Below are 56060 nucleotides of genomic sequence, written 5' to 3' on the forward strand. Positions count from 1 at the left end.
GTCACCGCACATCCAACCGCCACGACCGCCGACCCGGCGAACCAACGCGGCCACAGCACTAGCTAGCCACGGACCCCTTGGAATTGATCATCTAGTGCTGTTCCGCTCCGTGGTGCTGTTCCGCCCCTTGTCGTACTGCCCCCGCAGCGTGCGTGGAGCGCTGGGCGGCCAGGGCGGTGAACGTGTCCAGCGATGTCGGCTCGGCCAGGGTGTCGCGGCTGGCGGCTTCGGACAGGGCGGCTCCCAACAGGATCTTCTTCGCCGGGAGTTCGAGTTTCTTGCCGGTGCGGTTCCTCGGGATCACCGGCACGGGGATGACACTGTCGGGCACATGGCGCGGAGACAGCGCGCCGCGCAGCGCCGTCGCGATCCGCTTGCGCAGGGCATCGTCCAGCTCGGAGCCGTTGTGCAGCGCGACGAACAGGAGCAGTTCGCCGGGGCCGCCGGCGGGGTCCTCCAGGTGGACGACCAGGCTGTCGTCGACCTCGGGCAGTTCTTCGACGACACGGTAGAACTCGGCGGTGCCCAGGCGTACCCCGCCGCGGTTGAGGGTGGCGTCGGAGCGTCCGGCCACCGTGCAACTCCCTGTCGCCGCGGTGAAGCGCACCCAGTCGCCATGACGCCACACGCCCGGATAGGTGTCGAAGTAGGTGTCCCGGTAGCGGGTGCCGTCGGTGTCGCCCCAGAAGCCGACGGGCATCGAGGGCATGGGCTCGGTGATGACCAACTCGCCGAGCGCGTCGGTGACTTCGCTGCCCTGCTCGTCGTAGGCGGTGGCGGCGACGCCGAGGCAGGGGCCGGAGATCTCTCCTGCCCAGACCGGCTGCAGCGGACCGCCTTGCAGGATTCCCGTGCACACGTCGGTCCCGCCGCTGCCCACGTTGAGCAGTACGCCGGGGCCGAACTGCTCGGCAACCCAGCGGAATCCCTCGGGTGGCAGGGGGCTTCCCGCGGCGCCGATCTGGCGCAGCCGGGACAGGTCGTGCTCCTTGGCCGGGGCCATGCCTTCCTTGCGGCAGGCCATCAGGAATCCGGGGCTGGCGCCCATGAGGGTGGCGCCGGTCTCCTCGGCCAGCTGCCACTGCCAGTCAGGTCCGGGGTGGAGTGGGTTGCCGTCGATCATCACGACGGAGGCGCCCACGAGCAGCCCGGAGACCAGGGAGTTCCACATCATCCACGCGGTGGTGGTGAACCACAGGACGCGGTCGCCGGGGCGCAGGTCCCAGCTCAGCGAGTGGTTCTTGAGGTGTTCCAGCAGGATCCCGCCGTGGCCGTGGACGATCGGCTTGGGTTGGCCCGTGGTGCCGGAGGAGAACAGCACGCACAGCGGGTGGGCGAAGGGGACGGGGTCGAAGCCGGGGTCAGCGGACTCGGAGCGGTCGGCGGGTTCGGCGAGCAGGTCCGCCCAGGCGACCGTGTCGGTGAGTTCTCCAGGTCCGTACGGTACGTGGACGGTGTGGCGCAGGGTGGCCAGGCCCGCGCGGATCGCGGTGACCTCGTCGCGGCGGTCGATGTCCTTCGTGCCGTACCGGTATCCGGCGGTGGCGAGCAGCACGGTGGGCTCGATCTGCGAGAACCGGTCGATGACACCGCGGGCGCCGAACTCCGGTGCGCAGCTTGCCCAGACGGCCCCCAGGCTCGCGGTCGCCAGGAACGCCACGAGGGTTTCGGGGATGTTCGGCAGGTAGGCGACGACGCGGTCACCGCGGCCGACCCCGAGGCGGCGCAGGCCGGCCCGGGCGCGGGCGACCTGGTCGGCGAGTTCACCCCAGGTCAGTTCCAGCGGTCCACGGGTCTGCGAACGCGCCAGCACGGCCACTTCGTCGGGTGTGGCTTCCGCCCACCGCAGGGCGTGCTCGGCGTAGTTGAGGGTCGCTCCGGGAAACCATTCGGCGCCGGGCATGTCCCGTCGGCCGAGCACTCGGTCGTAGGGAGTGTGCGTACGGACGTCGAAGTGGTCCCAGATCGACGACCAGAAGCCCTCGATGTCCGTGACCGACCAGTGGTGCAGGTCGCGGTAGCCGGTGAAGGCGAGGTCCCGAGTGCGCTTCAACCAGGCGAGATAGTCACCGATCGCGGTCGTGCGGAGCGCGTCGGGAGCCGGTTCGCGCAGCAACTCCGGCTCGTTCATGGGGTGGCCTCCTTCGCCTGGCGGAAGGGAACGTCCTCCGAGTGGTCCGGCACGGCCTGGCCGGACCGGTCCGGCCGGCCCGCGTCGGCGTCCGCGTCGGTTTGGGTTTCGGCGTCCGCGAGCCGCTGGAAGGCGTGGGCATACGCCTGTGCGGCGCGGTCGAGGTCGTTCGCGTCCAGCGCCGTCGACAGATTGATCATTCCTCGCGGGGTTGTGTAGACCCCGTCGAGGAGCAGCGCCAGGTGCAGGGCGCTGAGCAGGGGGGTGGCGGTGGCCGCGCGGGCCTGCTCGGCGTTGACCGGCGCGGTCGGGGTGAAGTGCACGTTGAGGATGGATCCGGCGCGCGTCACCGTGGCCGGGATTCCGGCTGCGGTCGCCGCATCGGTGATGGCGTCGGCGAGGTGGCGTGCGGCCCGGTCCAGGCGGTCGATCGCGGACGCGTCGAGATGCCGGAGGGTGACGGTACCGGCGGCCGCGGCGGTGAGGTGCCCGTTGAAGGTGCCGGAGTGCGCGAGATTGCGGTCAGTGGTCGCCGCGGTCAGTCGCAGCAGCTCCTCGCTTCCGCCGATCGCGCCGATCGGCATACCCCCGCCGATGACCTTGCCCATGACCGTCAGATCCGGGCGCAGCCCGAGCCGGGCCTGCTCGCCACCCACGGCGTTGCGCAGTGACTGCACCTCGTCCAGGACGAACAGGGCCCCGCGCTCACGGGCCGACTCGGCGACGGCCCGCAGGAATTCCGGCCGGCCCGGGATCACTCCGCCGGCGCCGAGGAAGGGCTCGGCGAACACCGCGGCGATGTCCTCGGTCAGCGCTTCTCGTGCGGCGTCGAGGTCGTTGTAGGGGACGGTGACCACATCGGGGCCGTCGGCCAGCAGCGGAGGCGCACTGCCGTGGTAGGCGCCGTCGAACAGCAGCAACCGCCCGCGGCCGGTGGCGCGCTGAGCGAGCCGTGCGGCCAGTACCGACGCCTCGGTCCCGGAGTTGGTGAACCGTACCCGCTGCACCGACGGGATACGGGCGGCCAGCAACTCCGCGAGTTCCAGCTGCAGTTCGTGCGGGCTGGGGAAGACCGCGCCCGATGCCAGTACCGCCGCGGCGGCCGTCATGGCCGGCGGGTACGCGTTGCCGTGGATGAGTGAGGTGTAGTTGTTGACCAGGTCCAGGTACTCGATGCCGTCGACGTCGAGCAGCCGCGAGCCGTGGCCCTCGGCGAGGATGACCGGGTACGGCGGGAAGTAGGTGACGAACCGGGTCTCGCCCCCGGGCAGCGCGGCGGTGGCCCGCCGGAAAGCGGTCGCCGACCCGGGGGTGCGGGCCCGGTACTCGGCGAGCAGCGCCTCCAGCACGGCGGAGCCGTGGGTCGGGCTCGGACGGTCGGCAGGCAGTGTCGTCATGCGGTGGGGCTCGTCTTCCCGCTCGTCTTCTTGTCCAGCTTCTTGTTCAGCGTCTTGTTCAGCTTCTTGTCCAGCGCGGTCAGGGCGGTGTCGAGGAGTTCGAGCAGCAGATCGGTCTCCTGGGCGGTGACGGTGAGCGGCGGGGCGACGAGGATCGCGTCGTTGATCCCGCCGGTCGCCGGGTAGACGAGCAGTCCGGCGTCGCGGGCGGCCAGCACGGCGGCACGCGTGAGGGAGCCGATGGGATCGCCGGGGCTTCGGGTCGCGCGGTCGCTGACCAGCTCCAGCCCCTGGAGCAGCCCGAGACCGCGGACCTCTCCTATGACCTCGTGCCGTGCGGCCAGCTCTTCCAGGCCGGCGCGCAGCTGCTTGCCGCGTGCCGCGGCGTTCGCCACCAGATCCCTGGACTCGATGGCCTCCAGGACGGCCAGGGCCACGGCGCTGCCGAGCGGATTGCCGCCGTAGGTGTGCCCGTTGGTGACGGACGCGGTCCCGGCGGCGATGGTGTCGATGAAGTGCTCGCCGACCAGCACCGCCGACACGGGCGCGTAGCCGGCGCCCATCCCCTTGCCGAGGACCACCATGTCGGGCTGTACGTCCCAGTGCTGCGAGGCCAGCATGGTGCCGGTGCGGCCCATGCCGGTCATGATCTCGTCGGCGATCAGCGGCAGCCCTCGCTCGCGGCACAGGCCGGCCAGCGCGGGCAGGTAGCCGTCGGGCGGCGTGATGGCGCCGCCGGCCGCGCCGCCGACGGGCTCGACCACCACCCCGGCCGCGGCGGAACCGTGGGCGTCCAGTACCTGGGCCGCCCGCTCGGTCAGGAGCGCGGTGAACGACGCGTCGTCGCGGCCCTCGGCGAACCGGTAGGCGTACGGCGGAGTGAGTTCGTTGAACCCGTGCAGCAGTGCTTCGGCGGCCCAGCGGCGCTGCGGGTGGCCGGACAGCGACAGCCCGCCGAGGGTGGCGCCGTGGTAGCTCACCGCGTGGGAGACGAACCTGGCCCGCTCGGGCTCGCCCCGCTCCCGCCAGTACTGCAGGGTCAGCCGCAGCGCGGTCTCCACCGCCTCGGACCCGCTGTTGCACAGGAAGACGTACGGGTAGCCCGTCATCTCGCTGAGCCGGTCGGCCAGACGCTCCGACTGCTCGCTGTGGAACGAGCCGCGGTGCGCGAAGGTGATCCGCTCGGCCTGCTCGCTCATGGTCCGCAGAATCTCCGGGTCGGCATGTCCCAGGTTCGCGGTCACCGCCCCGGAACACCCGTCGAGGTAGCGGCGCCCGTCCGTGTCGTGGACGAACACTCCGCGGCCGTGGCTGACGAAGGGGAGGTCCTCACCGAAGTAGAACTTGATCAGTCGGCTGCCGTCGGGACGCATAGCCGTATGGGGCGGCGAGGCGGCTGGGCGCATGCTGGACTCCTGGATCGGGTGGGGGCGAGAAACGGAGCAACCTAAGTCGTCATGTACATCGGACAGTATGCATTGTACGCGGGACAAGAGAAAGCCCCCGTGCTCACGTCGAGCCCGACGGAGGTGTCGAGGTGTTGCGGAAGCGTTACGCGGTGTTACGCCCGGCGTCGACCTATTGACCGTTGTACGTTGGACAAGTAACCCTGTCCAACGTACAGCTCACCGCGGCTGTCCCGTCCCCGCCGCTTCGATGCCCCCGGAGTCCCCATGACGGCAACCTCGCCCTCCCCGAACAAACCCTCCCCCGCGTCCCCCGAGAAAGAGCTCCCGCCCGCCGGTTCGCGCCGGGTGCTGGTCTCGGCGTACCTCGGCAGCGTCATGGAGTGGTACGACTTCCTGCTCTACGGCACGGCCTCCGCGCTCGTGTTCAACAAGCTCTTCTTCCCCGAGCTCAGCTCGGCCGCCGGCACACTCGCCTCGTTCGGGACGCTGGCCGTCGGCTACGGAGCCCGCCCGCTCGGCGGCATCCTCTTCGGACACTTCGGCGACCGCCTCGGCCGCAAGAGCATGCTGGTGACGAGCATCCTGCTGATGGGCGCGGCAAGCACCCTCATCGGACTGCTGCCCACGCACAACACCATCGGCATCTGGGCCCCCGCCCTCCTGGTGCTGCTCCGCCTCGTACAGGGAGTCGCCGTCGGCGGCGAGTGGGGCGGCGCGGTCCTGATGACCGTCGAGCATTCCGGAAAGGGACGGCGCGGGCTCTGGAGCAGCGTGGCGCAGATGGGAGCGCCCACCGGCCTGCTGCTGTCGACCTTCGTCTTCTCGCTGGCCAACAGACTGCCCGAGTCGGCCTTCATGTCCTGGGGCTGGCGAGTGCCGTTCCTGATGACCGTCGTCCTGGCCACCGTGGGGCTGTGGATCCGCCTCGGCGTGTCCGAGACCCCGGCCTTCGAGGCCGCGCAGGCCGAGCAGGCCAAGAAGCGCGAACGCGGAGAGCGGCAGCGCCCGCCGATCATCGAGCTGCTGCGCACGCAGCCCAAGGACCTGCTGCTGGCGTCGCTCATCGGGTTCGGCCCGTTCGCTGCCAACTCGGTACTGATCACCTTCGTGATCTCGTACGCCACCCAGGTCGGGCACAGCCGCTCCACCGCCCTGAACGGCCTCATGGTCGCCTCGGCGGTCTCCCTGGTCTGTCTGCCACTGGCCGCCGCGCTGTCCGACCGGGTGGGCCGCCGACCGGTCTACTTCGCCGGCGCGGTACTGCTCGGCCTCAACTCCTTCCTGCTCTTCCCGCTGGTGAACGCGGACTCCACCCCGCTGTTCCTCCTGGGCTACGCGCTGGCGCTGGGCCTGCACTCCCTGATGTACGGGCCGATGGGCGCCTTCCTGGCCGAGCTGTTCGGTACCGGAACGCGCTATACCGGGGCCTCCATGGGCTACCAGATCGCCTCGGTGGCGGGCGGCGCGCTGGCTCCGATCGCCGCGACCAGCCTGCTGGCCGCGGGCGGCGGAGCGCCCAACGCCGTGTACGTGTCCTGGTTCATGGCGGGCACCTGCGCCGTGACCGCGGTGGCCGTCCTGCTGACCCGGGAGACCCACAAGACCGAACTGGGCGCATGAGCGGCGTCGTCCACACAGTGCTCGGGCCGGTCGCTCCCGACCGGCTCGGGCACGTCCAGCCGCACGAGCACCTGCTCGCCGATCTCAGCCGTTACGCACCGGACGACGCCGTCGACGAACCCCTCGCCCCGGCCAACTACTTCGCCACGCGCGTGGACCGGAACAACCGGCGGGACATGGTGCTGGACGAGGTGGACACCGCCGTCGACGAACTGGCCCTCTACCGCGAGGCCGGTGGCGGCACCGTGGTGGACGCCACTCCGGTGGGCCTCGGCCGCGACCCGGCCGGGCTGCGCGAGATCTCCCGCCGCTCCGGTGTCCACGTGGTGATGGGCAGCGGCTACTACGTCGCCGCGTTCCACCCGCCCGAGGTCGCCGCCCTCTCCCGCGATGCCATCACCCGGCAGATCACCGGTGACATCCAGGAGGGCGCCGACGGCACCGGCATCCGCGCCGGGATCATTGGCGAGATCGGTATGTCGTGGCCCGCGCACCCCGACGAGGTGAAGGTCCTCCAGGCCGCCGCCCAGGCGCAGGCGGCGACCGGCGCCGCCCTGCTGATCCACCCAGGACGGCACTCCGAAGCCCCGTTGCGGCACCTGCGCCAGGCCGTCGAGGCGGGCGCCGACCCCACGCGGACGGTCCTGTGCCATGTGGACCGCACGCTCTTCGAGCCCGACGAGATGCTCGCGCTCGCCGACACCGGCTGCGTACTGGAATTCGACCTCTTCGGCACCGAGTCCAGCTACTACCCGCCCGATCCCACGGTCGACCTGCCGAACGACGGAACGCGGGTCCGCCACATCGCCGCGCTCGTCGCGGCCGGGCACGGCGACCGGATCACCATCGCCGAGGACGTCTGCCGCCGCACGCAGCTGATCCGCTACGGCGGTGAGGGGTACGCCCATATCCTGCGCCGCGTACTGCCGTTGATGCTGGCGCGCGGCATCGGTCCCGAGGACATCGCCCGGATCACCCGGACCACCCCCGCCCGGCTTCTCACCCTCCCCGGAAGGACCGCATGACCAGCACGGTGTCCACTGCCCGAGGCCTGGTGGCCCGCCAGGAACTCGGTACGGTCCTGCCCCACGAGCACCTGTTCATCAACCTGATGCGGGAGCGCCGCGGCGACGGGCTCATCGCCGACGAGGCCGCCGTCACCGAGGAGTTGAACGTCTTCACCGGCCTGGGCGGCGCCACCGTCGTCGACCTGACCACCGCCGAGCTGACCCCCGGCGCCGCCCCGGACGCCGGGGATTCTCCGCCCCCGCCCGATGCCAGCCGGGACCCGGCCAATGTCCTCGCCGTACAGCGGGTCGCCGAGGCCACCGGGCTGCACGTGGTGCTCGGCACAGGGCACTACCGCGATCCGTTCCTGGACCGGGACTGGTTCGACCGGCACGGAGCCGACGCCATCGCCGAGGAGATCGTCCGCGACCTCACCGAGGGCTTTCCCGGCACCGGGGGAATCCGTGCCGGGATCATCGGCGAGGTGGGCTGCGACAAGTGGTACGTCTCCGCGGCCGAGGAGCGCTCGCTGCGCGCGGCCGCCCGCGCGCAGCGGGCGACCGGAGCGGGCATCCACACCCACGCGGCCCGCTGGCCGGTCGGCCTGCCGCAGTTGGACCTGCTCACCTCCGAGGGAGCCGACCCGGCGCGCGTCGCCATCGGCCACTGCGACACGGTGACCGCCCCCGGCTACGCCGAGCAGATCGCCCGCCGCGGCGCGTACGTCGGCATCGACACGATCAACACCGACCACGCCGGCGAGGTGGAGCGCCGGGTACGGATGGTGCTGGAGCTGGTGCGGGCCGGGTACATCGACAACATCCTGCTCTCCCACGACGTATGCCTGCTGTCGCACCTCCGCGCCAACGGAGGGGGAGGGTACGGGTTCGTCCACACCCGGTTCCGCGAGCAGTTGCTCGCGGCCGGACTCGACGCGGGCGAGTTCGAGCACATCACGACGGCCAACCCGGCCCGCCTGCTGTGCTCGTGACCCGAGATCGCGGGCTAACGTGTCTCTGTTCGCAGTAACCGTGCAGAGAGGGACAACCGATGGGCGATAGCAGCGGCCGCCGCGGTGGCAGGCAGGCGGCCCGCAGTCCGCTGTCGCGCGCGGAGGTGATCGACGCGGCTCTGCTTTATGTGGACCTGCACGGCCTGGACGCGCTCACCATGCGGGCCCTGGCCAAGGAAATGGGGGTCTACCCCACGGCGCTGTACTGGCACACCGGCACCAAGGCACAGCTCCTGGCAGCCGTCTCGGCACGGGTGCTGGAGGACATCGTGCTCCCCTCCGACCACGGCATGGCCTGGGAAGAGTGGCTGGCCGAGGTCGCCCGGTTGTGCCGCCAGGCGATGCACCGGCACCCCAACCTCGCCCCGATCCTGGGCTCCCAGCTGGTGGTGAGCACCACCGCGGTCCCGTTCACGGAGCGCGTGGTGGACGTGCTGGAGAAGGCCGGCTTCTCGGGGCGGAGCCTGGTCGAGGTCTACAACGCGGTGGTCGGATTCGTGCTCGGCTGGGTCACCCTTGAACTCTCCAGCGTGCCGGCGGACGTGGAGGAGGGCTGGCAGAAGGAATACGCGGCCCAGCTACGCGCGGTGAACCCGAACTCCTTCCCGGCCCTGACCCGCAATCTCGCTCTGCTGGAGAACAACGCCTTCCTGGTCCGCTGGGACTCCGGCAGGGAGCGGCCCATGGACCGCAGCTTCGAGACCACGCTGGAACTGCTGATCCTGGGGATGCGCGCCAAGCTCACCGCACAGTGATGACAACAATCCGACGAGTTCAGCGGTCGCCCGCGTGCTACCACATCGCCAGGGTGCCTTCCGGTGTGCACGCGTGGGAGCCGGGTGCTGTGCCGAGTGCCACGAGGTGCACGGACGACAGCGGGACCCTGATGGGGTCGAGGGAGTGTTCGGAGGAGATCAGGACGGCGGTGCCGTCGGCGTCTCCCACTTCGAGGTACGGCTCTTTCGGATCGAGGATTCCGCCGTCGACGGGCGTCTTCTTGAGTGTGTCGACGGGTATGACGCACACCCACTCCGGCTCGACGCCATAGCCCGGGGGTGCGGTGTCTCCTTCACTGACGGCGTGGGAGGCCGCGACCCCTGCGTCGACGGCGGGCAGGTAGGCGAACTGCCAGGCTCCGATGGCCATGCCCCACACGGAGAGCAGGACGAATCCGGCGTAGCCGATCCACCGTTCCCGGACCATGAAGTGAAGGTGGTGGGCCAGTCCGAGCAGTGCGGGGGCGACGAGCCACAGGCTGATCGCCGCCAACACCGCGAGGACGGACTGGAACTGGTCCCATGCGGACACCTCGACGTCCTCGACGTCCACCCCGAGTTCGTTGAGATACAGCGTGGGCTGCCACAGTCCGACGGAGGGGAACAGACCCGGCAGGAACGGCAGAAGGGCCGGAAGCAGCCACGGCAGGACGGCCCGCAGGGAGGCGTGGCGCAACAGGAGCGCCAGGCACCTGGCGGTGGTGAGCGCCGCCAGCAGGATCAGCAGGGCGTAGCCGCCGCTGAAGCCGTCGGGCGCGAACGCCGTGAGCGCCTCGCCGGTCAGCATGCCGAAGAAGAGACTTCCGCCGCAGGCGCAGACCAGCGCCAGGGCGCGTACACGTCGTGGCCAGTCGGGGCGGTTGTGCCGCAGAACGAGCGCCGTGGCGGCCAGCGCGCCCAGACCTGTCACGCCGAAGATCCAGAACCGCGGTTGTGCGGGTGAGGTCTCCGCGCTCTGCGTGCCCGCGACCCCGATCGCGAGCAGGATGATCAAGCAGTAGCGCAGTCCCTTGAGCAGGTGCGGGCGGGACGCGGCGGCCACGGGGCCCGCGAACCCCGCCTCCGCCCAAGAGGGTCTGACCTGTATGTCCGCAGGCGGGGGCGCCGTTCCGGGCAGGGGGCTGTGGGACAGGGACAGGGCCTCCGCTTCGGTGTCCGCCCGTGTCTGCCGTCCCGTCCCACGGGCCTCCGCCACGGCGAGCCGCAGCCTGCCGAAGCGGCCGGCGGTGGCTGCCCGAACCTGGCTGGCGGCCGGCCGGAAGGCGGTCCAGCGCGGGCGCGGATCCGGCTCTCGGCGAATGAGATCGACCGCCCGTACGGTCAGTTCGAGCCTCAGCCGCTCGCCGAGGACTTCCAGCCTCTGCCGGGCCCCGGTCACCGCACGGTAGGAGGAGCCCGGGAAGCGCGCCTCCACGAGGTATTCGGCGCGACCCTCTGTGAGCGGTGTGAGGCCGGTGGGAACGGAGGAGTCCAGTTCCACCCAGCCCTGCTCGCTCAAGGCGGAGGTGAAGAGTTCCTGGTCCGTGGCGGTGCCCCGGACGGTGACCTGCGCGACGGCACGCTGATCCCAGCGAACTGCACTCATCGCCCCCCTGTTCGTCGGGGGCACATTACCGGCAGCCGCGGTGTCATCGGCTCACGGGTCACGCCAACTTCGCGTAGACGATGAGGTTGTTCACCGGGTGGCCCTGGGCGTCGAAGCCGCCGTCGCAGGTGACCAGTCGCAGGGCGCGGTCCTTCGTCGGGCCGTAGACCTTCTCGGTGGGGAAGGCGTCCTTGCTGACGCTCTCGGTGTCCGTGACCGTGAAGTTCGCCGATTCGCCGCGGTCGTCGGTGACGGTGATGTCCGCGCCCTTGGTGATCTTCTTGAGGTCGTGGAAGACGGCCTTGCCGAAGCGGGTGTCGTTGTGGCCGATGATCACGGCGGGACCGACCTCACCGGGCACGGAGCCGCCGATGTACCAGCCGGCGGTCATGCCCTTCTCGGCCGGGGGGACCTCCACGGTTCCGTCCGTGTTGCGACCGAGCTCCATCAGGGAACTGGTGATCCCGAGCGAGGGGACGGCGACTTTGGTGGGGACGGCCGACTTGGTGGCCTCCTCAGCGCCCGGCGAGGCGGTACCGGCGGCGGCAGGGGTGTTCGGAGAAGCCGGGTCGGGCTTGTCGGCGGCCGACGAACAGCCGGTGAGCACGGTGAGGACCACGGGTACGACGAGGGCGAGACGGGCAAGGACCGGCAGGGTGCCGAAGCTCCGTACCGGATGGGGTGCAGGTGACACAACGGACTCCAGAGCAGAACTGAGGGACCTGAACGACTGCGGGATCTGAACGACGAACGACTTACGGGACCGGCGCACACGCGGTGGCGCCGCCCGGAGACGGGCGGCGCCACTGTTGTGCCCGGTGGGGCCGTGCCGAACGTCAGCCGTTGTGGCGTCCCGCGGCGCGGCGGCGCAGGACGATGGTGCCGGCGCCGGCGAGCAGCAGAGCGCCGGTGGCCGAACCGACGAGGGTCGTGGTGCCGGTGCCGGAGTTGCCGGCCGGGGCCTCGCCCGCGGCGACGCCACCCTTCGGAAGCTCCTTGGCGGCCGCGGCCTTCTTGGCTTCGAGCGCCTTTGCCCTCTCGGCGTCCTCGGCCTTCTTCTTGGCCGCGGCCTTGTCGTCCCCAGTGGCCGCGGTCGCCGTGGGGGTCGGGTCGTCCGCGACGGCCGCGCTGACCGGGACGAGCAACGCGCCGGCCGCGACGGCGGTCAGAACGGCGAAACGCAGGGTGAGATGGCGGGACATGTATCGCTCCAGTTCCAGCCCGGCCTTGGTGGTACCTGGTTGGCGAGCCGCACCAGGTTCCGGGCATGGCCCCACACTCGCGCCCACTTGTGAAGAAGCTGTCAGAAGGTCATGGTCATCGCATCAGGGCTGTCCAGGGGTCTCCCCGGCCCCCTGGACTCCGCGGCCCCGCTCAGCCGCTTCCGGTCCGGTGGAGGCCGTCTCGTCCCGCGTGACCGGCAGCCACAGGGTGAAGACCGAGCCCAGTCCCTCCGTACTCACCACGCTCGCCGTGCCACCGTGGGCCTCGGCGAGCTTGAGGACGATCGCCAGGCCGAGGCCGCTGCCGCCGGTGCTCCGGTTGCGGGACTTCTCCGCCCGCCAGAACCGGTCGAACACATGGGGGACGTCGTCGGCGGGGATGCCGCTGCCGGTGTCGGCCACCTCCACGGCCACCTTGTCCCCGGAATCCGTGACGTAGGTGCGCAGCGCCACCCTGCCACCGGACGGTGTGTGGCGTACGGCGTTGGAGACCAGGTTGCTCATGGCCTGCCGCAGCCGCACGGGGTCGGCGTCGAGCAACGGCGGTCGAGGGGTGCCCGGCGGCGCGGAGACCGCCAGGGTGACACCCGCGGTCTCGGCCAGTCCCTGGTGTGCCGCGGCGACCTGGCCGAGCAGGTCGTCCACGCGTACCGGCTCCAGGTGCAGGCGCAGCGCGCCCGCGTCGGCCGCGCCCAGGTCCTGCAGATCGTTGACGATGTGCTGGAGCTGTACCGCCTCCTCGTGCAGCGAGGAGACGAACGCCGGGTCCGGTTCGGCCAGACCGTCCTGTGCCGCCTCCAGCCAGCCACGGATGTTGCTCAGCGGAGTACGCAGCTCATGGGCGACGTCGCTGACCATCACCTTGCGCTGCTCCTCCAGCCGCGCCCGGTGCGCGGCCATGTCGTTGAAGGCCGCCGCCAGCCGTCCGATCTCGTTGTCCGAGCCGACCGGCACGGGCGCCGAGTCCATGCCGTCCCGCATCCGCTGGGCGGCGCCGGTGAGCGCGTGCAACGGGCGTACGAGCCGGGCTCCGGCGATCACCGAGGCGCCGACGGTGAGGGCGAGGACCAGGGCCGTGACCCCGGCGATGCGCGCCGTGTTGGACGGTGAGAGATCGAAACCGGGCACGCCGGCGGCGGCGTCGGTGCTGTCGATGAACAGCAGCGCGGGCGCCGCGACATAGGACGTGAGCTGTTCGCGGCGGGCGCTGCCGACGCAGGCGGCTATGGCGCGGTCGTGCTTGCTGCTGTGGGCCGGGGACAGGCGCCCGTCGCCGGCCGCCTTCTCCTTGGTCGCTCTCGCCAGCGCGGCCTTCTCCTCGACCGCCTTCTGCTCCGCGGCCCGCTGCTGGGCATCCTCCTGCTCCTTGGTGAGGCCGGCCCCGGTCGTGGGAAGCGCGGCCGGCAGGCCGGTGTCCGTGCCTTCCGATCCGTATCCCCGGTCCCAGGACATGTCCAGGTTCAGTTTCACGCCCGTGCGGCCCTGCCGCTTCAGACAGGCGTCGGTCAGCTGGTTGAGCGCGTGCAGGGCCTTCTTCTCGGTCGGCGTGGGACCGGCCGCGTAGGACGTCAGGCACTTCATTTCCATGGAGCGGTCGGTCTCGCTGCTCACGAACTGGACGCGGGACCGCCCGCTCGGACTCTCGACGATGTCCGCGGCGATGCCCGCCGCACCGAGGCACTCCGCGCTCTCGGTGCTGGCCCTCCGCAGGACGGTACGTTCCTTCGCGGGCAGCAGGAACGGCCCCACCGCGCGTGGATCGACGCGGTCCGCACCCGTGGAGGCGGTGTCGGGCACCAGCACGGTGTCGATGGACAGCGGGTCGACGACAGCGGAGGCCTGCGGCGGCAGCGGGTCGGCGGACGAGGCGCCGGAGGTGCCGTTCGAGTCGTCGGAGGAGTCGAAGAGTGGGCGTTTGTCCTGGGTGGTCAGCACGATCCGGCGCTGGGACTGACCGGCCAGCTCGCGCACGGTGCCGTCCACGCCCTCCCAGCCCGGGTGGGTCGCCGCGTACCCCAGCAGGGTGTTGTAGATCTCGGCATCGGTGCTGAGGTTCTGGCCCTGCTCCTGGCGGATCGCGCCGGAGGTCGTCTGCACGGCGAGCCAGGCGGTGGCGGCGACCGAGCAGAAGGCCACCAGCGCCGACACGGTCAGCAGCCGCCCGAGCAGGCTCTTGCGGAGCGGCAGCCGCGCTCGCTCGTCACGACGACGCACGGCGCACGTTCCTCGCGTTCGTCCTCGCGGGATCCGTCAGCTTGTAGCCGACGCCGAAAACGGTGAGCAGCCGGTCCGGCCGCCGGGGGGCGCGCTCGATCTTCTTGCGCAGATTCATGACGTGTACGTCCACGGTGCGGCCGCTGATGTACTTGTCGAAGCCGTGCAGTTCCTCCAGGAGCCGCTGCCGGGTGAAGACCCGGTCGGGCTCCGCCGCCATCGCGGCCAGGATGCGGAACTCGCCCGGTGTGCACACGACCGGGGCCCCGCCGACCGACACCTCGTGCCGGTCCGGATCGATTCTGAGCGTGCCCACCGACAGCGTCTTGTCCTCGGCGGCGGGCGTGGGGTCAGGTGCCGCGGGGGCTGGCCCGTCGGAGCTCCGGTTGCGGCGCAGGAGCGTACGCACCCGGGCCACCAGCTCACGCGGGCTGAACGGCTTGGTCACATAGTCGTCGGCACCGAGATCCAGGCCGAGCAGCAGATCGTCCTCGGTACTGCGGGCCGTCAGCATCATCACCAGCACCTCGCGGCCCTCGGCGCGCAGAATCCGCACCACGTCGAGGCCGTCGGCCCGGGGCATCATCACATCGAGGACGAGCAGGTCCGGTTCCTGGTGCCGAACCTGCTCAAGAGCCGTACGGCCGTCCCCCACCACCGTGACCGTGTGTCCCTCGTGCTCCAGATAACGGCGCACCAGTTCGGCCTGCTTCGTGTCGTCTTCAGCGACCATGATGTTTGCGCACACGCCGGAGATCGTAACGAGCGTGGAGCCGGGGTTGGTGGTAAGTGACCTATTCGAGCGGGGAGTTCAGGCCGGGGTCGTGAGTCGGACCGCTCCGGCGCGGTCGCGGCGACGCCCCGCCGGCCGACGGACGGCACCTGCGCCCCGCGCGGTTTCCCGTACGTCCACACGCTCGCGCGAGCGGGACGGCCCTGCCCTCGTAGGAACCCACATGACCCGGCTGCCGTTGCCGTCTCCGTGGGAACCACCGGCGCCGGTTTGGCGCGCACATGCGTGGAAACCGCGGGATGCTGAGGGGGAGCGCTGCCCATGACCTGACGAGCAGTGGTGGTGAGCGCCATGGCTGGGCTGGAGGAGAAGGGTCCGGAACCGAGCACGTCGTGCGCCGATCCCCGAGGAGACCCGTTCCTGCACACGCGGTTCGCGATACCGGCACGTCCCGCGACGTTCCTGCGACGGGAGCGGCTGGTCAGGCATCTCGACCAGGCGCTGCGGACGCCGTTGACCATGGTCAGCGGGGCCGCGGGCGCGGGCAAGACCCTGCTGGCAGCCGACTGGGCCGCGCGAGGGGACGAGTCCGTGGCCTGGCTCACCAACGACGCCACGGCCCAGGGCTGCGGCATGTTCTGGGCGTACTTCCTCCAGGCCCTGAGCGCCTCCGGTGTGCCCCCGCCTGCCGAGGTCGGTTCCCCCGCCGACGCGGGCCGAGTGGACCAGACGCTGCTGACGCGGCTCGCCGCGGGCCTGAGCGACCGGGAACGGCCCGTGATCGTGGTGCTCGACGAGTACGACCGTGTGACGGCGCCGGAGATCGCGGAGCAGTTGGAGTTCGTCCTCCACCACGCGGGCCGGGGCATGCGGCTGGTCCTCGTCACCCGCACCGAGCCCCTGCTGCCACTGCACCGCTACCGGGCGGTCGGCGACATGACCGAGATCAGAGCGGCGGAACTGGCCTTCACCCCCGAGGAGGCGGCCGCGCTGCTGGAACTGCACGGGCTGCGCGTGCCGGTGTCCGCCGCGCGGGCCCTCGTGGAGCGCACCCGGGGCTGGGCCGCAGGTCTGCGGCTGTGCGCCCTGGCCGCGCAGGAGAGCCCGGATCCGGAGACGTATCTGAAGGAGTTCGAGGTCGATCGCACCACGGTGGCCGACTTCCTGCTGGCGGAGGTGCTCAAGCGACAACCTCCCGAGGCGCAGGACCTCCTGTTGCGGGTCAGCGTCCTCGATCGCTTCGGTCCCGAGCTGGCGAACGCGCTGACCGGGCGAACGGATGCCGAGTCCGTCCTGGCCGGGCTGCACCGCGAGAACGCGTTCGTCGAGTACCTCGGGCACGACCGGTACCGGCTCCACCCGCTGTTCGGGGAGATCCTCCACGCCCATCTGCGGCTGCGCTCTCCCGGTCTGGAGCCCGAACTCCACCGACGGGCCGCGGCCTGGCTGCGGGACTCCGGATCCCTCACCGAGACGCTCGGGCACAGTGCCGCCGCGGGCGACTGGGAGTTCACCGCCGGTGCCCTCGTCGACGACCTCGCCATCGGCCAGCTCTTCACCGGTCTTCGCTCTGACCATCTGGCCGAGCTGTTCTCGGGGATGGGCCCCGAGGCCACGAGCCCCGCCGCGGATCTCGTCCGGGCGGCCCGTGAGCTGGCGCGGAGCGACGTCGACCAGGGCCTGCCCCACCTGAGGCACGCCGAGCAGAGCCTGGCGGCGGAGGAGCGGACACCGGCCGGGGACGGCCCACCCGGCCTCGCGGCGGCCCGGCTGAGCTGCGCCCTGCTGGAAGCCCTCGCGGCCCGGCTGACCGGTTCGCCCGCGAGGGCGGAGACGGCGGCGGAGACGGCCGGGGAACTCCAGCACGAGGTGCCCGCCCAGCTCCTCGACGCACATCCCGAACTGGCCGCCCTCCTGTCGACCCATCTCGGCTCGACGCGGCTGTGGGCCGGGCGCTTCGAGGACGCGGGCGCCGCCCTGAGCACGGCCGTCGCCTGCTCCGGGGGAGCCTCGACGGCCCTTCCGCGCGAGGAGTCCCTCGGCCATCTGGCCCTGATCGACTATCTCAACGGCTGGCCCGGCAGGGCGGAGCGCAAGGCCCTGGCGGCGATCACCGAGACCGAGCGGTTCGGCCTGAGGGACGAGTCCGGCTCCGGCATCGAGCTGCTCGTCCTGGCCGCCGTGGCCGTCGACCGCAACGAACTCGACCGGGCCCAGGCTCTGCTCGACACGGCGGCCGGCTCCCGTCACGCGATGCGGGACCCGGTGATGCGGGCGGGACGGGCCCTCGCCACCGCGCGGCTGCTCCTGGCCCGCGGTGAGACGGACGCCGCGCTCGAAGCGGCGGAACCGGGCGTCGCCGCCGACGTGGTCTCACCCTGGTCGGAGGCGCACAAGGCGCTGGTGACCTCGGCCGCGCACCTGGCGGAGGGCCGGCCGGAGACCGCCGCCGAGCTGCTTCAAGAGGTGTCCGGCGACCAGCCGGCGTGTGTCGTGGGTGCCGCCCGGGCCCAGCTCGCCGCGGGCCGGCCCGTCGAGGCGCTCGGCCTGCTCGACCGAGTGCGCCCCGAGGGCCGTACGGGTCCCGCGGTGACCGTCCGGGCCTCGTTGGTGCGGGCCGAGGCAGCGGACCGGGCGGGGGACTCCGCCACCGCGCGCAGGCACGTCGCCCATGCCCTCCACGAGGCTCGGCGCGAGCGGCTGCGGCGCCCCTTCCTCGAAGCCGGACCGTGGATCAGGCCCCTGCTGGGCACGGCGCCGCTGCGCGGGCCGGCCGCGGGCTGGCTCACCCCCGGACCGCCGCCGTGCGAGACGCGGCCGGTCCCCGGGGACCGGCAGGCGGCACCTGTCGTGGAGGAGCTGAGCGGACGCGAGCACGACGTCCTCGAACGGCTCGCCCAGATGATGTCCACGGAGGAGATCGCCGCCGACCTGTACGTGTCGGTGAACACGGTCAAGACCCACCTCAAGAGCGTCTACCGCAAGCTGTCGGTGAACCGGCGCCACGACGCGGTGCACCGCGCGCGCGACCTGGGCCTGCTGTGAGCACATGACTGTTCAGCCATGCCCGGTTCGCCCGTGCGGGGTGAGGCGAGGGGCACGTTCTTCGGGTGCGATGGGGGATGGCGGCAGGGCATCGGCCGGCCGCTGCCCGGTGGACTCCGCCGGGTCCCGGGGCGACTCGGCGAGGTGAGCACCTTGAAGCACTGGCGGGCGCTGATGGTCCTGGGCACGGCCCAGTTCCTGATGGTCCTGGACACCTCCGTCATGAACGTCTCCATCAGCCAGCTGGTGGAGGACTTCGACACGGAGGTCACCGCGATCCAGGCCGTCATCACGCTGTACGCGCTGGTCATGGCCGCGTTCATGATCATCGGCGGCCGGCTGGGAGACATCTACGGACGCCGTCGCCTGTTTCTGCTCGGACTCGTCGTCTACGCCACGGGGTCGGCCCTGACCGCCGCGGCACCCACCCTGTGGGTCCTCGCGCTGGGCTGGTCGGTCATCGAGGGACTCGGCGCCGCGCTGGTGCTGCCCGCCATGGCGGCCCTCGTGGCCGAGGCCTACCGGGGACGGGACCGGGCCGTCGCGTACGGCGTCATCGGTGGCCTCGCCGGAGCCGGCATCGCGGTCGGCCCGCTGCTGGGCGGCTGGGTGACGACGTACCTCACCTGGCGGCTGGTGTTCGCCGGTGAGGTCGTGGTCGTCGTGATCGTCCTCTGCTTCCACGGGGTGATCAAGGAATCTCCCCGAACCGGTCCGAGCCCTCGCCTGGACGGTATCGGCGCCGCACTCTCGGCGATCGGGCTCGGGCTCGGCGTCTTCGGTGTGCTGCAGAGCGGCTCCTGGGGCTGGGTGCAGCCCCGCAACCCGCCCTTCACCGTCTTCGGCTTCGCGCCGACGCTGTTCGTCGTCGCCGCGGGAGTGGCCGTGTTGGCCTTCTTCCACCACTGGGAGCGGCGGCGGGAGGCCCGCGGTGACGAGCCCCTCGTACATCTGCCCCTGCTGCGCAAGCCTCCGCTGAGATCCGGCCTGATGGCCCTGCTGAGCCAGAACCTCATCCTGCTGGGTCTGTTCTTCACCATCCCGCTGTATCTGCAGGTGGTTCAGGGGTTCAACGCCTTCCAGACGGGGCTGCGGCTGCTCCCGGTGTCCGTCACCATGCTCGCCGCCTCCATGATCGCTGCCCGGCTGGGGCGGAGGGCAGGACCACGCCGGGTGGTCAGACTGGCCCTGCTGACCCTCACCGGCGCCATCGCGTGGCTGCTGGCCACCATCGACCCTGTCATCGACGACGCGCAGTTCGCCGGAGCCATGGCCGTGCTCGGGGTGGGCATGGGCCTGCTCGCCTCGCAGCTGGGCAACGTCGTCCAGTCCAGCGTGGGCGAGGAGGAACGCAGCGAGGTCGGCGGACTGCAGTTCACCGCCCAGAACCTGGGCTCCGCGCTGGGCACCGCCCTCATCGGATCGCTGCTCATCGGCGCCCTGGCCCACGCCTTCACCAAGCAGGTGGACGAGAACCCGCAGCTCTCGCAGGAGGCCCGCAAGCAGACCGGCGTCGCCCTCGAAGCCGGGATCACGTTCGTGCCCACCGACCAGGTGCGCTCGGCGGCCGAACGCGCCGGGTTCCCGCCCTCCGAGGTCGACGCCGTCGCCGACTCGTACTCGTCGGCGCAGCTCGACGGCCTGAAGGCGGCGATCCTCGCCACCGGGGGCATCACGCTCGCGAGCTTCCTGGTCACCACGCATCTGCCGACCCGGACGGCCGGCCGCCCGAGGCAACCCGACACCGACTCGCCCGCCGCCGACGCGACCGGCACCACCCGCTGACGTCCAGGGAGGCCGCGATGCCCGAGGCCGCACACGTCACGGCCGGAGCGCGCAGCGCCGAACGCCGGGAACGCGCCGACTACACCGGTGGCGTCTACGGATCCATGCTCGCCGCCTCCGTGATCGTCGGGGCCGGATCCCTGGGCGAGTTCCCCCGTGCGGAACTGGTGCTGCTGCTGTTGCTGACCGGCGTGGCGTTCTGGATCGCGCATGTGCACGCCCAGCTGTTCGGGGCGCGTCTGGCGGAACTGAGTCCTGACCGGGCGATCGTGCTGCGGGTGTGCCGTGACGAGTGGCCGATCGTCAAGGCGGCCGTCCCTCCCGCCGTCGCCCTCGCCGTCAGCCCCCTCCTGGGCCTCGACCTGTCGGGCTCCCTGTGGCTGGCCCTCTCAGTGGCAGTGGCGGGCCAGGTGGGCTGGTCGGCGGCCGCGGCACGGCGGGCCGGGGCCTCCTGGCGTCTGGTGGCCGTCACCGCCACGGTGAACCTGCTGCTCGGGCTGCTGATCATCGCGTTCAAGCTCTACCTGACGCACTGACGGCGTTGACGCGTTCACGGTGTCGTCCCTGGAAGCCCCGCCCCGGAGAGCAACGACGCAGGTGAAGCCCGTGCCGGACGCCGTATCACCTCTACGGGGTGAGGCCGGGCGGTCCGCCGAGGCGGAGGATCGCACCGTAAGGCCGCAGCCCGCCTGTCCCAGGCCACCCGCGGGAGAGCAGCTCATGCGCTACGAGATCCGCGTCGACGGACACATGTCGGAGACGCTGACGCGTGCCTTCCCGGAGCTCGAGCACGTGATGATGTCCGGACACACGGTCCTGTTCGGCCCCGTGATCGACGAGGCGCACCTGTACGGCCTGCTGGCCCGCTGCCGGTCGCTGGGGCTACGGGTCCTGGAGATGCGCCAGCTGCCGGAGTGACCCGGCATTCGGCCGCGTACGACGATCGGCGTGATCCCGCCGCGTACGACGGCCAGCGCGAACCAGCCGCGTACGGCGATCGGCGTGAGCAGCGGTCACAGGCTTTCCGCCCGGACCCTGCCGGACGCGACAGCGGCGCCCAGCGCCTCGAAGTCCCGCTCGTTCTGGTCGGCGTAGGCCTGGGCGAACTCGGCGAGCGCGCGGTCGAAACGGTCGCTCCCGCCCAGATAGGCGGCGATGGCCACCGGGTCGCCCGAGCGGGCGTGGGCCCGCGCCAGACAGGCCCCGCACAGCCGCGCGAACAGGCGGAGCATGCCGGGGTCCATGGTGTCCGGCCGCGCGATGCCCTTCCAGTCCTTGAGCTGGCGTACGTAAAAGTCGCGCTCGCGCCCGTCGAGTCCCACGACATGGGTCCAGCCCAGGAAGATGTCACTGGTCGTCTGGATCAGGCGCTGTCCGGCCACCACCCGGCGGCCCTGGTTGTCGTAGCGGTCGCCGCCCGTGTGGGTGGCGAGGACCGACTCCTGCGCCTCCTTGGCCTGCAGCAGCAGCGGGTCGGAGTCGTCCCTGCCGAGGAGCAGCACGATCCAGCAGCGCGTACCGACGCTGCCGACGCCCACCACCTTCCGGGCCATGTCGGCAAGGTGGTAGTGGCGCAGCAGGTGCCGGCGCTCGGACGACAGGGTCCGCTTGTACCCGTCCAGGACGATCTGGAGCTCCTTCTCCTCGTCGCCCTCGGAGGAGTCCGGCAGCAGGTCCCGGAACGGGGTGATCAGCGGCGGGTCAGGTGCGATCCGCCGGCCCTCGGCCGTGATCCGGGTGAGTTTCGCGAAGGCCTGGAGCTGGGTGCGCGTACGGGCTCGGGTCGTCGCCTCGGCGGTACGGCGCCTGGTCTCCTTGTCCATCGACGAGGCCTGCAGTTCCCGTAGCCGGTCGGCGTCGTCCTGGGCGTACCAGATGTCGAGGGTGCCCATGCCGGCGAACGTCCGCATCCGCTGCCGGTAGGCCCGCACGCAGGCACGTACCGCGCCGTTCTGCTCCTTGACCGAGAAGCCGTTGGCCCGGCCGGCGATCGCGAAGCTGGCGGCCAGCCGCTTCACGTCCCATTCGAACGGACCGGCGAGGGTCTCGTCGAAGTCGTTGATGTCGAAGACGAGATGACGCTCGGGCGAGGCGAGCAGCCGGAAGTTGAGCAGATGGGCGTCCCCGCAGAGCTGGACCGTCAGGCCGGCGTTCGGGGCGGGACCGAGGTCCGCCGCCATGATCGACGCCGCGCCCCGGTAGAAGCGGAACGGCGATTCGAGCATGCGGCCGTAGCGGATCGGCACCAACTCGGGCAGCCGAGTGGCCGATTGACGCTCTATCACCTCGATGGGGTCGGGCCGCTCCTTGTCCGCCTCGAACCAGCCGTGGCACGAACGCGAGGCGCGCGTACGCGCGTCCCTTCCGTACGCGGCTCGCTCGGACGGTGTCAGGGACGCTGTGAATGCGCTCGGTACGGCCATGACTCACACCTCCTGTGCGCTGTTGCTGTGCCGAGGAGTCCTACTCCGGCGGTGGCTCCCGGCCCTGCCTCCGCAGACCCGCCCGGACCGCGCTCGCGAGCACCCGGGCGGCGATGCCCACGAGCATCAGTCCGCCGGCCATCTGGAGCATCGTCACCACGCGTCCCGTCTGGGACCGGGCAGTGATGTCGCCGAACCCCACGGTCGCGAACGTGGTCAGAGTGAAGTACAGCGCGTCGGTCCTGGTCAGCGGCTCGCTGAAGGAACCCGGGGAGGAACGCTCCATCAGGTAGTAGGCGCAGGCGAACAGCACCAGATACATCGCCAGCGTGGCGGACAGTGCCTCGACGGCCTTCAGACGGGGCGAGCGCGAGCGCACGATGGCCCGCACCTCCCACAGGAAGACCAGGACGACCACCAGCAGGCCGCAGGTGAGCAGCGCCGCGGTGCGGGCCGTGCCGCGCCCGTCCAGGGGCAGCAGGTAGTACGCGGTGACGAGACCCGCCGCGAGGCCCACGGCCCGCGCGACGGACATGACTGTCTCCCGCCGCCCCGGACCCGGTTGTGGTCTCCGGTACGCCGACTGCTCGGACCGGGCGGACTCCGTCGGGGCGGCCTGGGGATCGCTCCGGCCGGCCGCTCGATCTTTCATCTCGTGTCTCTTGTCCTCTACGGGTCTCTTCGCTCTGCGCGCCGCGCGTCGGCGCGTGTCCTCCGGCCCCCACCTCATCGCTCCGGGAGCGCGCACGGATCACCCGCCGGGGGTGACCCGGTGGCCGACGAAGGGCGGGACGCTGAACCGTGCGATCCCCGTACGCCGTCTCGTCGGCGGTCCGGGAGCGACCCTCTCGATCGCGCGAGGAGGAGCCATGACCGTGTCGCGTGATCCGGCACCGGGCACCGGACCGGCACACCTGCCCGACGGACCGGCCGACGCGTCCGACGGACCGGCCACGCCCTACGGGGCGGCCCCCGTTCCCGCCGCCGACCCCGCGGCGGTGCTGGCGAGACTCGGGCACTCCTGGACATGGGTCCTGGGCTCCGCGATCGCCACGCTGGTACCGGGCATCCTGATCCTGGTCTGGCCGGACGGGACCCTGCACGTCGTGGCGGTCCTCGTCGGCCTGTATCTGCTCGTGACCGGGGCGTTCCGGTTCGTCGAGACCTTCGCCCGGGAGGACCACGGCGAACGGCTGCCCGGGTTGCTCCTCGCCGTGCTGTACGTCCTCGGCGGGGTGCTGTGCCTGCGGAACCCGCTGCAGACCATCGCCGCGCTCTCACTGATCGTCGGGATCGTCTGGGTGGTGTCCGGCATCCTCACCCTCTACACGGCCATCGCCGCCCGGGACCTGCCCCACCGGGGCTTCGTCCTGGGCATCGCGGTGATCGGCATCGTGGCGGGGATCGTGGTGCTGGCCCTGCCCTCCGAGTCCGCCCGGGCATTGACCCGCCTGCTCGGACTGTGGCTCGTCCTGCTCGGCCTGGCCGAGGTGGCCCTCGCCCTGGCCTGGCGTGCCGCACTGCGCAGGGCCGGCATCACGGGGCCGCACGACCCCGCCCGGACCACCTGAGCCCGCGCCCGGTCCGTCCGAGAACCCGCTCGACGCGGCTGCGGACCGTACGCGTACGTCCCGGGGCACCGCGCCCCGACGGATGGTGCGGCCCGCCGCCGAGAACGGCACGCCTCACCCAGGAGGAGCCATGGCCTCGGAGAAGACCCCCGGACCGTCCGGTCCCGGCGAACCGGCCCGCCCGGCTACGCCCGCGGAGTCCGGACACACCCTGACCGCCGAGGAGCGCGCGGAGTACGACCGGCTGCGCCGGGCCGCGGGCGCACGCCACCGGCGGCTGCGCCGTGTCGTCGCCCCGGTGTTCCTGGTGCTCGCCCTCCTGCTCGCGCCGCTGGCCGTCGTCGCGGCCTGGGTCCACGACACCGTCACCGACACCGACCGGTACGTACAGACAGTCGCGCCGCTGGCGTCGGATCCCTCGATCCAGAAGGTCGCGACCGACCGGCTGACCAACCGTGTCGTGGAGAACGTGGACGTCGAGGCGGTGACGGCCGCGCTCACCAAGGCCCTCAAGGACACCGGGGCGCCACCCAGGGTGGTGGACGCGTCCGCGACCCTCACCGGACCGCTGCGCTCCGCGGTGCGGACCGTCGTGCACCGCAACGTCGACCGCGTGATCACCAGCGACGCCTTCCAGGAGGCCTGGGAGGGGTCCAACCGACGGGTCCACGCCGCGGTGCTGAACATGCTCACCGGAGAGCGGGAGGGCGCGCTCCGCGCCACGGGCGGCACCGTCGAGCTGGACATCGGGTCCGTGGTCGACCAGGTGCGGCAGCGCCTCGTCGACCAGGGCTTCGAGAAGGCCGCCGCCATCCCGGACACCGACCGCACCGTCACGCTGTTCGAGACCGAACAACTGGGCAAGGCGCAGGACGGCCTGCGACTGCTCGACATCGTCGGCGCGTGGCTGCCCGTGCTGACCGTCGCCCTCGCCGCGCTCGCCGTGTGGACCGCTCCCGGACACCGGGTGATGCTGCTGGTCACGGCCCTCGGCGTCGGCGTGATGATGGTGCTCCTGCTCGTCGCGGTGGCCGTCCTGCGGCGGGCCTACCTGGACGGGGTCCCACCGGCGGCGCTGCCTCCCGACGCCGCAGCGGCGATCTTCGACACCTTCGTCCGCTTCCTGCGCGACAGCACGCGCACGCTCCTCGTCGTAGCCCTGATCACGGCGCTGAGCGCCTATCTGTACGGACCCGGGCGGGCGGCACGCGGCGTACGGCGCCTGGCCCGGCGCGGTGCCACGGCCGCCGGGCAGGCCCTGAACCGTGCCGGGCTGCGCACCGGCACCGTGGGGCGCCGGCTGGCCGAGCACCGGTCGTGGGCGACCGGAATCACGATCGGGGCAGGGGCCCTGGCGCTTGTGCTCTGGAACCACCCCACGGTCGGTGCGGTGGCACTCGTCCTCGCCGTGGTCCTGGTCGTGACGGCCCTCGTGGCAGTGCTCGCAGCAGCCTCCGGACCCGCCCCGGCCACCCACGAACCGGGACCCGCGGTCCCGTGAGACGTGCCGGGCACCGCACCCCGTCGCCCCTTTCCCTCACCCGCCTCGGGTGAGGACGCCCGGGCCTTGTCGTGTGCAGGCTGGACGCGACAGACAACGGCCGGCGGACGAACGCCGGGGACGGAGGAAAGACATGAGTGGGCCTACGTACCTCGCGTACGACTATCCCCTGCTGAGCGTCTTCTGGTCCATGCTGGTGTTCTTCCTGTGGATCATGTGGTTCGTCCTGCTCTTCCGGGTCGTCGTCGACATCTTCCGCGACGACAGGATGAGCGGCTGGGCCAAGGCCGGCTGGCTGGTGTTCGCCATCGTCCTGCCCTTCCTGGGCGTCTTCGTCTACGTGATCGCCCGTGGCAAGAACATGGGCCGTCGCGAGGCCGCGCAGGCACGGGCACAGCAGGAGGCCTTCGCGAGCTACGTCCGTGAGACCGCCAAGGGCGGCGACGGCAGGCCCAGCAGCGCCGACGAACTCGCCAAGCTGTCCGAGATCCGCGGTCGCGGCGACATCACGGACGAGGAGTTCCGCAGGGCGAAGGACCTGGTCCTCAGCGGCCACGGCCCGTCGCAACGCACCGGCACCTCCGCCTCCGGCAGCTGACGGCACACGCACCGGCCGAAGGCACCGCACGAGACTGAATCGAGGCAGCACGATGACCGCCACACACACAGGGCACCACCCGCAGACGGCCGGGCGGCCGTGGGCCGAAGGCCTGACCGTCTTCGCAGCCGTCATGCTCATGATCGCCGGCGTGCTCGACATCTTCCGGGGCATCATGGGGATCGCCGAGGACGACGTCTTCGTCACGACACGTGACTACGTCTTCGCGTACGACCTCACCGGCTGGGGCTGGATCCACCTCATCCTGGGCGCCGTCGCCGTGATCGTCAGCCTCGGACTCTTCCAGGCGTCGTTGTGGGCGCGCGTCGCGGGCGTGACGATCGCCGGATTCATCATCATCGCCAACTTCCTCTCCCTGCCGTACTCCCCGGTCTGGTCGATCGTGATGATCGCGTTCTCGGGGTTCATCATCTGGGCGCTGTGCGTGGTCCGGAAGGACGACTCCGGCGAGTTCGGGCGCTCATGAGTCCGTTGAGTCCGTGAGGGTCCAAAGCGTCATGAGCAGGCTCATATAGGCTGCACGCTCTGTCCGTTGCAGCCCGTACCACCTTCCCCAGGAGAGTCTCTCAGTGACCGTGGAGATCGCTCAGCCCGCACCGGCCGTCCAGTCCGCCGACCAGACAACCGGAGAGGCCTCGTCCGCGGACGAGGCCTTCTGGGAGGAGCCCGGAGCGTCGGACGACGGGGAACCGGCCGGCTCCGGGCTCGACATCGTGGCGCAGGGCACCTCGAACGACGTGGTGACGCCGAGTACGTCGAATGATGTGGTGGCGCCGAGCACGTCGAACGGCATCGTCGCGCAGGACGCCCGTGACTTCGGGGCGTACGTCCGGGCCGGCGGCTGGGCGTTCGCGCTGAAGGTCGCCCGCAGTGTGCGGCCCGGCGGGGAGGCCGCGGGGGAGACGGCGAAGATCTCCGCGAAGGAGTTCGCCGAGCTGGCCGGGTGCTCGCCGGAGCGGGTCATGCGCTACTACAAGGCGTGGGACAAGGCGGCCGACGACGGTCTCGTCCCGTTCTTCGAGGCGCTGGCCCCGGGCCAGGACGTGGAGCTGCCGGACTCCGACGTGTGGCACTCGTACTACATCTCCCGTTCCAGTGCCTCCTCCGACCGGGGCACCGCGATCGCCGCGGCGGCCGAGGCCGAGGGCATCCGGCCCACCAAGGCCCTGGAGGTCGCCGAGAACCCCACCGCGCTGCGCGCCGCGATCCTCGCCGACCCCTCCACTGCCAAGGCGGCCCGCGCCGCGCTCCTGGACCGGCTCAAGGAAGACCCGTCCCTGCAGACCGAGTTGGCGCGTGACATCGCCCGTACCGACGACCTCAAGAAGGCGGTCGCCACCGAGACGCAGGCGGCCAGCCGGATCGGCTATGTCCGGCAGATCGTCGAGAACGGCCAGGTCAAGACCCCCGCCGGGCAGACGATCGACGCTCCCGCCGAACTCCGCGCCGAGGCCGAGCGCCACCTGTCCCTCATCGACGAACTCGACGAGGACGAGGACACCGGCGAGTGGGCCACCGACGCCTACGACACGGTGAAGGACCTCGTCGCCCAGACCGTCCAGGCCAACCCCGAACTCCGCCTCCAGGAGCGCCGGACGAAGTTCTACAGCAGCCTGCAGAAGGCGACGAAGGTCTTCGAGGAGCTGACCTTCGACGACGTGGACGACCTCGACACCATCTACGAGGACGACATGCTCCAGCGCCTGGAGGAACTCCAGCAGGCCGTCGGCATGTGCATCACCGCCCTGCGGAAGGCGGCGCCCACGAACTGAGCGAGGGTCTCGCGCTGGACACACGGCTTCGGTGGCCGCCCCTGCGGAGGGGCGGCCACCGAAGCCGTTTTCGTGCCGAAGGCACGACCGTGCGGCCCGCGCTGTTCACCGACTCGGTCGAACCAGCCGCTCCTCCGGGATCACCGCCACGCCGAGGATCTCGATCATCGCCTCGGGCTGCCACAGGGCGGTGCAGCCGATGCCGGCCATCGCCGGGTACACGGGCCCGGCGAGTTCGCGCCAGACCCTGCCGATCTCCTTGCCGTGTGCCTGGTAGTCGGGGATGTCGGTGAGGTAGATCGTCACGCTCACCAGGTCCTCCGGCAGGCCGCCCGCCTCCCGGAGCGTCGTCAGGACGTTGCCGAACGCCTGGCGGAACTGCTCGACGACGCCCCCAGGAACGATCTTCATATCGGCGTCGAGGGCGGTCTGCCCGCCGAGATGCAGTGTGTTCCCCGCCAGGGTTCCGTGGGAGTAGCCACTGGGCGTCGGCAGGGCAGCCGGGTTCACGGGGATGTGCTTCATGCGGCCTCCGGTTCGAGGTGGGTCGCGGTCCGGTCCGACGATCCGTACAGTGGCATGTATTGACAGTAAATGACGGTCGTGAAAAAAACGAGATAGCGCGAACGGGACTGAAGCCGTTTGAACCGAAGCCGTTCGAACCGAAGTCGTCCGAGCCGTCACGACTGGAACGGAGCCCCCTCCATGGAGCCCGACCTCAGCAAATACCGCCTCGAGGGCGACAACTCGATGTACCGGCTGCCCAGCGGGTTCGTCGCGCCCGTGGTGACCCGTGCCGGTTCCGAGAGCGGGAACACCGCGGACTCCGGTGGGGCCGTTCGGGTCTCGGGCGTCAGCGCCCAGCACACCCCGGCGCAGCGACTCTGGTTCGGCAAGGTCAGCAACGAAGCCGGCTACCGCTCGGTGACCCATCATCACGGCGAGGCGGAGACGGGCGGCTATGTCCTGTCGGGGCGGGCCCGGATCTACTTCGGCGAGAAGTTCGAGGACTACGTCGACATGGCGGAGGGCGACTGGGTCTTCGTGCCGCCGTTCATGCCGCACATCGAGTGCAACCTCTCGCGCAACAAGCCGCTGACGTGGATGACCACCCGGACGCCGGAGAACATCGTCGTCAACCTGCCCGACATCGCGGACGCGGACCTGCGGGATTGGCTGGACCGATGACGACCGGGACACCGCCCACCTCGGAGATCTTCACCGCGGCCGTCGCGCTGACACCGGCCGAGCCCGAGCACTTCGATCTTGCTTTCACCGCCGTCACCCAGCCCTGTCCCTGGCCCAAGGCGTACGGCGGAGACCTGGTCGCCCAGGCCGCCGCCGCGGCCATGCGGTCGGTGACCGACGGCAAGTCCCTGCACTCCATGCACAGTTACTTCCTGCGCCCGGCCGACATCGGGGCGAGCGTGCGCTACGAGGTGGAGGTGCTGCGCGACGGCCGCGGCTACAGCACCCGGCAGGTGCGCGGCTACCAGAACGGCAAGACGCTGTACGTGTGCCTGGCCAACTTCGCCGCGGGTGAGGCCGGTTCGAGCTTCGAGGCCGAACTCCCGGAACTCGCCGCGGACTTGCCCGCCCCCGAGGAACTGCCCAGCTCGGCGGCGTATCTCGCCGGGCTCAGCGGCGGTTCCATGACCGAGGAGTCGAAGGCCTACTGGTCCGGCGGACGCGGCTTCGACATGCGGCACGTGCCCGGCCCGGTCTACCTCACCGTCGAGGGCAAGCAGGTCCCCCAACAGGCCGTGTGGCTCAAGCCGTTCGACCCGCTCAGGTCCGTCGAGGGGCTCACCGACGCCCAGCGGGACCTGGCCGCGCTGGCGTACGTCTGCGACTACACGATCCTCGAACCCGTTCTGCGCGTACTCGACCTGCCCTGGGCCAAACCCGGACTCGTCACCGCCAGCCTCGACCACGCCATGTGGTTCCACCGCCCCGAACCCGTCGGCGACTGGCTCCTCTACCTCCAGGAGGCCGGCGCCGCCGACGCGGGCCGCGGTCTCGGCTCGGGTCGCTTCTTCACTCGCGACCACCGTCACCTGGCCACCGTCGTCCAGGAGGGCATGATCCGCCCCACCTGACCCGCCGCCTCCACCGGTGGGCTCCCGGAAGGAATCCCGCGTTGACTCCTCCGTCGCCTCTCCCGATATCCGCGATATCCGCGCACCTGGACACCTTCACGCGGGATCACCTGCCTCCCGCGCACCTGCTGCCGACGATCGAGTTCGGCACACCGGAGCTGCGGTACCCGGACCGGCTCAACGCCGCCGCCGAGCTCATCGACATCCCCGTATCGACGTTCGGGGCCGACCGTCCGGCGCTGCGCACACCTGCCGGGGAGACCTGGTCCTACGGCGAGTTGCGGACCCGGGCCAACCAGGTCGCCCAGGTGCTCACCGAGGACCTGGGGCTGGTCCCCGGGCAGCGGGTTCTGTTGCGGTCACCCAACAACCCCTGGGCGGTGGCGAGTTGGCTCGGTGTGCTCAAGGCCGGGGGAGTGGTCGTCACCGTCATGGCCGCGTTGCGCGCCCGCGAGATCGCCCCGGTGGTCGAGCGCACGTGCCCTTCCGTCGCGCTGGTGGACCAGCGGTTCGCCGAGGACGTGCACGCCGTCAGGGAGGCGCAAGACGCCCAAGCCGACCGGGACGCCGAGGCGCCGGCACTGACGGTCGTGGAGTTCGGCGGCACCGGCCCGGACGACCTCGTGGCGCGGGCCGGCACCAAGTCCGGCGAGTTCACCGCCGTGGACACCGCCGCCGACGACGTGGCGCTCCTCGCGCCGACGTCCGGCAGCACCGGCGTCCCGAAGATCACCATGCACTTCCACCGCGACATCCTGTCCATCGACAACACCTTCGGCCGCCATGTGCTGCGCCTTCTCCCCGACGACGTGGTCGCCTGCAGCGCCCCCTTCGCCTTCACCTTCGGCCTCGGCATGCTCGTCGTCTTCCCGCTGCGGGCCGGCGCCTGCGCCCTGCTGACCGAAGCCGCCACACCGCTCCAACTCGCCCAGTACGTCGACGAGTTGGGCGTCACCGTGCTCGCGACAGCCCCCACGGCGTACCAGGCGATCCTGCGAGAGGGGCAGGAACAACGGCTCGCCGGGCTGCGCGTCGGGGTGTCGGCCGGCGAACACATACCGCGGGCCGTCTGGGAGTCACTGAGGGACCGGATCGGACTGCGGATCATCGACGGGATCGGCGCCACCGAGCTGCTGCACATCTTCCTCTCCGCCGCGGGTGACGACATCAGGCCCGGAGCCACCGGGAAGCCGGTGCCGGGCTACCGCGCCACCATCCTCGGCCCCGACGGCTCGGAGCTCGGCCCTGGTGAGCCGGGGCGGCTCGGTGTCATCGGCCCGGTCGGCTGCCGCTACCTCGACGACGAACGCCAGAAGGACTACACGGCGGACGGCTGGAACGTCACCGGTGACGTCTTCCACCGGGACGAGGACGGCTACTTCCACTACCACGCCCGCGGCGACAGCATGATCGTCTCCTCCGGCTACAACATCGGCGGGCCCGAGGTGGAGGCCGCCGTGGACACCCACCCCGATGTGCTGGAGTCCGCCGTCGTCGGGAAGCCCGACGTGCAACGGGGCTTCGTCGTCTGCGCGTTCGTCGTGCTCCGTGAGGGCGTGCCGGGCGACGCCGCCAAGGCCAGGGAGATCCAGGACCACGTCAAACAGGTCATCGCTCCCTACAAGTACCCGCGTGACGTGCGGTTCTGCGACGCGCTGCCCCGCAACGCCAGCGGCAAGCTGCAGCGGTTCGCGCTCCGCAGGATCGTCGAGGACGAGCAGGCCGCCACGGCCGCCGTCGAGCAGTGAGAGGAACTCCCGTGAAGATCGCGATCGTTGGCGGTGGCCCGGGCGGCCTCTACTTCGCTGCTCTCATGAAACAGCTCGACCCGGCCCACGAGATCACCGTCTGGGAACGCAACGCCCCCGACGACACGTTCGGCTTCGGTGTCGTCTTCTCCGACGAGACGCTCGGCGGCATCGAGAACGCCGACCCGGAGTTCGCCGACGCCATGGCACGACGGTTCGCCCGCTGGACGGACATCGACATCCACTACCGGGGCCGCAGCCACACGATCGGCGGCCAGGGCTTCGCCGCGATGAGCCGCAAGGACCTGCTCCGCCTGCTGCAGGAACGTTGCCGCAAGCTCGGTGTCTCCGTGCACTACTCGACGCTCGCCCCCGCGGTGGACGACCTGAGCGCCTCGTACGACCTGGTGGTGGGGGCCGACGGTCTCAACTCCCAGGTCCGGGCGGCCCGCGCGGACGTCTTCCGGCCGTCCCTGGACAGGCGGCACAACAGATACATGTGGCTCGGCACGGACCGGGTCTTCGAGGCCTTCCAGTTCTTCGTCAGGCAGACGGAGTGGGGGACCATGCAGGTCCACGGCTACCCCTACTCCGGGAGCGGTTCCACCTTCATCGTCGAGATGCACGAGGACGTCTGGCGGCGGGCCGGCTTCGACGACACCGAGGAGACCGAGTTCCCGCCGGGCGCCTCCGACGAGCGGGCCGTGGAACGCGTCCGCCACCTCTTCGCCGACGAACTCGCCGGCCACCAGGTGTTCGCCAACAACTCGAAGTGGCTGGCCTTCACCACCGTACGCAACGAGCGCTGGCACCACGGCAACCTCGTCCTCGTCGGCGACGCCGCCCACACCGCGCACTTCTCGATCGGGTCGGGCACCAAGCTGGCCATGGAGGACTCGCTCGCCCTCGCCGCCTGTCTGCACGAACACCCGGACATCGAGAGAGCGTTGACGGCCTACGAGGCGGAGCGCCGTCCCGTCGTGGAATCCACGCAGCGGGCCGCGCAGGCCTCGCTGGAGTGGTTCGAGAACATCGGCATGTACGTCCACCAGGAGCCGACGCAGTTCTGCTTCAACCTGCTGACCCGCTCGCGCCGCATCACCTACGACAACCTGCGCACCCGCGACCAGGAGTTCGCCGACCGAGTCGACGCGGCCTTCGCCAAGTCGCAGGGCCTCGACGAGGTCGCGCCCGCGATGTTCCAGCCGTTCCGGCTCGGGGAGCTGGAGCTGAAGAACCGGGTGATCGTCTCCCCGATGGACATGTACTCGGCCGTCGACGGCGTGCCCGGCGACTTCCACCTCGTCCATCTCGGCTCCAAGGCCATGGGCGGGGCCGGACTGGTGATGACGGAGATGGTGTGCGTCTCGCCCGACGCCCGCATCACCCCCGGCTGCACGGGGCTGTGGACCGAGGAACAGCGTGACTCCTGGGCGCGGATCGTGTCCTTCGTCCACGACCGCAGCACCGCCCGCGTCGGCCTCCAGCTCGGCCACTCGGGCCGCAAGGGCTCCACCCGGCTGATGTGGGAGGGCATGGACGATCCGCTGCCGGACGGCAACTGGGAGACCGTCGGCCCGTCACCCCTGCCGTACGGACCCGGGTCGGCCGTCCCGCGCGAGGTCACCCGGGCCGACATGGACCGGATCACCGCCGACTTCGTCGCAGCCGCCCGCCGAGGCGCGGAGGCGGGCTTCGACCTGCTCGAACTGCACTGCGCGCACGGCTACTTGCTGTCGTCGTTCCTCTCGCCGGTCGCCAACCACCGCACCGACGAGTACGGCGGTTCGCTGCGGAACCGGCTGCGGTTCCCCCTGGAGGTCTTCGACGCGGTCCGGGCCGTCTGGCCGGCCGAGCGGCCGATGATCGTGCGCATCTCCGCGACCGACTGGGTGCCGGACGGCAACACCGAGCACGACGCCGTCGGTATCGCCCGCGCCTTCGTCGCCCACGGCGCGGATGCCATCGACGTCTCCTCGGGACAGGTCACCAGGGACGAGGCCCCCGCCTACGGCCGCTCGTACCAGACGCCGTTCGCCGACCGGATCCGTCACGAGGTCACCGCCGCGACCGGCACCGCCGTCATCGCGGTCGGCGCGATCGCCTCCTACGACGACGTGAACTCGATCCTCCTGGCGGGCCGCGCCGACCTGTGCGCCCTCGGCCGCACCCACCTCTACGACCCGCACTGGACGCTCCACGCGGCGGCCGAGCAGGAGTACCGGGGCGCCGCGACCCAGTGGCCGGTCCAGTACGGGGCCGGCAGCCGCAAGCCGCCCACCTCGCGCACCGACGCCGTGCGCCCCCGCCTCTCGCTGCTGCGGGCCGACGAGTCCGACCAGAACGTCCATCTGCGCTGGACCCCGCCCCGCGAGCCGGCGACGGTCACCTGAGCCGACGGAGGACACCTCTCCGAAACCCATGCAGTGAGCCCCATGCAGTGAGCCGTGCGGCGCAGCCGATGAGCGCGCCGCACGGCTCTCGTGCGCCAGGTCCGCGGGCCGTGGTTCGAGCCGGAGCGTTGCTCCGGACAGCGGAACGTCTCCTTGCTGCCGCACTGCGCCCTCGAAGATCACGCGTTAATTTGGCCATGTTTTCACCGGATCGCACCTTTCGTCCCTGCCTGCCTCGGCGGAGACGGAAGAGGCCCCGCGCCCGCGCGGGGACGAAGGGTGGGCGATGGCCAAGACCTTGAACGACACACTCGTCCCGGCCGAGCGCCACGGACCGACGCGGACCGCCCGCGCCGGCCCACGCACCGGAGGCCGCGCCTGGCCGGCGGCGGTCGCGGCCGCCTTCACGCTGGCCCAACTGGCGCTCGTACGGCCGGGGATGGGCCTCGGCTGGGACGAGACGGTGTACGTCAGCCAGGTCAGCGGTCACACCCCGGAGGCGTTCTTCAGTGCCCCGCGTGCCCGTGGTGTCTCGTTGCTGGTCGCGCCGATCGCCTCGTGGTCGTCGTCCACGGAACTGCTGCGGGTCTATCTGGCCCTGCTGTCCGGGCTCGGCCTCTTCCTGGCGCTGCGTGCCTGGCGCGGACTCTTCCCCGCACGGGTGCTCGGTGCCGGCGGTGCCCTGTTCGCGACGCTGTGGGTGACCGTGTTCTACGGTCCGCAGGCCATGCCCAACTACTGGGTCGCGATCGGCGCCCTGGCGGGTGTCGGCTGCTTCCATCGTGCCCAGGCCGACCCGGGCGACCGGGCGGCCCTGTGGGGCGTCGGCGCGAGCGCGGCGCTGATGGCGTGGATGCGGCCGACCGACGCGGTCTGGGTCACCCTTCCGTTGTTCGCCGTGCTGGTGTGCCTACCTCGTTGGCGACGACCGCGCGTGTTGGCGGCGCTCGTGGTGGGGCTGGCGACCGGGGCGGCGCAGTGGGTCGTCGAGGCGTACGTCGGTTTCGGAGGGCTGAGCGAACGGCTCGCCGACGCCTCCGGCATCCAGGGCGGCCTCGGCTGGAACATCGCCGTCCTGGACCAACTGCGCACCCTGGGCGGACGCAGTCTGTGCCGCCCGTGCGACGGGTCGATTCCGGCCACCCAGATCATCGTGTGGTGGTTCGTCCTGCCGCTGCTCGCCGCCGTTGGGCTGGTGGTCGCGGTCAGGGCCCGGCGTACCGCGGGCACCCTCCTGCCCCTGGCCTGCGCCACGACGGCGGGCATCCCGTATCTGTTCATGATCGGATACGCCGCGCCGCGCTTCCTGCTCCCCTTCTACGCGCTGCTGGTCATTCCGGTCGCCGACGCGCTCATTCACCTCGTCACCGCGTCGATCCGCAAACGGCGACCGGTGGCCGCGGCCCTGGTGACACTGGGCCTCGCCGGGCATCTGGCGGTCCAGTACACGGTGCTGGACCGTGCCGTGGACCGCACCACCGCCTCGCACCGCGACTGGGCCCGCACTGCGGCCGAGCTGCACCGGCTCGGCGTACGGCCACCCTGTCTACTGACCGGGCACCTGGCGATCCCGATCGCCTTCTACACGGGCTGCCGTTCCGTCCAGACCCAGGGGCACAACGCCAACACCACTCCGGCGGACATCGTCGGGGCCGCCGAGCGGCTGCCGGTCGCCGCCCTCACGACGTCGAATGGGGAACCACCGGAATTCGCCCGGACCTGGGAACGGCACCGCGTCGCCGGCCTGCGCCTCCACGTCGCGCCCTCCGCGGGCTGAGACCCCTGCGGTGCGCCCACCGCACACGGCCTCCGGCCGGACTGTGACGTACTTGTGCGGCCTCCTGTCCGGTCAGGTCCGATCAGGAGATATCTTGATGTCGAGCAATGTTGCAGACGTGGAGCGGAGCACCCGGTGACTGACTCGACCATCATCTATACGCACACTGACGAGGCCCCGGCCCTGGCGACCTATTCCTTCTTGCCGGTGGTCCAGGCGTACGCGTCGCAGGCCGGTGTCACTGTGGAAACCCGTGACATCTCGCTGGCCGGACGGATCATCGCCCTCTTCCCCGAGTTCCTGGAGGAGGGTCAGCGCATCCCCGACGCCCTCTCCGAGCTCGGTGACCAGGCCAAGACGCCCGAGGCCAACATCATCAAGCTGCCGAACGTCTCGGCGTCGATCCCGCAGCTGAAGGCCGCGGTCGTCGAGCTTCAGGCGCAGGGCTACGCGCTCCCTGCCTACCCGGACGACCCGAAGACCGACGAGGAGCGCGACATCCGCGCCCGTTACGACAAGGTCAAGGGCAGCGCCGTGAACCCGGTGCTGCGCGAGGGCAACTCCGACCGCCGCGCCCCCGCGTCGGTCAAGAACTACGCCAAGGCCCACCCGCACCGCATGGGTGCCTGGACCTCCGAGTCGAAGACCAACGTCGCGACCATGGGCGTCGACGACTTCCGTTCCACCGAGAAGTCCGCGGTGATCTCCGAGGCCGGCTCCCTGCGTATCGAGCTGGTGGGCGACGACGGCTCCACCACGGTTCTGCGCGAGTCCGTACCCGTCCTGGCGGGCGAGGTGGTCGACGCGTCCGTCATGCACGTCGCCGCGCTGCGCGAGTTCCTCACGGCACAGATCGCCCGCGCCAAGGCCGAGGACGTGCTGTTCTCCGTGCACCTCAAGGCCACGATGATGAAGGTCTCCGACCCGATCGTCTTCGGTCACGTGGTGCGCGCCTTCTTCCCGAAGACGTTCGCGAAGTACGGCGAGACGCTCGCCGCCGCCGGTCTGACCCCGAACGACGGTCTGGGCGGCATCCACAAGGGCCTGGAGTCCCTGCCCGAGGGCGACGAGATCAAGGCGTCCTTCGACGCCGAGCTCGCCGACGGCCCCGCGCTCGCCATGGTCGACTCCGACAAGGGCATCACCAACCTGCACGTCCCGTCCGACGTCATCGTCGACGCCTCCATGCCGGCGATGATCCGCACCTCCGGCCACATGTGGGGCCCGGACGGCGGAGAGGCCGACACCCTGGCCGTTCTCCCGGACAGCAGCTACTCCGGCGTCTACCAGGTCGTCATCGACGACTGCCGCGCCAACGGCGCCTACGACCCGTCCACGATGGGCTCGGTCCCGAACGTCGGTCTGATGGCGCAGAAGGCCGAGGAGTACGGCAGCCACGACAAGACCTTCGAGATCCCGACCACCGGCACGGTCCGCCTCGTCGACCAGGCCGGCAACGTCGTCATCGAGCAGACCGTCTCCGCCGGCGACATCTTCCGCGCCTGCCAGACCAAGGACGACCCGATCAAGGACTGGGTCAAGCTCGCCGTCACCCGCGCCCGCGCGACCGGCGACCCGGCCGTGTTCTGGCTGGACGAGAGCCGCGCCCACGATGCCGTGCTCATCGAGAAGGTGAAGCAGTACCTTCCCGAGCATGACCCCGAGGGCCTGGACATCCGGATCCTGGCCCCGGTCGAGGCCACCAAGCTCTCCGTGGAGCGCATCCGCCGCGGCGAGAACACCATCTCGGTCACCGGCAACGTCCTGCGCGACTACCTGACCGACCTGTTCCCGATCCTGGAGCTGGGCACCAGCGCCAAGATGCTCTCGGTCGTCCCGCTGATGAACGGCGGCGGCCTCTTCGAGACGGGCGCCGGCGGCTCCGCGCCGAAGCACGTGCAGCAGCTCGTCAAGGAGAACTACCTGCGCTGGGACAGCCTGGGTGAGTTCCTCGCGCTGGCCTCCAGCTTCGAGCACCTCGCGCAGACCACGGACAACGCGCGTGCCCAGGTCCTCGCGGACACGCTCGACCGCGCGACCGCCACGTTCCTGGAGAACGACAAGTCGCCCAGCCGTCGCCTCGGTGGCATCGACAACCGCGGCAGCCACTTCTTCCTCGCCCTCTACTGGGCGCAGGAGCTGGCGAAGCAGACCGACGACGCGGCGCTCGCCAAGGCGTTCGCCCCGCTCGCCGAGACGCTGACCGCGCAGGAGCAGACGATCGTCGACGAGCTGATCGCGGTGCAGGGTTCGCCGGCCGACATCGGCGGCTACTACCAGCCCGACCCGGCGAAGGCCGCGGCCGTGATGCGGCCTTCCGCGACGCTGAACGCGGCGCTCGCCACGCTCGGCTGAGTCCCGAGCGGTCCACTGGGTTCGCGGTGTCGTCCGCGGGCCCGTTGTGGCTGGTCGCGCCCACGCGGCGGAGCCGCATATCGACACAGCCCCGCGCCCCTTTGGGGTGCGGGGCTCGCCGGTCCCGCTCCCGGACCCCAGACAGGCAGGTCGACGATGACGGACTCTCCAGGCAGCCGGCAGCTCCAGGTGGAGACGCACGGCCTCGACGTGATCGGTGATGCCGAGCGCAAGGGCACGCCCCGCACGCTGTTCTGGCCCTGGTTCGGGGCAAATGTGTCCATTCTCGGACTTAGCTACGGTTCCTTCGCGCTCGGCTTCGGGATCTCGTTCTGGCAGGCGCTGGCCGCCGGAGTGATCGGGATCGTCTTCTCCTTCCTGCTCTGCGGGTTCGTCGCCGTGGCGGGCAAGCGCGGGTCCGCGCCGACGATGGTGCTCAGCCGGGCGGCCTACGGCGTGCGCGGCAACCGGCTGCCCTCGGTCGTCTCCTGGATGCTCACCGTCGGCTGGGAGACCGTGCTCACGGCCCTGGCGACGATGGCCACCGCGACCGTCCTCGACCGGCTCGGCTGGGGTGGCGGCACCGGGACCAAGGTGGTCGCCCTGATCGTCGTCGGGGCGCTCGTCGTGGTCGGCGGAGTGATGGGCTTCGACCTGATCATGCGGCTGCAGACGGTGATCACGGTCGTCACCGGCGTCCTGACCGTCGTCTACATCGGGCTCGTCGCCGACCACATCCACTGGTCGGCCGTCAGTGCCGTACCGTCCGGCTCCGCCCAGGAGTTCATCGGCGCGCTGGTCTTCATGATGACCGGCTTCGGCCTCGGCTGGGTCAACGCCGCCGCGGACTACTCGCGCTATCTGCCGCGCGACTCCTCCGGCCGGGGCGTTGTCGGCTGGACCACCTTCGGCGCCTCGGTGGCACCCCTGCTCCTGCTGGTCTTCGGCCTGCTGCTCGCCGGCTCGTCCACCACGCTCAACACGGCCATCGCGGCCGACCCGATCGGCGCGCTGACCACGATCCTGCCCACCTGGTTCCTGATCCCCTTCGCCGCCGTGGCCGTACTCGGTCTGGTGGGCGGCGCGGTCCTCGACATCTACTCCTCCGGCCTCGCCCTGCTCGCGGCCGGCCTGCGGGTGCCGCGCTATTTGGCGGCCCTGCTGGACGGCGTCCTGATGATCGCGGGCTCGATCTACATCGTGTTCCTCACGGACGACTTCCTGGGCCAGTTCATCGGCTTCCTCACCACACTCGGGGTGCCCGTCGCCGCCTGGTGCGGTGTGATGCTCGCCGACCTCGCGCTGCGGCGCCGCGACTACGACGAGGCGGACCTGTTCCACACCCGCGGCCGTTACGGCGACGTCGAACCGCTCCCACTGTTGCTTACCGTGTCCGCCACCGCGATCGGCTGGGGCCTCGTCACCAACACGGCCGCCGACTGGCTGGAGTGGCAGGGCTATCTGCTCGGCCCGCTGGGCCTCGGCGGCAAGGACGGCTCCTGGGCCTACGCCAACCTCGGTGTACTCGCCGCGCTCGCCCTCGGCTTCCTCGGCACCCTCGCACTCGGCCGCGGCAGGGTCCGTACGCAGGAGGCGGCGCCCCCGAGCCGGCCACTGGACGTGGAAGTGCCGGGCGCATGAGCCGACCGGGACCCCAAGGCCTGCTGGCCGTCATCGACATGCAGCGCGTCTTCGCCGAGCCGGACAGCCCCTGGGCCGCGCCCCGCTTCACCGAGGCCGCGGCGGGGGTACGCCGCCTGCTGCCGGCCTTCGCGGAACATGTCACCTTCACCCGGTTCCTGGCACCCGAGAAGCCCGCCGGCGCCTGGCGGGCGTACTACGAGCAGTGGCCCTTCGCGCTGCGGCCGCCGCACGACCGACTCTGGGACCTGGTGGACGAACTCGCGCCCCACGCCCGGCACTTGGTGGACGCCCCGACCTTCGGCAAATGGACTCCCGAACTGGCCGAGCGTGTCGGTCCCGAGGGCCGTCTGGTGCTCGCCGGTGTCAGTACGGACTGCTGTGTGCTCTCCACCGCGCTGGCCGCCGCCGACGCCGGAGTGGACGTGTGGGTGGCGGCCGACGCCTGCGCCGGGGCGGACGACGCCTCGCACGCCAAGGCCCTGCAGATCATGGACCTGTACCGGCCGCTGATCCGGGTCATGACCGTGGCCGAGGTGCTGGCCCGGGTCGCGTGAGCGCCGGAGCACCGCAGGCCCCGCCGGGCGAGGCGAAAGGCCGTCGTCAGAGGCGCCCCGCCCCCGTGTAGAGGTCCAGCTCCCTGTCGAGCTCGACGGCGATCACCGTCGCCTGTTCGTCCAGGTCGGCGGCCGCGGGCGCGTCGATCCACGTCACGCCGGGAACGGTGTCGAGGCCGCCGGTGACGTGATGGCCCAGTTCCGCGCCCGTACCGAGGACCGTGGCCCGTCGGACCGGGTTGCGCAGACCGCGGATCGAGACGGAGTCGCGGGGAGCGTCGAAGCACACCAGATAGAGGGTGCGCCGGTCGGCGGACAGGGTGCTGGGACCGTAGTGATGGCCGGCGGGCAGTCCGGCGACCGTGCCGTACACGGCGTCGGAGTGCCGCGCGATCCACGCGCCGAGGCCCTCCAGGCGCTCGATCTGCTCCTCGGGGATCGTCCCGTCCTCGCGGGGCCCGGCGCCCAGCAGCAGGTTGCCGCCCATGCCGATCGTCTCGGTGAAGTACCGCACCAGCTGGCGCACCGACTTGAAGTCGCGGTCCTGCGGCCGGAAGCTCCACGAGTCGTTGATCGTGAGACACAGCTCCCACGGGCCGTCCGGGGCCCGCAGCGGAGTGCCCTGCTCGGGCGTGGCGTAGTCGCCGTAACTGAGCATGCGGCCGTTGAGGATGGTGTCCGGGTTGCCGGAGAGGATCAGGTCGGCGAGTTCGCCCATCCGCCACTGCTCCTCGGTGCGCTCCCACTCCCCGTCGAACCAGAGGACGTCGGGCCGGAAGCGCTCGACGAGCTCGCCGACCTGGCCGTCGCGGTACGCGAGATAGCGCGCCCAGGCCGCCGGGTCCTCCTTGCCGGGCTCGGCGTGCGAGTACTCGTTGGGCGGCACGATGACCGGCCCGGTGTGTTGCTGACTCGCGTAGTCCGGGTGGTTCCAGTCGGAGTGCGAGTAGTAGAGGCCGACCTTGAGATCCCGGGCGCGCAGCGCGTCGACGAACCCGGTGACCAGGTCACGGCCGGCCGGGGTGTCCCGCAGCACGTCCAGGTTGCGGTGGTCGGTGTCCCACAGGGCGACACCGTCGTGGTGCCGGGCGGTGAGCACCGCGTACCGCGCGCCCACCCGGGCGAACAACTCCGCCCAGGCGTCCGGGTCGTAGTGCGACGCGGTGAAGCCGTCGAGCTGTTTCATGTACTGCTCGTGCGTCATCTCGCCCGTGTAGAACGACCAGGACTCGGCGGCGCCGCCCACGGCGTAGACGCCGTAGTGGATGAAGATGCCCAGCTTGGCATCGGGAAACCAGGGTTGCATCGGCATGGCTCCACGCTAGGCGCGCGCCCGGTCCGACGCGTGGGCGACGGTCACCACTACTGGTCCGTTTTCACCCTGGGATCCGGCTGCCGAGACAGCTCTTCACGCGCCGCCGGATCACCCCCGTACGGAACCACTCGGCGCTGTCCGGTGGGTACAGCAGGCGCCCGTGCCGTGTTCAATCGCGTGTACCGCGTCACGTACGGACGGCCCCACACGTCAGGAGGCACCGTGATCGCCGCTCCCGACCCCGACCTGACCGAACGCGAACTGATCGACCGAGCCGTCGCCCTGCGGCCCGCGCCGCTACGGCGGCCACGAGTTCGGCCTGCCGACGTTCTGCCGCGTGGTAACCGAGATCGCCCGCGGCTGCCCCTCCACGGGCCGGGCGCTCTCCCTGACCGCCGCCCAGGTGCTCCAGGTCGCGGCGCAGTTCGAGGAACGGGCACAGGACGAGATCTTCGGTGACTACGGCGATTTCCGCGCCGCGTCCACCGTCATGCCGGTCGGCGTGGCCCGGCCGGACGGCGACGGACATGTCGTCCTCGACGGAACGTGACCGTACGCCTCCGGTTCGCCGTACTCCACGCACTACGTCGGCCAGACCCCGCGCGCCCCGGAGAAACCGGGCGACCCGACCGCACACGGGCCGAACTCCACGACTACCAGCGGCACCTGGGCGAGGCACTCGGCGCGATCCACACCGCTCCTGCGGCAGTCCGGCACACCGCCGAGGACCACATGGAGACCTGCCGTCGCAATGTCACCGGGGAGGCGCCCTTCACCTTCCGGGACGCCTCCACGTACTGGACACACATCGGGCCCAGCATGGCCGAGCCGTTCGCGCGGCACGTCGGCTGCGACCGGCTCGGGCTGCCGTCGCACGACATCCCGCTGATTCCGTGAGCGTTCGGTGACGTCCGGGTGAGACACGCATGGCACATCCCGCGACGGGTACGCGACCAGCCGCGCCCGGGTCGGTACCCGGCCCGGGCGGCCTGTTTTCGTTACTACGTCGGGATGTGCCATGGAGATTTCCTCGAACGACAACGTTACGGCGGAGGCCGAGCGAGCGCTTACCGCGCTGGCCGAGAACGCCGAGGACGGCGATGCCCTGGACACCCTGGCCGGCAGTGACGTGCTGGTCCCGGTGCCGGACGACGCCGACGACGAGGCGGCCGGTGATCCCTCCGTCGTCGCCCTGCCCGTCATCGAGCAGCCTGGCGGGGACCCGCTGGTTCCGGTGTTCACCTCGGAGGTGCGGATGGCGGAGCTGCTGCCGTCCGTGTCGCGCTACCGCCTCGTGCCGCTGGGCGCGCTCGCCGCGCAGTGGCCCACCAGCGAGGTCTCGCTGAGCATCGACGCCAGTGCGCCGCACGGGCTGACGCTCAGCTCACAGGGCGTGCGCGCGCTGTTGGCACGGCCTCAGGCCTGAGCGCCTGAGCCCGGCAGGGCGCGTCTCGGGGCGCGGGACGCCTTCGGCTCCCGCGCCCCTGATCCGTGTCCGGGTGCGGGTGCGGGTGAGTGGAACCGCGTGACCAGCCACAGACAACCCGTGAGCCGACCGCCGGTGGTCAGAGGCTCTTGCCGGGGTTGAGGATCCCCCGGGGATCGAACGCCTCCTTGAGCCGCCGCTGCAACGCGTGCGCCGCCGGCCCCAGCTCGTCCGCGACCCACTGCCGCTTCAGCACACCCACGCCGTGCTCGCCCGTGAGGGTGCCGCCCAGCCTCAGCGCGAGCGCGAAGATCTCGCCCGCCGCCTCCCACGCGGCGTCCGGGAGCCGGTCCAGAGCCGGGTCCACGACGATGATCGGATGCAGGTTCCCGTCGGCAGCGTGCGCGATGGTGAAGACCGGCACATCATGGCGTACGGAAATGGCGCGGATCTCACGGGCCGCCTCCGCGAGCCGCGACCGCGGTACCGCGATGTCCTCGATCAGCGGCCGGCCCAGCCGTTCGAGGGCGGGCAGGGCGAGACGGCGCGCGGCCAGCAGCGACTCGGCCTCGGCGGGATCGTCGGTCACCTCGACCGTCGTCGCCAGGGGCGCGAGCAGCCGCGCGACCACCTCGGCCTCCACCGCCGCACCCGCGCCGTCGCACTGGACGACCAGCAACGCCGCGCCCCGCTCGCGCAGTTCGGGGTCGATGGCGTGCAGCACGGGCCCGTCGACCAGCTCCGCGAGCGCCGGTTCGACCCCGGCCCGGCCGATCGCGTACGACGCCTCGGCCGCGGCCTCGAAGGACGGGAAGTACGCGGCGAGCGTGGCCGTCGCCAGGGGGACGGGCCGCAGCCTCAGCGTCGCCGAGGTGATCACCGCGAGGGTGCCCTCGGAGCCGGTGAGCAGAGCGGTCAGGTCGTAGCCGGTGACGCCCTTCACCGTACGGCGGCCGGTCCTGATCACCGTGCCGTCCGCGAGCACCGCCTCCAGACCGAGCACGCTGTCCCGCGTCACGCCGTACTTGGCGCAGCGCAGACCGCCCGCGTTGGTCGCGATGTTCCCGCCGATCGTGGACAGGGCGGCGCTCGCCGGGTCGGGCGCGTACCGCAGGCCGTGGGCCCCGGCCGCGCGGTCCAACTCGGCCGTGATCACGCCCGGTTCGACGACCGCGAGCTGGTCGTCCGCCGACAGTTCGAGGACGCGGTTCATCCCGGACAGGTCGAGGACCAGCACGCCCTCGCCCGCGGTCGCGCCGCCCGACAGACCGGTGCCCGCGCCACGCGGCACGACCGGCACACCCAGCGCATGCGCGTGCCGGAGGGTGACCGTCACGTCCTCGGTGCGCCGGACGTGCACGACCGCCAGGGGACTGCCGTCGGCCCGGGCACCGGAACGGTCGGTGGCGTGCGCGGCCACCGTACGCGGATCGGTGGCCAGCCGGTCGGGTGCCAGGTCCCGGGCCAGCAGCCCGAGCAGCTCGGCGGCCTTCGTGGACTCAAGAGCGGTCGTCGCGGGAGCGGTCACAGGTCGAGTGCCTTCGTTCCGGTGCCGAGCGCGGCGGTGGACATGAGCAGGGTGCGACGGGACACGGAGTCTCCATGGCAGGAATCGGATGGGCAGGGGACGCGGAACGGGTTCAGGCGGCCCGGTCCGCCGAAGCGCGGTGGGCGAGTTCCTGGCGGACCAGTGGCAGGACGTAACGGGCGTAGTCGATCGCGTCGTTGAGCGGGTCGTAGCCGCGGATCGACAGCAGGTCGCAGCCGATGTCCACGTAGTCGAGCAGCGCCTTCGCGACCGTCTCCGGGGAGCCGACCAGCGCGGTCGAGGCGCCGGCCGCGTTGGTGGCGACCGCCGGGGCCGTCCACAGGCAGCGGTCGTGCACCTCGCCCCGCTCGGCGATGTCGAGCAGCCGCTGCGAACCGACGTTGGCCGGACGGCCGCTCGTCCTGTAGTGGCGCAGCAACTCGGTGTTCTGCGCCTGGTCCTTCAGCACACCCAGGGTGCGGTGCGCCTTCTCCCAGGCCAGCTCGTCGGTGGGCGCGATGATCGGGCGGAACGACACCCAGATACGGGGACGGGGGCGCCCGGCGGCGTCCGCGACCGCGTTCACGGCGGCTATCTGCTCGGCCGTCTCCTTCAGCGGCTCGCCCCACAGCCCGAAGATGTCACCCTGCTGCCCGCCCACCCGGTACGCGTCCTGCGAGGACCCGCCGACCGAGATCGGCACCAGGCCGTTCACCGGCTTCACATCCGAGTAGTAGCCCTCGAACCTGAAGTACCTGCCCTCGTGCGACACGGGCCCGTCGGCCTGCCACACCTTCCGCAGAATCTGGATGTACTCGTCCGACCGCTCGTACCGCTCCCTCTTGTCGAGGTAGTCGCCCTCTCGGTGCTGTTCCTCGTCACTGCCGCCGGAGATGATGTGCACGGTCAGCCGGCCGTCGCTGATCCGGTCGAGGGTCGCGAGGGCGCGGGCCGCGTGCGTCGGGAAGATCACGCCCGGCCGGTGCGCCAGGATCGGACGCACCCGCTCGGTGTGCGTGGCCACGAACTGGGCGATCTGGAAGGCGTCCGGCGAGGCCGAGTGGTAGGCGACCAGGGTGTGGTCGAAGCCTCCGTCGTCCAACGCCCGGGCGTACCTGCGCAGATGGTCGACATCGAGACCCGTACGGCTCGCGGCGGCCGGACCGGACGCCCCCGAGTCGGTGTGCACTGCGCTGATGAACTCGACAGGCATGGTGAACTCCTTTGCTTGGAAAGCGACTTGAGAGCGCTTCGGTCGCCGCTTGAGAGCTGTTGCTTGAGGGCCGCTACTTGAGGACGGAGGCGTCTGCGGACTTCGCCACGTCGACGTTCGGGTCGAGGACACCGATGCCGTGCATCAGGTCGGCGACGCCCTGGACGGTCTTGTTCACCTCGGGCGTGACGGGCAGCACCTTGCTGTACGCGGCCGAGGCGAGGGTCTTCGCGATCTTGGGGTCGGCGCCGTTGCGCTCGACGATGGCGTCGGCGTACGCGTCCTGGTGGGTGCTGGTCCACTTCAGGGCCGTACCGAGCCGCTTCAGGAAGTCGCCGAGGGCGGCCTTCTTCGCCTTGTCCGCGAGGGTCTTCTCGGAGGCCCCGATGAATCCGTAGCCGCTGATCCGGCCGTCGGCGCCGTCGACGAGCAGCCTGCCGCCCTGCTGGAGGCCGACCGCCTGGTAGACCCCGAAGGTCGCCCAGACCTCGACCTTCCCGGAGGAGAAGGCGGCCTGCGCGTCGGTCGGCAGCAGGTACTGCACCTTCACGTCGGAGTATTCGAGGCCGTTCTGCTGAAGCACGTTGGCGAGCAGGTACTCGGCGATGCTGCCCTTCGCGGAGGACACCACGACCTTCTTGCCCTTGAGGTCCTTGACGCTCTTCACGTCCGAGTTCTTCCGGACGACGATCCCGGTGTGACGCCCGTCGTTCTTCAGCGCGGCGACGTTCTTGAACTTCACTCCGCCGCTGAGTGCCTGGAGCGCGGGCAGGTCCGCGGAGTACGTGGTGTCGGCGGCGCCCGCCTGCACGGCCTGGAAGAGCGGGGCCGCGCCCTCGAACTCGGCCCACTTCACCTTGTAGTCGGCCCCCTTGAGGGCCCCGGAACCGGCAAGGATCGTCTGGAGGGTCTTGGCCTGGTCGCCGATGGTGAGCGTGACGTCCGAGGAGCCGCCGGCCGTGTCCGCGGCGGAGTCCCCTCCGCATCCCGTCACCGTCAGCAGGGCGCTCAGACCGAGAGCGGCGGCGAGCGTACGGAAGATGGTGCGCTTCACGAGGGGTTCCCTTCGGGGGTACGGGAGTTGGGGACGTGGGAGGTGCCGGTGTGGGTGACGCCGAGCCAGCCGAGCAGGCGGGCGCGGAGGTTGACGAACTCGGGGGCGGTCAGATCGCGGGGGCGTGGCAGTTCGACGGTGACCTCGTGGGCGATGCGCCCCTCGTCCATCACCAGGACGCGGTCGGCGAGCAGCAGCGCCTCCTCCACGTCGTGCGTGACCAGGAGGATCGCGCAGCCGTGCCGCTCCCACAGCTCGGCGACGAGCTGCTGCACCTTGCCGCGGGTCAGCGCGTCCAGCGCCCCGAACGGCTCGTCCAGGAGCAGCAGTTCGGGCTCGCGGACGAGGGCACGGGCCAGCGAGACGCGCTGCGCCTGACCGCCGGAGAGCGTCTTGGGCCAGACGGTGGCCCGCTCGGCGATGCCGACCTCGTCCAGTGCCTTGTCGGCCCGTGCCCGGTCGGGTCGCCCCGGCAGTCCGAGGACGACATTGCGCCACACCTTCAGCCAGGGCAGCAGCCGCGGCGACTGGAACGCGGCGCTGCGCCGGGCGGGCACGGTCACCTCGCCGCCGATCTCGTCGTCGAGCCCGGCCAGGATGCGCAGCAGGGTCGACTTGCCGCAGCCGCTGTGGCCGAGCAGGGCCACGAACTCGCCCTCACGGATGTCGAGATCGAGCTCGTGCAGCACGGTGTTGCCGTCGAAGGCGCGGGACAGCCCCCGGATCTCGACACTGTTCGCCACTGTCGTAGCGGTCGTCGGCGCGGTCTCGGACTTCACGGTGTTCACGGTGTTCGTGGTCATGGTCACGCCTCGCCTTCGAAGGAGGCACGCCAGCTCAACAGGCGGCGCGAGAGGACCCGTACGGCGAAGTCGCAGGCCAGGCCGAGCAGCGCGTACACGGCGAGGCACAGCACGATGACGTCCGTACGGAAGTACTGCTGGGCGTTGCTCATCAGATAGCCGAGGCCGGCGTCGGCGTTGATCTGCTCGGCGAAGACGAGGGCGAGCCAGGCGGTGGAGAGTGCGTACCGGAGGCCCACGAGGGCACCGGGCAGCGCGCTCGGCAGGATGACGTACGTGATGAGACCGAGCCTGCCGAGCCCCATCATCCGTGCGGCCTCGACGAGTTGGGCGTCGGTGGAGCGGATGCCGCCGTAGATGTTGAAGTACAGCGGGTACGTCACGCCGAGGGCCACCAGCGCGATCTTCGGGGTCTCCTCGATGCCGAACCAGACGATGAAGAGCGGGATCAGACCGACCCACGGGATCGCCCGGAACATGCCCATCGAGGAGTCGATGACGTCCTCCCCGAGCCGGAACAGCCCGGCGAGCAGGGACAGCGACAGCGCGACCGTCCCTCCGATGAGGAAACCGGTCGCCGCCCGGCGCCCGGACGCGGCGATCGCGTCGGGCAGCTCGCCGCTCTTCGTCAGCTCGACGCCCTGGCGTACGACGTCCACGGGCGAGGCGAGCACGGACTCCGGGAGCACACCGGTGGCGGAGCCCAGGAACCACAGGAGCACGAGTCCGACCGGTCCGGCGGCCCGGCGTACGGAACGGGGGACGGACAGGCGGCGGCGGGGGAGATGCGCCGTACCGCGGATGGTGACGCGGGCGGGTGAGGGCTCGGCGGGCGGTTCGGGCTTCTCCAGTACCGGGATTGTCACCCCGATCTGTTTCGTCGGCATGGCGGTCTTCCTCTCGGGACGGCCGAAGGCGGTTCGGGACTGCTCGGTGCGGATCAGGACGGCAGGGGCCCGGTCGCGGCGGGGCGGGCGGGATCGGCGGACCAGGCCGACCAGGAGCCGGGGAAGAGAGTCGCGTCGAACCCGGCGATCGCGAGGGCGGCGATCTGGTGGGCCGCGGTGACACCGGACCCGCAGTACACGCCGATCCCGGCCGCGTCACCGGCACCGCGGTCCTCGAACCGCCTGCGCAGCACCTCGGGCGGCAGGAACGTCCCGTCGGCCGCGAGGTTCTCGCCGGTCGGGGCGGAGACCGCGCCCGGGATGTGGCCCGCGCGAGGGTCGACCGGCTCCTGCTCGCCGCGATAGCGCTCTCCGGCGCGGGCGTCCAACAACAGTCCTGTGGCGGCCAGTTGGGCCGCCCCGTCGGCGTCCGTCACCGGCAGTCCGGCCGGCCGGAGGACGATGTCGCCCGGCTCCGGTGCATCATCCGGACCAGGTTCGTCTGCGTCCGGCCTTGTCGCGCCCGGACCCGACTCCAGCGGTAGGCCCGCCGCCCGCCACGCGCCCAACGCCCCGTCCAGCAGGGTCACTTCCGGAACCCCGGCCCAGCGCAGCAGCCACCAGGCGCGGGCCGCGGCCGTGTTGCCCAGGTCGTCGTACACGACGACCGGCTGCCCCTCCTTCAGGCCCCAACTCCGCGCAGCCGCCCGCAGATCCGCGAGGTCCGGCAGCGGATGACGGCCGCTCTCCGGGCTCGGCGGGCCGGCCAGTTCGCGGTCCAGGTCGACGTACACCGCCCCCGGAATGCGAGCGGCCTCGAAGTGGTCGCGGCCGTGCGGGTCGCCCAGTGCCCAGCGCACGTCGAGCAGGACGGGCGGCTGCCCGGAGTCGAGCAGCTCGCGCAGTTCCGAGACCGTCGTCGTCACCCGGGCGCTCATGCGAGGCCCTCCGCGATCGCGGGCAGCTCGGGGGAGAGGCGCAGCCGTTCCAGGAAGAGCACGACCGTGGCGGCGGCGGTGCGGTGCAGTGCGTCGTTGAGCACGTCGTGCCGGCCGCCCTTGAAGGTCACGGTCCGTACGCCGGCGTGTCCCTCGTAGGCGCTGAGCGCGTCGGCGAGCGGACTCACCGCGTCCTCGGCCCCGTGCAGGGCCAGCACCGGAACCCGTACGAGATCCAGGCGCGGCTCCGGCAGGTCCGGGGCCATGTCCAGTGCCCCGCGCCGGAAGCCCGGGTCGTTCGTGAGGCGTGCCTGGTGGGTCGGGCAGGCGGTGCGTGCCTCGACCTCGGCCTCCCAACTCCCGGACGCCCAGGGGGCGGTGGGCAGACCGGTCAGGATCAGCGCGTCGATCCCCGGGGTCTGCTCGGCGGCGAGACCAGCGGCGTACAGGGCGCCCGTGTCCGAGCCGACCAGCACCTTCGGGCCGGGCAGGGACTCGTCGGCGAGGAGCTTGGCCGCCTCGTCGAGCACGGACGGGTCGGCGACCGGGTCACCGAGGGCACGTACGCGATAGGCGTCGAAGGCGAGACGGCGGCCGAACCGCTCGTACACGCCACCGTGCTCACCCCGGCCGGCCAGCACGATCAGCGTGCCGCGGGCGGCGAGGCCTTCGGGTTCGTCCCAGGAAGTGGACAGCGAGGAGGGCATGGGGAAGCTACTCCCTTGTTCAGGGCAGGGGGAAAGGAGGACCGCAGGAGCGAGGGGAGGCGCGGCAGCCTGCCGACACGTGTCAGGACAGCGTGGACACGATCAGTGGAGGCCGAGCGGGAACGCCGGTGACCGGCGGGGGATCAACGACAGAGCGCGCTGCACGCCACGCCGAAGTCAATGACTCGGCGCTGCGTCAGAAGGGCAGCGGAAGCGGTCGTGGGAACCATGGGTTCATCATGACCGGCCAGGGCGGATTCCGTCCAACGACGATTCCGCATCGAAATCGATCAGCGATCGCGATCGGTGCGGGAAGCGGGCTACGGTCGCTGTATGCCCCAACCTGTCCTGGACATCGTGGCCCTGCGCAGCCTGACCGCGATAGCCGACTGCGGCGGTTTCCACCGCGCGGCCCACTCCCTCGCCCTGAGCCAGTCCGCGGTCAGCCAGCATGTGCGCAGGCTGGAGAAGACGTTGGGGAGTCCGGTCGTCGAACGCGAGGGGCGGGGCACCCGGTTCACCCCGGCGGGACGGCTCCTCGTGGAGCAGGCCCGCCGCATCCTCGCCGTCCACGACGAGGCCGTGCGGGTACTGCTCGACACCGAGGGCGACACCGTCACCATCGGGTCCACCGAGCATGCCGCCGACCAGTTCCTGCCCCGGCTGACCGCGGCCGTCCAGGAGGTGCGGCCCGGCTGCCGGGTGCGCTTTCGCATCGACCGCTCGGCACGGCTCGTCGAGGCCGTGGAACGCGGCAGCGTGGATGTCGCGGTGTATGTGACGGAGGCGGCGGCCACCGAGGGGACGCCGGTCGGTGGTCTCCCGCTGACCTGGCACGCCACTCCCGGCTGGGCGCCGCCGCCCGCGCCCGACCCGGTCCCGCTGGTCGCCATCGAGGACCCGTGCGCGATCCGCCGCCGGGCCATCGCAACCCTCGCCGCGCACGGCGTCGCGGCCACCGTGGTCGGCGACGCCGGCTATCTCGCGGGGGTCCTCGACGTGGCGCGGACAGGCGTGGGCGTGGCGCTCCTCGCCGCGGTCGGGCCCGCGCCGGACGGGCTGAGCCCGTACGACGGACTGCCGTCGGTCACACCGATCCCGATGAGCGCGCTGGCCCGGCCGGGCGCCGACCCGGCGACGGTCACGGCGGCGTTCGAGGCCGTACGGAACCTGCTGCGCCCGGCGGGATGACTCGGCCCCCGCCGGCCCTCGATGCTGTTGACGAATCCCGCCAAGGCGAAGGCAACTGGGGTCTGAGTCCCAGCGACACGCCGTGCATGCGGCGTGTCGCTGGGACTGGGCAGACACTTACCGCCGCGCAGCGAATTCGCCGGCAGCATCGCCCTCGCCGGGGGCTCGGCTCTTGGCGGGTGGCTCAGGCCTCAGCCCTCAGCCCTTGGTCAGCATGCGGGCCAGGACGGCGCGCTGCAGCGGGCGTACCTCGGTGTAAAGGTCGCGGCCCTTGCCGGTGAGGGCCACCCAGACCCCGCGGCGGTCCTCCTGGCAGACGCTCCGCTCCACCAGGCCCTCCTTCTCCAGGCGGCCGATGAGGCGGGAGAGGGCGCTCTGGCTCAGATGGACCCGGTCGGCGATGTTCTGCACCCGGCACTGCTCGACCGGGCCCGAGTCCGTGATCGTGCCCGTATGCGAGGCGGAGTCCGGGCCCGCGGTCGTCGTGCCCGACGCGAGGATGTCGAGCACCTCGAAGTCACTGGCGCCCAGGCCGTGCGGATGCAGCTCGCGGTCGATCTCGCACATGGTGCGCGCGTGGACCGACAGGATGTCCCGCCACTGGTCCTCGAGCCGGGGAGCGACCTTCTCTGCTGCCATATCCGCACGGTAACAGAGAAAGCGACCATTGTTTACCATGCAACTAGTGCAGTTGCATGGAGTTGCTCGCCCATCTCACCTTGCTCAGGACGCCTCCTGGATGAGACCGACGTCGTTGCCGTCCGCGTCCTTCACGGAGGCGATCAGTGTGCCGCCCCCGACGTCCTGGATGTCCTGGACGACCTCGGCGCCCGCGTCGACGAGACCGGCCAGGCTCGCCTTGATGTCGGCGACGTGCCAGTAGGGGACGGGGGCGGTCAGGCCCTTCGCGTGACCGTTGGGGTCGAGCCCGACCTCCGGCCCGCCGGGGGCCCGGAAGCCCACGTAGTACGCCTCGTCCACGTACGGCTCCACTCCCAGGAGCGTGCCGAACAGGGCCTTGGCCCGGGCGAGGTCCTTGACGGGATAGGTGATGGTCCTGAGGCCTTCGGACATGACGGGCTCCTCCGCTGTCGTGATTTCCGCTGTCGTGACTCCACCGGCGGTCGTCACCGGTCGGGACCGGTTTCTCGCCGGTGGAATCACGCTATGGCCGAGTGGCGGGAGAACGCTTCTCCGATCCTGACCGGTCGCCCCGGAGCGCGGATCGTCAGCCGGTGAAGATCTCCACGACCGACCAGACGGCGAGCCCGAGCATGCACAGCCCGCCGATCCGCTGCACGGTCTTCAGCGGTACGCGCTTGGCGATGAACCGCCCGGCCAGCAGCGCGAGCGCGGAGACCGACATGAGGGCGGCCGCGGAACCGACGGCCACGGACGCGACACCGTTGGTGGCCGCGAGGTTGGCGGTCGTGATCTGCGTCAGATCGCCCCACTCGCTGATGAAGACGGCCATGAAGGCGGTCGTGTAGACAGGCCAGAAGCCGGTGACGGTCCGGCCTCCGGTGTCCTCCTCGTCGTCGTCGCCTCCGCTGCGCAGCAGCATGAAGGCGCCGAAGGCGAAGAGCGCGGCCGAGACCGACTTGACCGTCCAGTCGGGCAGCAGGCCGATGAGGCTTCCGGCGCCGACGGCGATCGCGACGTGCACGACGAACGCGGTGGACGTACCGAACCACACGTACAGCGGCCGCATACGGGTGCCCATGGCCAGCGACGCGAACATCGTCTTGTCCGGCAGCTCGGCGAGGAAGATCAGCCCGAAGGCGGTGAGGATCGCCAGAGGGTCGAGATGCATTCCGGGTGGCTTTCTGTAGGGACCGGGCCCCCGGATCTTCGCGAAGCGCCCTCGACCGGGGCGACGGGAGAACCGATCGGCCCGGCATGACGGGTGCGTCGCAAGGATTTGCGGGCACATCAATGCCTGGCCGAAGGTCTCGTCCACCCGTGTGATCACGCGGGCCCGGCCACCGGGAACCCGAGGGCTCCAGTGTGTCGACGACCGGTTCGCAGGACTACTCCCCTTCGCAGTCACTCAGTGTACAGGACACCCATACGGGTCTCGCATGAACGTGCGGGCCGGGGGTATGCGAAGAACACTCGACGCGGACGGGCAAGGGATGGTCCAGCCCGCGACTCACGAGCGGAACCCCTCATGAACGGCTCACTTCACGAAACGACAAGCTCCGAAGACGCGTCAGAGACGTCGGACGCGTCCGACGTGATCCTGCGCGCTCTGGGCGTCCTGGCACACAACGGCCTGGACGGCGGGGCCCGGACGAGGCTGGCCCGCACCGAGGTGCTGGTGCCGGCCGACGACACGGAGGGGCGGCGACTGACACTCCCGGTGACCGGCCGTGCCGTCCTTGTCTTCACGTCCGAGGAGCGCATGGCGCAGGCCCTGCCCGACGTCCAGTGCTACCACCTCGTGCCCCTGGGCATGATTGCGGCCCACTGGCCCGGGCGCGGCCTGGCGCTCACCATCGACCCCGGTTCGCCCGAGGCCGTGACGCTGTCGGTGGAGGGTGTGCACCTGCTGCTGGGCCCGCCCCTGAAAGCCGCGTGAAGCGCCCCGGCTTCAGGTCGACTGACGCTTCACCAGTTCCGTCGGCAGGATCACCGCCGCCGGATCCTCCCCGCCGATCTGTGCGAGCAGCACCCGCACCATCTCGGCGCTGATCCGGTCGTAGGGCTGCCGGATGGTCGTCAGCTGGGGGCGGGCGGCCAGGGCGGCCGAGGAGTCGTCGAAGCCGCCCACCGAGACGTCCTCCGGGACGCGGTGCCCGGCCCGTTCCAGTGAGGTGAGTACGCCCTGAGCCATCAGGTCGGACGCGACGAACACGGCGTCCACGTCCGGGCACTGGGCCAGGAGCCGTTCCGCGCCCGCCTCGCCGCTGGCCCGGCTGTAGTCACCGGACACGACGAGCCGCTCGTCGAAGTCGATGCCCGACTCGCTGAGCACCTCCCGGTAGCCCGCGAGCCGCTCGACACCACCCGGTGTGTCCAGGGGGCCGGTCACCACGCCGATACGGTGACGGCCGAGGGACACCAGATGGCGCACCATGTCCCGGGCGCCGTCCCGGTCGTCCGCGGCCACGTAACTCACCTTGGAGCCGACGCCGATCGGCTTGCCGCACATCACCAGCGGCACCCCCGCCTCGCGCAGCTGCTCGGCGACCGGGTCCCCGGAGTGGCTGGAGACCAGCAGCACCCCGTCGACATGACCCGCCGTGATGTACCGGGTGATGCGGCGCCGCTCGTCCTCGGTGCCCGCGAGCATCAGCAGCAGCGGGATGTCGTGCGCCGCCAGTGCCTGCGTACAACCCCGCAGCAGGACATTGAAGTTGGGGTCCTCGAAGAACCTCTCCTGCGGTTCGGTGAGCAGGAAGCCGATCGAGTCCGAGCGTCCGGTGATCAGTGAGCGGGCGTGCCGGTTGACGACGTAACCCGTCCTGCGGATGGCGGCGTTGACCGCCTCCTGGGCCGTGGGACTCACGTAGTGCCCGCCGTTGAGCACACGCGAGACGGTCCCTCGGGAGACTCCCGCCTCGCGCGCGACATCGTGAATCGTCGGCGGCTTGCGCCGGCCCCCCGATTGGCTCATGGTCACGACTTTACGGCTCCCGACAGCAGATCGAGGCTCCAGAACCGCTGGATGACCAGGAACAGAGCGATGAGCGGAATGACCGCGAGCAGCGCGCCGGTGATCACCAGTGTGTAGAGGGCCGGGGTGTTGGATCCCTGTTCGAGCAGGGTGAACAGACCGAGGGTGATCGGGAACTTCTCGTCGTCGCTGAGCATGATGTACGGCAGCAGGAAGTTGTTCCACACCGCCACGAACTGGAAGAGGAACACCGTCACCAGTCCGGGCACCATCATCGGCAGCGCGATCCGGGTGAAGATCCCCAGCTCGCTCGCCCCGTCCATCCGCCCCGCCTCGACGACGTCGGCGGGCACGGCCGCGGCGGCGTAGATCCGCGCGAGATACACGCCGTACGGCGACAGCACGAGCGGCAGCAGGACGGACGCGTACGAATCCGTGAGGTCGGCCTTGGCCATGAGCAGATACTGCGGGATCGCGAGGATCACCGGCGGCATCAGCACGCCCGCCATCAGGATGTTGAAGATGGTCTCGCGACCGCGGAAGCGGTAGATCGCCAGGGCGTAGCCGCTGAACGCGGAGACGACGGTCGACAGGAGGGCGCCCAGGCCCGCGTAGAGGGCGGAGTTGCCCATCCACTTCCAGTACAGGCCGTCGCGGTAGGCGTTGAGGTCCGAGACGTTGTCGGCGAAGCCCGTGCCCGGCAGGAACGTGAACGTCGAGAACAGTTCGCTGCCCGACTTGGTCGACGCGATCACCACCCACGCCACCGGCAGCAGACAGTAGATCGCGCCGATCAGCAGCGTCACCGTCGGGACGAAGGCGATCCGGCGGCGCAGCGGCGGCCCCTGGGCGGTGCCGGGGGTCGTGCCGGCTGCCGGGGACGCCTTGCGGACGGCAAGAGAACTCACTGTGCTGCCTCCTGCTTGTTACGGGAGTTCGCGGCCCGCAGGAAGCCGAAGGAGAGGACCAGCGTGACGAAGGCGAT

General features: G+C 71.0%; 51 protein-coding genes (1 of these 51 running past the window's edge). 26 read left to right on the forward strand and 25 right to left on the reverse strand.

The annotated features are described in order from the left end of the window. Positions 1-91: 91 nt before the first annotated feature. The 3 genes from ACH4YP_RS46250 to ACH4YP_RS46260 are packed head-to-tail and all read right to left on the reverse strand — an operon-like array spanning position 92 to position 4934. Positions 92-2131, reverse strand: a complete 2040-nt coding sequence (locus tag ACH4YP_RS46250) for an acetoacetate--CoA ligase (protein WP_398497443.1) — start codon at positions 2129-2131, stop codon at positions 92-94. Then, positions 2128-3528, reverse strand: coding sequence for an aminotransferase class III-fold pyridoxal phosphate-dependent enzyme (locus ACH4YP_RS46255; RefSeq protein WP_398497445.1), 1401 nt, complete (start codon positions 3526-3528; stop codon positions 2128-2130). Before ACH4YP_RS46255 ends, ACH4YP_RS46250 begins: the two co-directional genes overlap by 4 nt. Beyond that, on the reverse strand, positions 3525-4934 hold the full coding sequence (locus ACH4YP_RS46260) for an aminotransferase class III-fold pyridoxal phosphate-dependent enzyme (protein ID WP_398497447.1): 1410 nt from the start codon (positions 4932-4934) through the stop codon (positions 3525-3527). Before ACH4YP_RS46260 ends, ACH4YP_RS46255 begins: the two co-directional genes overlap by 4 nt. 267 nt (positions 4935-5201) lie before the next feature. On the opposite strand from ACH4YP_RS46260, the gene ACH4YP_RS46265 reads away from it, so the two are divergent. Genes ACH4YP_RS46265 through ACH4YP_RS46280 form a run of 4 tightly spaced genes read left to right on the forward strand, consistent with a single transcriptional unit; the run spans position 5202 to position 9332 of the window. Continuing rightward, the gene (locus tag ACH4YP_RS46265; RefSeq protein WP_361058962.1) at positions 5202-6557 is read left to right on the forward strand and encodes an MFS transporter; all 1356 of its coding nucleotides are present in this window, start codon (positions 5202-5204) and stop codon (positions 6555-6557) included. Further along, the gene (locus tag ACH4YP_RS46270; protein ID WP_361058960.1) at positions 6554-7582 is read left to right on the forward strand and encodes a hypothetical protein; all 1029 of its coding nucleotides are present in this window, start codon (positions 6554-6556) and stop codon (positions 7580-7582) included. The genes ACH4YP_RS46265 and ACH4YP_RS46270 overlap by 4 nt, the downstream gene beginning before the upstream one ends. Beyond that, entirely contained in the window at positions 7579-8556 is a 978-nt protein-coding gene (locus ACH4YP_RS46275; protein WP_361058958.1) for a hypothetical protein, read from the forward strand. Before ACH4YP_RS46270 ends, ACH4YP_RS46275 begins: the two co-directional genes overlap by 4 nt. Positions 8557-8615: 59 nt before the next feature. Beyond that, entirely contained in the window at positions 8616-9332 is a 717-nt protein-coding gene (locus ACH4YP_RS46280) for a TetR/AcrR family transcriptional regulator C-terminal domain-containing protein (RefSeq protein WP_361058956.1), read from the forward strand. A gap of 37 nt (positions 9333-9369) precedes the next feature. Here the strand turns inward: ACH4YP_RS46280 and ACH4YP_RS46285 are convergent, their stop codons facing one another. The 5 genes from ACH4YP_RS46285 to ACH4YP_RS46305 form a co-directional block, all read right to left on the reverse strand. Then, a complete protein-coding gene (locus tag ACH4YP_RS46285) occupies positions 9370-10938 on the reverse strand; it encodes a hypothetical protein (RefSeq protein WP_398497450.1) in 1569 nt (522 codons plus the stop codon). A 58-nt stretch (positions 10939-10996) separates the two neighbouring features. Continuing rightward, positions 10997-11632 (reverse strand): class F sortase, encoded by a 636-nt coding sequence (locus tag ACH4YP_RS46290; protein ID WP_398497452.1) that lies wholly within the window; start codon positions 11630-11632, stop codon positions 10997-10999. Positions 11633-11774: 142 nt separating this feature from the next. After that, positions 11775-12140: a hypothetical protein gene (locus tag ACH4YP_RS46295; protein ID WP_361060261.1), complete on the reverse strand. Its 366-nt coding sequence runs from the start codon at positions 12138-12140 to the stop codon at positions 11775-11777. Positions 12141-12263: 123 nt separating this feature from the next. After that, complete coding sequence (locus ACH4YP_RS46300; RefSeq protein ID WP_398497454.1) at positions 12264-14375, reverse strand: sensor histidine kinase; 2112 nt, start codon at positions 14373-14375, stop codon at positions 12264-12266. After that, positions 14362-15108, reverse strand: coding sequence for a response regulator transcription factor (locus tag ACH4YP_RS46305; RefSeq protein WP_361060270.1), 747 nt, complete (start codon positions 15106-15108; stop codon positions 14362-14364). Before ACH4YP_RS46305 ends, ACH4YP_RS46300 begins: the two co-directional genes overlap by 14 nt. Positions 15109-15459: 351 nt before the next feature. Between ACH4YP_RS46305 and ACH4YP_RS46310 the strand changes: the two genes are divergently transcribed. From ACH4YP_RS46310 to ACH4YP_RS46325, 4 genes are all read left to right on the forward strand, one after another. Then, the gene (locus ACH4YP_RS46310; RefSeq protein ID WP_398497456.1) at positions 15460-18153 is read left to right on the forward strand and encodes a LuxR C-terminal-related transcriptional regulator; all 2694 of its coding nucleotides are present in this window, start codon (positions 15460-15462) and stop codon (positions 18151-18153) included. A 153-nt stretch (positions 18154-18306) separates the two neighbouring features. Then, on the forward strand, positions 18307-19938 hold the full coding sequence (locus ACH4YP_RS46315; protein WP_361060268.1) for an MFS transporter: 1632 nt from the start codon (positions 18307-18309) through the stop codon (positions 19936-19938). 17 nt (positions 19939-19955) lie between these two features. Next, positions 19956-20474, forward strand: coding sequence for a hypothetical protein (locus ACH4YP_RS46320; RefSeq protein WP_361060256.1), 519 nt, complete (start codon positions 19956-19958; stop codon positions 20472-20474). Between the two features lie 184 nt (positions 20475-20658). Then, entirely contained in the window at positions 20659-20856 is a 198-nt protein-coding gene (locus tag ACH4YP_RS46325; protein WP_361060254.1) for a hypothetical protein, read from the forward strand. Between the two features lie 95 nt (positions 20857-20951). Here ACH4YP_RS46325 and ACH4YP_RS46330 read toward each other — a convergent pair whose 3' ends face one another. Both ACH4YP_RS46330 and ACH4YP_RS46335 read right to left on the reverse strand, forming a co-directional pair. Beyond that, the gene (locus tag ACH4YP_RS46330) at positions 20952-22361 is read right to left on the reverse strand and encodes a DUF2252 domain-containing protein (protein WP_398497458.1); all 1410 of its coding nucleotides are present in this window, start codon (positions 22359-22361) and stop codon (positions 20952-20954) included. A 40-nt stretch (positions 22362-22401) separates the two neighbouring features. After that, on the reverse strand, positions 22402-22896 hold the full coding sequence (locus ACH4YP_RS46335) for a potassium channel family protein (protein ID WP_361060250.1): 495 nt from the start codon (positions 22894-22896) through the stop codon (positions 22402-22404). Between the two features lie 334 nt (positions 22897-23230). On the opposite strand from ACH4YP_RS46335, the gene ACH4YP_RS46340 reads away from it, so the two are divergent. The 5 genes from ACH4YP_RS46340 to ACH4YP_RS46360 all read left to right on the forward strand — a co-directional run bounded on the left by ACH4YP_RS46340 (position 23231) and on the right by ACH4YP_RS46360 (position 27824). After that, a complete protein-coding gene (locus ACH4YP_RS46340; protein ID WP_398497460.1) occupies positions 23231-23932 on the forward strand; it encodes an HdeD family acid-resistance protein in 702 nt (233 codons plus the stop codon). A gap of 130 nt (positions 23933-24062) precedes the next feature. Beyond that, positions 24063-25433 (forward strand): hypothetical protein, encoded by a 1371-nt coding sequence (locus tag ACH4YP_RS46345; RefSeq protein WP_398497462.1) that lies wholly within the window; start codon positions 24063-24065, stop codon positions 25431-25433. Positions 25434-25566: 133 nt separating this feature from the next. Beyond that, positions 25567-26031: an SHOCT domain-containing protein gene (locus ACH4YP_RS46350; RefSeq protein WP_361060245.1), complete on the forward strand. Its 465-nt coding sequence runs from the start codon at positions 25567-25569 to the stop codon at positions 26029-26031. Between the two features lie 52 nt (positions 26032-26083). Continuing rightward, a complete protein-coding gene (locus tag ACH4YP_RS46355) occupies positions 26084-26518 on the forward strand; it encodes a hypothetical protein (RefSeq protein ID WP_361060243.1) in 435 nt (144 codons plus the stop codon). A gap of 103 nt (positions 26519-26621) precedes the next feature. After that, the gene (locus ACH4YP_RS46360; protein WP_361060241.1) at positions 26622-27824 is read left to right on the forward strand and encodes a hypothetical protein; all 1203 of its coding nucleotides are present in this window, start codon (positions 26622-26624) and stop codon (positions 27822-27824) included. Positions 27825-27929: 105 nt separating this feature from the next. Here ACH4YP_RS46360 and ACH4YP_RS46365 read toward each other — a convergent pair whose 3' ends face one another. Further along, positions 27930-28349: a RidA family protein gene (locus ACH4YP_RS46365; RefSeq protein WP_398497464.1), complete on the reverse strand. Its 420-nt coding sequence runs from the start codon at positions 28347-28349 to the stop codon at positions 27930-27932. A 180-nt stretch (positions 28350-28529) separates the two neighbouring features. Between ACH4YP_RS46365 and ACH4YP_RS46370 the strand changes: the two genes are divergently transcribed. From ACH4YP_RS46370 to ACH4YP_RS46405, 8 genes are all read left to right on the forward strand, one after another. Beyond that, entirely contained in the window at positions 28530-29012 is a 483-nt protein-coding gene (locus tag ACH4YP_RS46370; protein ID WP_361060237.1) for a cupin domain-containing protein, read from the forward strand. After that, the gene (locus ACH4YP_RS46375) at positions 29009-29923 is read left to right on the forward strand and encodes an acyl-CoA thioesterase domain-containing protein (protein WP_361060235.1); all 915 of its coding nucleotides are present in this window, start codon (positions 29009-29011) and stop codon (positions 29921-29923) included. The genes ACH4YP_RS46370 and ACH4YP_RS46375 overlap by 4 nt, the downstream gene beginning before the upstream one ends. A gap of 41 nt (positions 29924-29964) precedes the next feature. Beyond that, entirely contained in the window at positions 29965-31671 is a 1707-nt protein-coding gene (locus tag ACH4YP_RS46380) for an AMP-binding protein (RefSeq protein WP_398497466.1), read from the forward strand. 11 nt (positions 31672-31682) lie between these two features. Continuing rightward, positions 31683-34064 (forward strand): bifunctional salicylyl-CoA 5-hydroxylase/oxidoreductase, encoded by a 2382-nt coding sequence (locus ACH4YP_RS46385; protein WP_398497468.1) that lies wholly within the window; start codon positions 31683-31685, stop codon positions 34062-34064. Positions 34065-34350: 286 nt separating this feature from the next. Beyond that, entirely contained in the window at positions 34351-35841 is a 1491-nt protein-coding gene (locus ACH4YP_RS46390) for a hypothetical protein (protein ID WP_398497470.1), read from the forward strand. A 135-nt stretch (positions 35842-35976) separates the two neighbouring features. Continuing rightward, the gene (locus ACH4YP_RS46395; protein WP_398497472.1) at positions 35977-38196 is read left to right on the forward strand and encodes an NADP-dependent isocitrate dehydrogenase; all 2220 of its coding nucleotides are present in this window, start codon (positions 35977-35979) and stop codon (positions 38194-38196) included. A 156-nt stretch (positions 38197-38352) separates the two neighbouring features. Next, on the forward strand, positions 38353-39837 hold the full coding sequence (locus ACH4YP_RS46400; RefSeq protein WP_398497474.1) for a purine-cytosine permease family protein: 1485 nt from the start codon (positions 38353-38355) through the stop codon (positions 39835-39837). Next, positions 39834-40394, forward strand: a complete 561-nt coding sequence (locus tag ACH4YP_RS46405) for an isochorismatase family protein (RefSeq protein ID WP_361060225.1) — start codon at positions 39834-39836, stop codon at positions 40392-40394. The genes ACH4YP_RS46400 and ACH4YP_RS46405 overlap by 4 nt, the downstream gene beginning before the upstream one ends. Positions 40395-40440: 46 nt before the next feature. Here ACH4YP_RS46405 and ACH4YP_RS46410 read toward each other — a convergent pair whose 3' ends face one another. Beyond that, a complete protein-coding gene (locus ACH4YP_RS46410) occupies positions 40441-41706 on the reverse strand; it encodes an alpha-L-fucosidase (RefSeq protein ID WP_398497476.1) in 1266 nt (421 codons plus the stop codon). 340 nt (positions 41707-42046) lie between these two features. Between ACH4YP_RS46410 and ACH4YP_RS46415 the strand changes: the two genes are divergently transcribed. From ACH4YP_RS46415 to ACH4YP_RS46425, 3 genes are all read left to right on the forward strand, one after another. Continuing rightward, complete coding sequence (locus tag ACH4YP_RS46415; protein WP_398497478.1) at positions 42047-42259, forward strand: hypothetical protein; 213 nt, start codon at positions 42047-42049, stop codon at positions 42257-42259. After that, entirely contained in the window at positions 42256-42606 is a 351-nt protein-coding gene (locus ACH4YP_RS46420) for a hypothetical protein (RefSeq protein ID WP_398497480.1), read from the forward strand. The genes ACH4YP_RS46415 and ACH4YP_RS46420 overlap by 4 nt, the downstream gene beginning before the upstream one ends. A 121-nt stretch (positions 42607-42727) precedes the next feature. Continuing rightward, a complete protein-coding gene (locus tag ACH4YP_RS46425; RefSeq protein WP_361060217.1) occupies positions 42728-43135 on the forward strand; it encodes an SseB family protein in 408 nt (135 codons plus the stop codon). A 139-nt stretch (positions 43136-43274) separates the two neighbouring features. Here ACH4YP_RS46425 and ACH4YP_RS46430 read toward each other — a convergent pair whose 3' ends face one another. From ACH4YP_RS46430 to ACH4YP_RS46460, 7 genes are all read right to left on the reverse strand, one after another. Continuing rightward, entirely contained in the window at positions 43275-44663 is a 1389-nt protein-coding gene (locus tag ACH4YP_RS46430) for an FAD-binding oxidoreductase (protein ID WP_398497482.1), read from the reverse strand. Positions 44664-44775: 112 nt separating this feature from the next. Beyond that, positions 44776-45876, reverse strand: a complete 1101-nt coding sequence (locus tag ACH4YP_RS46435) for an LLM class flavin-dependent oxidoreductase (protein ID WP_361060213.1) — start codon at positions 45874-45876, stop codon at positions 44776-44778. 73 nt (positions 45877-45949) lie between these two features. Then, positions 45950-46930, reverse strand: coding sequence for an ABC transporter substrate-binding protein (locus ACH4YP_RS46440; RefSeq protein ID WP_361060212.1), 981 nt, complete (start codon positions 46928-46930; stop codon positions 45950-45952). Next, positions 46927-47733 (reverse strand): ABC transporter ATP-binding protein, encoded by an 807-nt coding sequence (locus ACH4YP_RS46445; protein ID WP_398497484.1) that lies wholly within the window; start codon positions 47731-47733, stop codon positions 46927-46929. The genes ACH4YP_RS46440 and ACH4YP_RS46445 overlap by 4 nt, the downstream gene beginning before the upstream one ends. A gap of 2 nt (positions 47734-47735) precedes the next feature. Further along, positions 47736-48620: an ABC transporter permease gene (locus ACH4YP_RS46450; protein WP_398497486.1), complete on the reverse strand. Its 885-nt coding sequence runs from the start codon at positions 48618-48620 to the stop codon at positions 47736-47738. Between the two features lie 53 nt (positions 48621-48673). Beyond that, complete coding sequence (locus tag ACH4YP_RS46455; protein WP_398497488.1) at positions 48674-49558, reverse strand: sulfurtransferase; 885 nt, start codon at positions 49556-49558, stop codon at positions 48674-48676. After that, the gene (locus ACH4YP_RS46460) at positions 49555-50265 is read right to left on the reverse strand and encodes a lysophospholipase (protein WP_398497489.1); all 711 of its coding nucleotides are present in this window, start codon (positions 50263-50265) and stop codon (positions 49555-49557) included. Before ACH4YP_RS46460 ends, ACH4YP_RS46455 begins: the two co-directional genes overlap by 4 nt. Before the next feature lie 333 nt (positions 50266-50598). Here ACH4YP_RS46460 and ACH4YP_RS46465 point away from each other — a divergent pair, with 333 nt between their 5' ends. Continuing rightward, positions 50599-51456, forward strand: coding sequence for a LysR family transcriptional regulator (locus ACH4YP_RS46465; RefSeq protein WP_361060206.1), 858 nt, complete (start codon positions 50599-50601; stop codon positions 51454-51456). A 198-nt stretch (positions 51457-51654) separates the two neighbouring features. On the opposite strand, the gene ACH4YP_RS46470 is transcribed toward ACH4YP_RS46465, so the two are convergent. From ACH4YP_RS46470 to ACH4YP_RS46480, 3 genes are all read right to left on the reverse strand, one after another. Beyond that, positions 51655-52095: a MarR family winged helix-turn-helix transcriptional regulator gene (locus ACH4YP_RS46470; RefSeq protein WP_398497491.1), complete on the reverse strand. Its 441-nt coding sequence runs from the start codon at positions 52093-52095 to the stop codon at positions 51655-51657. Positions 52096-52179: 84 nt separating this feature from the next. Next, entirely contained in the window at positions 52180-52530 is a 351-nt protein-coding gene (locus ACH4YP_RS46475) for a VOC family protein (protein WP_361072025.1), read from the reverse strand. Between the two features lie 154 nt (positions 52531-52684). Then, entirely contained in the window at positions 52685-53269 is a 585-nt protein-coding gene (locus ACH4YP_RS46480) for a TMEM165/GDT1 family protein (RefSeq protein WP_398497493.1), read from the reverse strand. 357 nt (positions 53270-53626) lie between these two features. On the opposite strand from ACH4YP_RS46480, the gene ACH4YP_RS46485 reads away from it, so the two are divergent. Then, positions 53627-54037: an SseB family protein gene (locus tag ACH4YP_RS46485; RefSeq protein ID WP_361072031.1), complete on the forward strand. Its 411-nt coding sequence runs from the start codon at positions 53627-53629 to the stop codon at positions 54035-54037. A gap of 12 nt (positions 54038-54049) precedes the next feature. Here ACH4YP_RS46485 and ACH4YP_RS46490 read toward each other — a convergent pair whose 3' ends face one another. The 3 genes in view from ACH4YP_RS46490 to ACH4YP_RS46500 are tightly spaced (each overlapping or abutting the next) and all read right to left on the reverse strand, a layout consistent with a single transcriptional unit that may run on beyond the window. Beyond that, positions 54050-55081 carry a LacI family DNA-binding transcriptional regulator gene (locus tag ACH4YP_RS46490; protein ID WP_398497495.1) on the reverse strand — a complete coding sequence of 344 codons (1032 nt, stop codon included), beginning with the start codon at positions 55079-55081 and terminating at the stop codon, positions 54050-54052. Next, the gene (locus tag ACH4YP_RS46495; RefSeq protein ID WP_398497496.1) at positions 55078-55983 is read right to left on the reverse strand and encodes a carbohydrate ABC transporter permease; all 906 of its coding nucleotides are present in this window, start codon (positions 55981-55983) and stop codon (positions 55078-55080) included. Before ACH4YP_RS46495 ends, ACH4YP_RS46490 begins: the two co-directional genes overlap by 4 nt. Further along, on the reverse strand, positions 55980-56060 hold the 3' portion of the coding sequence (locus tag ACH4YP_RS46500; RefSeq protein ID WP_398497498.1) for a carbohydrate ABC transporter permease. Its footprint extends 843 nt past the window's final position; the window shows 81 of its 924 coding nt (coding positions 844-924); its start codon lies off the right edge, out of view — the gene reads right to left on this strand; the stop codon is at positions 55980-55982. Before ACH4YP_RS46500 ends, ACH4YP_RS46495 begins: the two co-directional genes overlap by 4 nt.

The sequence above is a fragment of the Streptomyces sp. NPDC020747 genome, from assembly GCF_044334695.1.
Taxonomy (GTDB): domain Bacteria; phylum Actinomycetota; class Actinomycetes; order Streptomycetales; family Streptomycetaceae; genus Streptomyces.

What these genes read in the sequence shown, in the direction of transcription:
- ACH4YP_RS46350 (WP_361060245.1), top strand. Translation starts at nt 25,567, where the DNA reads ATGAGTGGGCCTACGTACCTCGCGTACGACTATCCCCTGCTGAGCGTC.
- ACH4YP_RS46345 (WP_398497462.1), top strand. Translation starts at nt 24,063, where the DNA reads ATGGCCTCGGAGAAGACCCCCGGACCGTCCGGTCCCGGCGAACCGGCC.
- ACH4YP_RS46390 (WP_398497470.1), top strand. Translation starts at nt 34,351, where the DNA reads ATGGCCAAGACCTTGAACGACACACTCGTCCCGGCCGAGCGCCACGGA.
- ACH4YP_RS46480 (WP_398497493.1), bottom strand. Translation starts at nt 53,269, where the DNA reads ATGCATCTCGACCCTCTGGCGATCCTCACCGCCTTCGGGCTGATCTTC.
- ACH4YP_RS46285 (WP_398497450.1), bottom strand. Translation starts at nt 10,938, where the DNA reads ATGAGTGCAGTTCGCTGGGATCAGCGTGCCGTCGCGCAGGTCACCGTC.
- ACH4YP_RS46455 (WP_398497488.1), bottom strand. Translation starts at nt 49,558, where the DNA reads ATGAGCGCCCGGGTGACGACGACGGTCTCGGAACTGCGCGAGCTGCTC.
- ACH4YP_RS46410 (WP_398497476.1), bottom strand. Translation starts at nt 41,706, where the DNA reads ATGCCGATGCAACCCTGGTTTCCCGATGCCAAGCTGGGCATCTTCATC.
- ACH4YP_RS46405 (WP_361060225.1), top strand. Translation starts at nt 39,834, where the DNA reads ATGAGCCGACCGGGACCCCAAGGCCTGCTGGCCGTCATCGACATGCAG.
- ACH4YP_RS46270 (WP_361058960.1), top strand. Translation starts at nt 6,554, where the DNA reads ATGAGCGGCGTCGTCCACACAGTGCTCGGGCCGGTCGCTCCCGACCGG.
- ACH4YP_RS46485 (WP_361072031.1), top strand. Translation starts at nt 53,627, where the DNA reads ATGAACGGCTCACTTCACGAAACGACAAGCTCCGAAGACGCGTCAGAG.
- ACH4YP_RS46335 (WP_361060250.1), bottom strand. Translation starts at nt 22,896, where the DNA reads ATGTCCGTCGCGCGGGCCGTGGGCCTCGCGGCGGGTCTCGTCACCGCG.
- ACH4YP_RS46280 (WP_361058956.1), top strand. Translation starts at nt 8,616, where the DNA reads ATGGGCGATAGCAGCGGCCGCCGCGGTGGCAGGCAGGCGGCCCGCAGT.
- ACH4YP_RS46425 (WP_361060217.1), top strand. Translation starts at nt 42,728, where the DNA reads ATGGAGATTTCCTCGAACGACAACGTTACGGCGGAGGCCGAGCGAGCG.
- ACH4YP_RS46475 (WP_361072025.1), bottom strand. Translation starts at nt 52,530, where the DNA reads ATGTCCGAAGGCCTCAGGACCATCACCTATCCCGTCAAGGACCTCGCC.
- ACH4YP_RS46250 (WP_398497443.1), bottom strand. Translation starts at nt 2,131, where the DNA reads ATGAACGAGCCGGAGTTGCTGCGCGAACCGGCTCCCGACGCGCTCCGC.
- ACH4YP_RS46310 (WP_398497456.1), top strand. Translation starts at nt 15,460, where the DNA reads ATGGCTGGGCTGGAGGAGAAGGGTCCGGAACCGAGCACGTCGTGCGCC.
- ACH4YP_RS46330 (WP_398497458.1), bottom strand. Translation starts at nt 22,361, where the DNA reads ATGGCCGTACCGAGCGCATTCACAGCGTCCCTGACACCGTCCGAGCGA.
- ACH4YP_RS46325 (WP_361060254.1), top strand. Translation starts at nt 20,659, where the DNA reads ATGCGCTACGAGATCCGCGTCGACGGACACATGTCGGAGACGCTGACG.
- ACH4YP_RS46255 (WP_398497445.1), bottom strand. Translation starts at nt 3,528, where the DNA reads ATGACGACACTGCCTGCCGACCGTCCGAGCCCGACCCACGGCTCCGCC.
- ACH4YP_RS46275 (WP_361058958.1), top strand. Translation starts at nt 7,579, where the DNA reads ATGACCAGCACGGTGTCCACTGCCCGAGGCCTGGTGGCCCGCCAGGAA.
- ACH4YP_RS46445 (WP_398497484.1), bottom strand. Translation starts at nt 47,733, where the DNA reads ATGACCACGAACACCGTGAACACCGTGAAGTCCGAGACCGCGCCGACG.
- ACH4YP_RS46340 (WP_398497460.1), top strand. Translation starts at nt 23,231, where the DNA reads ATGACCGTGTCGCGTGATCCGGCACCGGGCACCGGACCGGCACACCTG.
- ACH4YP_RS46470 (WP_398497491.1), bottom strand. Translation starts at nt 52,095, where the DNA reads ATGGCAGCAGAGAAGGTCGCTCCCCGGCTCGAGGACCAGTGGCGGGAC.
- ACH4YP_RS46355 (WP_361060243.1), top strand. Translation starts at nt 26,084, where the DNA reads ATGACCGCCACACACACAGGGCACCACCCGCAGACGGCCGGGCGGCCG.
- ACH4YP_RS46465 (WP_361060206.1), top strand. Translation starts at nt 50,599, where the DNA reads ATGCCCCAACCTGTCCTGGACATCGTGGCCCTGCGCAGCCTGACCGCG.
- ACH4YP_RS46265 (WP_361058962.1), top strand. Translation starts at nt 5,202, where the DNA reads ATGACGGCAACCTCGCCCTCCCCGAACAAACCCTCCCCCGCGTCCCCC.
- ACH4YP_RS46375 (WP_361060235.1), top strand. Translation starts at nt 29,009, where the DNA reads ATGACGACCGGGACACCGCCCACCTCGGAGATCTTCACCGCGGCCGTC.
- ACH4YP_RS46365 (WP_398497464.1), bottom strand. Translation starts at nt 28,349, where the DNA reads ATGAAGCACATCCCCGTGAACCCGGCTGCCCTGCCGACGCCCAGTGGC.
- ACH4YP_RS46370 (WP_361060237.1), top strand. Translation starts at nt 28,530, where the DNA reads ATGGAGCCCGACCTCAGCAAATACCGCCTCGAGGGCGACAACTCGATG.
- ACH4YP_RS46435 (WP_361060213.1), bottom strand. Translation starts at nt 45,876, where the DNA reads ATGCCTGTCGAGTTCATCAGCGCAGTGCACACCGACTCGGGGGCGTCC.
- ACH4YP_RS46450 (WP_398497486.1), bottom strand. Translation starts at nt 48,620, where the DNA reads ATGCCGACGAAACAGATCGGGGTGACAATCCCGGTACTGGAGAAGCCC.
- ACH4YP_RS46305 (WP_361060270.1), bottom strand. Translation starts at nt 15,108, where the DNA reads ATGGTCGCTGAAGACGACACGAAGCAGGCCGAACTGGTGCGCCGTTAT.
- ACH4YP_RS46400 (WP_398497474.1), top strand. Translation starts at nt 38,353, where the DNA reads ATGACGGACTCTCCAGGCAGCCGGCAGCTCCAGGTGGAGACGCACGGC.
- ACH4YP_RS46320 (WP_361060256.1), top strand. Translation starts at nt 19,956, where the DNA reads ATGCCCGAGGCCGCACACGTCACGGCCGGAGCGCGCAGCGCCGAACGC.
- ACH4YP_RS46460 (WP_398497489.1), bottom strand. Translation starts at nt 50,265, where the DNA reads ATGCCCTCCTCGCTGTCCACTTCCTGGGACGAACCCGAAGGCCTCGCC.
- ACH4YP_RS46295 (WP_361060261.1), bottom strand. Translation starts at nt 12,140, where the DNA reads ATGTCCCGCCATCTCACCCTGCGTTTCGCCGTTCTGACCGCCGTCGCG.
- ACH4YP_RS46260 (WP_398497447.1), bottom strand. Translation starts at nt 4,934, where the DNA reads ATGCGCCCAGCCGCCTCGCCGCCCCATACGGCTATGCGTCCCGACGGC.